Source organism: Citrobacter sp. CK189, assembly GCF_030333505.1.
GTDB classification, from domain to species: Bacteria; Pseudomonadota; Gammaproteobacteria; order Enterobacterales; family Enterobacteriaceae; genus Citrobacter_B; species Citrobacter_B koseri.
Genome location: NZ_JAOWFV010000038.1, coordinates 846,066 through 903,736, shown reverse-complemented (window position 1 = coordinate 903,736; position 57,671 = coordinate 846,066). Strand labels below are relative to the sequence as shown.

The 57,671-nt window shown below is 54.9% G+C and carries 43 protein-coding genes and 1 pseudogene (2 of these 44 cut by a window edge); 26 read left to right on the top strand and 18 right to left on the bottom strand.

Annotation, left to right across the window (positions count from 1 at the left end):
* From irp2 to fyuA, 6 genes are all read left to right on the top strand, one after another.
* Nucleotides 1–1,242 carry the end of a yersiniabactin non-ribosomal peptide synthetase HMWP2 gene (irp2, locus tag OGV83_RS14210; RefSeq protein ID WP_286463846.1) on the top strand. The gene continues 4,866 nt to the left of window position 1, outside the view, so the window shows 1,242 of its 6,108 coding nt (coding positions 4,867–6,108); the start codon falls outside the window, past its left edge; it ends in the stop codon at nt 1,240–1,242.
* A gap of 87 nt (nt 1,243–1,329) precedes the next feature.
* On the top strand, nt 1,330–10,821 hold the full coding sequence (gene irp1 / locus OGV83_RS14205) for a yersiniabactin polyketide synthase HMWP1 (RefSeq protein ID WP_286463844.1): 9,492 nt from the start codon (nt 1,330–1,332) through the stop codon (nt 10,819–10,821).
* On the top strand, nt 10,818–11,918 hold the full coding sequence (gene ybtU / locus OGV83_RS14200) for a yersiniabactin biosynthesis oxidoreductase YbtU (protein ID WP_248622723.1): 1,101 nt from the start codon (nt 10,818–10,820) through the stop codon (nt 11,916–11,918). The genes irp1 and ybtU overlap by 4 nt, the downstream gene beginning before the upstream one ends.
* Nucleotides 11,915–12,718: a yersiniabactin biosynthesis thioesterase YbtT gene (ybtT, locus tag OGV83_RS14195; protein ID WP_064145964.1), complete on the top strand. Its 804-nt coding sequence runs from the start codon at nt 11,915–11,917 to the stop codon at nt 12,716–12,718. The genes ybtU and ybtT overlap by 4 nt, the downstream gene beginning before the upstream one ends.
* Nucleotides 12,719–12,721: 3 nt before the next feature.
* Entirely contained in the window at nt 12,722–14,299 is a 1,578-nt protein-coding gene (ybtE, locus tag OGV83_RS14190; RefSeq protein ID WP_110494172.1) for a yersiniabactin biosynthesis salycil-AMP ligase YbtE, read from the top strand.
* 130 nt (nt 14,300–14,429) lie between these two features.
* Nucleotides 14,430–16,451: a siderophore yersiniabactin receptor FyuA gene (gene fyuA / locus OGV83_RS14185; protein WP_002212885.1), complete on the top strand. Its 2,022-nt coding sequence runs from the start codon at nt 14,430–14,432 to the stop codon at nt 16,449–16,451.
* A 162-nt stretch (nt 16,452–16,613) separates the two neighbouring features.
* On the opposite strand, the gene OGV83_RS14180 is transcribed toward fyuA, so the two are convergent.
* Nucleotides 16,614–17,090 (bottom strand): GNAT family N-acetyltransferase, encoded by a 477-nt coding sequence (locus OGV83_RS14180; RefSeq protein ID WP_024130286.1) that lies wholly within the window; start codon nt 17,088–17,090, stop codon nt 16,614–16,616.
* A 332-nt stretch (nt 17,091–17,422) separates the two neighbouring features.
* Nucleotides 17,423–18,091, bottom strand: a complete 669-nt coding sequence (locus OGV83_RS14175) for an epoxyqueuosine reductase QueH (protein WP_024130285.1) — start codon at nt 18,089–18,091, stop codon at nt 17,423–17,425.
* 365 nt (nt 18,092–18,456) lie between these two features.
* Here OGV83_RS14175 and OGV83_RS14170 point away from each other — a divergent pair, with 365 nt between their 5' ends.
* A complete protein-coding gene (locus OGV83_RS14170) occupies nt 18,457–19,365 on the top strand; it encodes a LysR family transcriptional regulator (RefSeq protein WP_044715031.1) in 909 nt (302 codons plus the stop codon).
* Nucleotides 19,366–19,498: 133 nt separating this feature from the next.
* Entirely contained in the window at nt 19,499–20,005 is a 507-nt protein-coding gene (locus OGV83_RS14165) for an SRPBCC family protein (RefSeq protein WP_043016095.1), read from the top strand.
* A gap of 318 nt (nt 20,006–20,323) precedes the next feature.
* On the opposite strand, the pseudogene OGV83_RS14160 reads toward OGV83_RS14165, so the two are convergent.
* The 3 genes and pseudogenes from OGV83_RS14160 to OGV83_RS14150 all read right to left on the bottom strand — a co-directional run bounded on the left by OGV83_RS14160 (nt 20,324) and on the right by OGV83_RS14150 (nt 22,561).
* Nucleotides 20,324–20,857, bottom strand: a pseudogene (locus tag OGV83_RS14160) (GNAT family N-acetyltransferase).
* 200 nt (nt 20,858–21,057) lie between these two features.
* Nucleotides 21,058–21,537: a GNAT family N-acetyltransferase gene (locus OGV83_RS14155; protein ID WP_024130283.1), complete on the bottom strand. Its 480-nt coding sequence runs from the start codon at nt 21,535–21,537 to the stop codon at nt 21,058–21,060.
* 232 nt (nt 21,538–21,769) lie between these two features.
* Nucleotides 21,770–22,561: a PhzF family phenazine biosynthesis protein gene (locus tag OGV83_RS14150; protein WP_115609245.1), complete on the bottom strand. Its 792-nt coding sequence runs from the start codon at nt 22,559–22,561 to the stop codon at nt 21,770–21,772.
* 249 nt (nt 22,562–22,810) lie between these two features.
* Between OGV83_RS14150 and OGV83_RS14145 the strand changes: the two genes are divergently transcribed.
* Nucleotides 22,811–23,764, top strand: a complete 954-nt coding sequence (locus OGV83_RS14145; protein WP_200090681.1) for an NAD-dependent epimerase/dehydratase family protein — start codon at nt 22,811–22,813, stop codon at nt 23,762–23,764.
* Nucleotides 23,765–23,817: 53 nt separating this feature from the next.
* Entirely contained in the window at nt 23,818–24,795 is a 978-nt protein-coding gene (locus tag OGV83_RS14140) for an NAD(P)H-quinone oxidoreductase (protein ID WP_286450642.1), read from the top strand.
* A 40-nt stretch (nt 24,796–24,835) separates the two neighbouring features.
* Here OGV83_RS14140 and OGV83_RS14135 read toward each other — a convergent pair whose 3' ends face one another.
* Nucleotides 24,836–25,915: a saccharopine dehydrogenase family protein gene (locus OGV83_RS14135; RefSeq protein WP_286450641.1), complete on the bottom strand. Its 1,080-nt coding sequence runs from the start codon at nt 25,913–25,915 to the stop codon at nt 24,836–24,838.
* A 325-nt stretch (nt 25,916–26,240) separates the two neighbouring features.
* Between OGV83_RS14135 and OGV83_RS14130 the strand changes: the two genes are divergently transcribed.
* The gene (locus OGV83_RS14130; RefSeq protein ID WP_286463841.1) at nt 26,241–27,158 is read left to right on the top strand and encodes a bestrophin family protein; all 918 of its coding nucleotides are present in this window, start codon (nt 26,241–26,243) and stop codon (nt 27,156–27,158) included.
* A 12-nt stretch (nt 27,159–27,170) separates the two neighbouring features.
* On the opposite strand, the gene moaA is transcribed toward OGV83_RS14130, so the two are convergent.
* The 4 genes from moaA to OGV83_RS14110 form a co-directional block, all read right to left on the bottom strand.
* A complete protein-coding gene (gene moaA / locus OGV83_RS14125; RefSeq protein WP_012132124.1) occupies nt 27,171–28,157 on the bottom strand; it encodes a GTP 3',8-cyclase MoaA in 987 nt (328 codons plus the stop codon).
* A 76-nt stretch (nt 28,158–28,233) separates the two neighbouring features.
* The gene (locus OGV83_RS14120) at nt 28,234–28,407 is read right to left on the bottom strand and encodes a DUF2474 domain-containing protein (RefSeq protein WP_072271878.1); all 174 of its coding nucleotides are present in this window, start codon (nt 28,405–28,407) and stop codon (nt 28,234–28,236) included.
* Complete coding sequence (cydB, locus tag OGV83_RS14115; protein WP_286451267.1) at nt 28,407–29,417, bottom strand: cytochrome d ubiquinol oxidase subunit II; 1,011 nt, start codon at nt 29,415–29,417, stop codon at nt 28,407–28,409. Before cydB ends, OGV83_RS14120 begins: the two co-directional genes overlap by 1 nt.
* A 1-nt stretch (nt 29,418) precedes the next feature.
* Nucleotides 29,419–30,825 (bottom strand): cytochrome ubiquinol oxidase subunit I, encoded by a 1,407-nt coding sequence (locus tag OGV83_RS14110; protein WP_047463330.1) that lies wholly within the window; start codon nt 30,823–30,825, stop codon nt 29,419–29,421.
* Nucleotides 30,826–31,386: 561 nt separating this feature from the next.
* On the opposite strand from OGV83_RS14110, the gene OGV83_RS14105 reads away from it, so the two are divergent.
* Together OGV83_RS14105 and OGV83_RS14100 are read left to right on the top strand one after the other, a co-directional pair.
* On the top strand, nt 31,387–33,675 hold the full coding sequence (locus OGV83_RS14105) for an FdhF/YdeP family oxidoreductase (RefSeq protein WP_200030104.1): 2,289 nt from the start codon (nt 31,387–31,389) through the stop codon (nt 33,673–33,675).
* A gap of 201 nt (nt 33,676–33,876) precedes the next feature.
* Entirely contained in the window at nt 33,877–34,779 is a 903-nt protein-coding gene (locus OGV83_RS14100; protein WP_058669443.1) for a LysR family transcriptional regulator, read from the top strand.
* Between the two features lie 31 nt (nt 34,780–34,810).
* Here OGV83_RS14100 and OGV83_RS14095 read toward each other — a convergent pair whose 3' ends face one another.
* From OGV83_RS14095 to OGV83_RS14070, 6 genes are read right to left on the bottom strand one after another with little or no spacing between them, the layout of a single operon-like run.
* Nucleotides 34,811–35,464, bottom strand: coding sequence for a helix-turn-helix transcriptional regulator (locus tag OGV83_RS14095; RefSeq protein ID WP_286463838.1), 654 nt, complete (start codon nt 35,462–35,464; stop codon nt 34,811–34,813).
* Between the two features lie 23 nt (nt 35,465–35,487).
* Nucleotides 35,488–36,006, bottom strand: coding sequence for a fimbrial protein (locus OGV83_RS14090; protein ID WP_049008900.1), 519 nt, complete (start codon nt 36,004–36,006; stop codon nt 35,488–35,490).
* 14 nt (nt 36,007–36,020) lie between these two features.
* Nucleotides 36,021–36,953 (bottom strand): fimbrial protein, encoded by a 933-nt coding sequence (locus OGV83_RS14085; RefSeq protein ID WP_104868574.1) that lies wholly within the window; start codon nt 36,951–36,953, stop codon nt 36,021–36,023.
* Nucleotides 36,954–36,982: 29 nt separating this feature from the next.
* On the bottom strand, nt 36,983–39,469 hold the full coding sequence (locus OGV83_RS14080) for a fimbria/pilus outer membrane usher protein (RefSeq protein ID WP_286463836.1): 2,487 nt from the start codon (nt 39,467–39,469) through the stop codon (nt 36,983–36,985).
* A 25-nt stretch (nt 39,470–39,494) separates the two neighbouring features.
* Nucleotides 39,495–40,172, bottom strand: coding sequence for a fimbrial biogenesis chaperone (locus OGV83_RS14075; protein ID WP_058669258.1), 678 nt, complete (start codon nt 40,170–40,172; stop codon nt 39,495–39,497).
* 51 nt (nt 40,173–40,223) lie between these two features.
* Entirely contained in the window at nt 40,224–40,754 is a 531-nt protein-coding gene (locus tag OGV83_RS14070; protein WP_181898493.1) for a fimbrial protein, read from the bottom strand.
* 377 nt (nt 40,755–41,131) lie between these two features.
* Between OGV83_RS14070 and OGV83_RS14065 the strand changes: the two genes are divergently transcribed.
* From OGV83_RS14065 to OGV83_RS14010, 12 genes are all read left to right on the top strand, one after another.
* On the top strand, nt 41,132–41,794 hold the full coding sequence (locus tag OGV83_RS14065; RefSeq protein WP_024130277.1) for a winged helix-turn-helix transcriptional regulator: 663 nt from the start codon (nt 41,132–41,134) through the stop codon (nt 41,792–41,794).
* A 72-nt stretch (nt 41,795–41,866) separates the two neighbouring features.
* Nucleotides 41,867–42,499 (top strand): winged helix-turn-helix transcriptional regulator, encoded by a 633-nt coding sequence (locus OGV83_RS14060; RefSeq protein WP_012132105.1) that lies wholly within the window; start codon nt 41,867–41,869, stop codon nt 42,497–42,499.
* Between the two features lie 242 nt (nt 42,500–42,741).
* Nucleotides 42,742–43,812: a dihydroxyacetone kinase subunit DhaK gene (gene dhaK / locus OGV83_RS14055; protein ID WP_047463312.1), complete on the top strand. Its 1,071-nt coding sequence runs from the start codon at nt 42,742–42,744 to the stop codon at nt 43,810–43,812.
* 11 nt (nt 43,813–43,823) lie between these two features.
* The gene (gene dhaL, locus OGV83_RS14050; RefSeq protein ID WP_012132103.1) at nt 43,824–44,456 is read left to right on the top strand and encodes a dihydroxyacetone kinase subunit DhaL; all 633 of its coding nucleotides are present in this window, start codon (nt 43,824–43,826) and stop codon (nt 44,454–44,456) included.
* Nucleotides 44,457–44,466: 10 nt separating this feature from the next.
* Nucleotides 44,467–45,900 (top strand): dihydroxyacetone kinase phosphoryl donor subunit DhaM, encoded by a 1,434-nt coding sequence (gene dhaM / locus OGV83_RS14045; RefSeq protein ID WP_114847809.1) that lies wholly within the window; start codon nt 44,467–44,469, stop codon nt 45,898–45,900.
* A 199-nt stretch (nt 45,901–46,099) separates the two neighbouring features.
* Complete coding sequence (locus tag OGV83_RS14040) at nt 46,100–47,812, top strand: alpha,alpha-trehalase (RefSeq protein ID WP_110494158.1); 1,713 nt, start codon at nt 46,100–46,102, stop codon at nt 47,810–47,812.
* Nucleotides 47,813–48,015: 203 nt separating this feature from the next.
* Nucleotides 48,016–49,038 carry an ABC transporter substrate-binding protein gene (locus OGV83_RS14035; protein ID WP_200073683.1) on the top strand — a complete coding sequence of 341 codons (1,023 nt, stop codon included), beginning with the start codon at nt 48,016–48,018 and terminating at the stop codon, nt 49,036–49,038.
* A gap of 26 nt (nt 49,039–49,064) precedes the next feature.
* The gene (locus tag OGV83_RS14030) at nt 49,065–50,024 is read left to right on the top strand and encodes a FecCD family ABC transporter permease (protein WP_464225109.1); all 960 of its coding nucleotides are present in this window, start codon (nt 49,065–49,067) and stop codon (nt 50,022–50,024) included.
* Nucleotides 50,021–50,779 carry an ABC transporter ATP-binding protein gene (locus OGV83_RS14025; RefSeq protein WP_012132098.1) on the top strand — a complete coding sequence of 253 codons (759 nt, stop codon included), beginning with the start codon at nt 50,021–50,023 and terminating at the stop codon, nt 50,777–50,779. The genes OGV83_RS14030 and OGV83_RS14025 overlap by 4 nt, the downstream gene beginning before the upstream one ends.
* Nucleotides 50,780–50,788: 9 nt before the next feature.
* Nucleotides 50,789–51,601 (top strand): class I SAM-dependent methyltransferase, encoded by an 813-nt coding sequence (locus OGV83_RS14020; protein WP_012132097.1) that lies wholly within the window; start codon nt 50,789–50,791, stop codon nt 51,599–51,601.
* Nucleotides 51,598–52,455 (top strand): ModD protein, encoded by an 858-nt coding sequence (modD, locus tag OGV83_RS14015; RefSeq protein WP_286463828.1) that lies wholly within the window; start codon nt 51,598–51,600, stop codon nt 52,453–52,455. Before OGV83_RS14020 ends, modD begins: the two co-directional genes overlap by 4 nt.
* 23 nt (nt 52,456–52,478) lie before the next feature.
* A complete protein-coding gene (locus OGV83_RS14010; RefSeq protein ID WP_286463827.1) occupies nt 52,479–54,449 on the top strand; it encodes a TonB-dependent receptor plug domain-containing protein in 1,971 nt (656 codons plus the stop codon).
* 55 nt (nt 54,450–54,504) lie between these two features.
* On the opposite strand, the gene OGV83_RS14005 is transcribed toward OGV83_RS14010, so the two are convergent.
* Both OGV83_RS14005 and OGV83_RS14000 read right to left on the bottom strand, forming a co-directional pair.
* Nucleotides 54,505–56,619 carry a TonB-dependent siderophore receptor gene (locus tag OGV83_RS14005; protein ID WP_230032075.1) on the bottom strand — a complete coding sequence of 705 codons (2,115 nt, stop codon included), beginning with the start codon at nt 56,617–56,619 and terminating at the stop codon, nt 54,505–54,507.
* A gap of 276 nt (nt 56,620–56,895) precedes the next feature.
* A complete protein-coding gene (locus tag OGV83_RS14000; protein ID WP_012132092.1) occupies nt 56,896–57,150 on the bottom strand; it encodes a GlsB/YeaQ/YmgE family stress response membrane protein in 255 nt (84 codons plus the stop codon).
* A gap of 203 nt (nt 57,151–57,353) precedes the next feature.
* On the opposite strand from OGV83_RS14000, the gene ycgR reads away from it, so the two are divergent.
* A protein-coding gene (ycgR, locus tag OGV83_RS13995; protein ID WP_047463290.1) for a flagellar brake protein YcgR crosses the window boundary here: on the top strand, nt 57,354–57,671 show its beginning. Its footprint extends 417 nt past the window's final position; only the first 318 of its 735 coding nucleotides appear in the window; it begins with the start codon at nt 57,354–57,356; its stop codon lies beyond the right edge, outside the window.

The following is a 57,671-nucleotide window of genomic DNA, read 5'->3' as shown; positions in this document are numbered from 1 at the left end:
TTGCTTGACGGTCTGAGCATGCAGATCCTGCTGGCGGAGCTGGAGCACGGCTACCGCTACCCGCAACAGCTGCTTCCGCCGCTGCCCGTCACCTTCAGGGATTATCTGCAACAACCCTCGCTACAGTCGCCCAATCCAGATTCTCTGGCATGGTGGCAGGCGCAGCTTGATGATATTCCTCCGGCGCCAGCGTTGCCGCTGCGCTGCTTGCCTCAGGAGGTTGAAACACCGCGCTTCACCCGCCTGAACGGCGCGCTGGACAGCACGCGCTGGCATCGGCTGAAAAAACGGGCGGCTGACGCCCATCTCACCCCGTCGGCCGTGCTGTTGTCGGTGTGGTCAACGGTTCTCTCTGCATGGAGTGCGCAGCCTGAGTTCACGCTTAACCTTACGCTTTTCGACAGGCGACCGCTGCACCCGCAAATCAACCAGATTCTGGGCGATTTCACCTCGCTGATGCTGCTGAGCTGGCATCCCGGCGAAAGCTGGCTGCACAGCGCGCAGTCACTACAGCAGCGGCTGAGCCAGAACCTCAACCACCGCGATGTGTCGGCCATCCGCGTGATGCGTCAACTGGCGCAACGGCAAAACGTGCCTGCCGTTCCAATGCCCGTCGTCTTTACCAGCGCGCTGTGCTTTGAGCAGGATAACTTCCTCGCCCGGCGTAATCTGCTCAAACCGGTCTGGGGCATCTCCCAGACGCCGCAGGTCTGGCTCGATCACCAGGTTTATGAATCCGAAGGCGAACTGCGCTTTAACTGGGATTTTGTCGCCGCGCTGTTTCCTGCCGGGCAGGTGGAGCGCCAGTTTGAACAGTATTGCGCATTGCTAAACCGAATGGCCGAGGATGAAAGCGGCTGGCAACTGCCGCTCGCCGCGCTGGTGCCTCCCGTTAAACACACAGGGCAATGCGCAGAGCGCTCACCGCGCGTATGCCCTGAGCACTCTCAGCCGCACATTGCGGCGGACGAGAGCACCGTCAGCCTGATTTGCGACGCCTTCCGCGAGGTGGTTGGCGAGTCTGTCACACCCGCAGAAAACTTCTTTGAGGCGGGCGCAACGTCGCTGAATCTGGTGCAACTGCACGTTTTGTTACAACGTCACGAATTTTCCACCCTGACGTTGCTTGACCTCTTCACCCACCCTTCTCCTGCCGCCCTGGCCGATTATCTGGCCGGCGTCGCCACGGTGGAGAGAACAAAACGTCCTCGCCCTGTTCGCCGTCGTCAGCGGCGGATATAGCGCGAAGCAAACTGATTTTCCCCGGAACGCCATCGCGAACGCATGGCGTTCCATTGACTTTGTGAATCTTAGGAAACGGGACCGATTATGGATAACTTGCGCTTCTCTTCTGCGCCGACAGCAGATTCCATTGATGCATCGATCGCTCAACACTACCCGGACTGCGAACCTGTCGCGGTTATCGGCTACGCCTGCCATTTTCCTGAATCGCCGGATGGCGAAACGTTCTGGCAAAATCTGCTGGAAGGTCGTGAATGCAGCCGGCGCTTTACACGCGAAGAGCTTCTGGCCGTCGGTCTGGATGCCGCCATCATTGACGATCCTCATTATGTCAATATCGGTACGGTGTTAGACAACGCCGACTGCTTCGACGCCACCCTGTTTGGCTATTCGCGACAGGAAGCGGAGTCGATGGACCCGCAGCAGCGCCTGTTTTTGCAGGCGGTCTGGCATGCGCTGGAACATGCCGGTTATGCCCCCGGCGCCGTCCCCCATAAGACCGGCGTTTTCGCCTCTTCCCGGATGAGTACCTACCCCGGTCGCGAAGCATTGAACGTGACAGAAGTCGCGCAGGTAAAGGGTCTGCAATCTCTGATGGGCAATGATAAAGACTATATTGCCACCCGCGCCGCGTACAAACTCAACCTGCACGGCCCGGCGTTATCGGTACAGACCGCCTGCTCCAGCTCGCTGGTTGCCGTGCATCTGGCCTGTGAAAGCCTGCGCGCAGGCGAATCCGATATGGCGGTTGCCGGCGGCGTGGCGCTCTCTTTCCCTCAGCAGGCGGGCTACCGCTACCAGCCCGGAATGATTTTCTCTCCTGACGGTCACTGTCGTCCTTTTGACGCCTCGGCTGAGGGCACCTGGGCCGGTAACGGTCTCGGCTGCGTGGTGCTGCGTCGCCTGAGAGACGCGCTGCTGTCAGGCGATCCGATTATCTCGGTGATCCTCTCCAGCGCGGTCAACAACGACGGCAACAGAAAGGTCGGCTATACCGCCCCTTCCGTCGCAGGGCAACAGGCGGTCATCGAAGAGGCGTTAATGCTGGCGGCCATCGACGACAGGCAGGTAGGTTACATTGAAACCCACGGCACCGGCACACCGCTGGGCGACGCGATTGAAATTGAAGCGTTACGCAACGTCTATGCGCCTCGCCCGCAGGATCGGCGCTGTGCGCTCGGCTCCGTGAAAAGTAATATGGGCCATCTGGATACCGCGGCGGGCATTGCCGGACTGCTGAAAACCGTTCTGGCAGTCAGCCGCGGGCAAATTCCACCCTTACTGAATTTTCACACCCCCAACCCGGCGCTGAAGCTTGAAGAGAGTCCCTTTACCATACCGGTGTCGGCGCAGGCGTGGCAGGACGAAATGCGCTATGCGGGCGTCTCCTCCTTTGGTATTGGCGGCACCAACTGCCATATGATCGTCGCCTCGCTGCCCGACGCGCTCAACGCGCGCCTCCCCAATACGGATGGCGGCAGAAAAAGTACCGCGCTGCTGCTCAGCGCCGCCAGCGACAGCGCGTTGCGGCGGCTGGCGACGGATTATGCCGGGGCGCTGAGAGAGAATGCGGATGCCAGCAATCTGGCCTTCACGGCCCTGCACGCGCGCCGTCTCGATCTTCCCTTCCGCCTGGCGGCGCCATTAAACCGTGAAACCGCCGCTGCGCTCAGCGCCTGGGCCGGTGAGAAATCGGGGGCGCTGGTTTACAGCGGCCACGGCGCCAGCGGCAAGCAGGTGTGGCTGTTTACCGGCCAGGGCTCGCACTGGCGCACTATGGGTCAAACGATGTACCAGCACTCAACGGCGTTTGCCGACACGCTGGATCGCTGTTTTTCCGCCTGTAGCGAAATGCTCACGCCGTTACTGCGCGAAGCGATGTTTAACCCCGATTCGGCGCAGCTGGACAATATGGCCTGGGCGCAGCCAGCGATTGTCGCGTTTGAAATCGCGATGGCGGCGCACTGGCGCGCTGAAGGACTGAAGCCAGACTTCGCCATTGGGCATTCCGTCGGTGAATTTGCCGCTGCCGTTGTCTGCGGACACTATACGATTGAACAGGTCATGCCACTGGTTTGTCGGCGCGGCGCGCTAATGCAGCAATGCGCAAGCGGCGCGATGGTGGCGGTATTTGCAGACGAAGACACGCTGATGCCGCTGGCTCGCCAGTTTGAGCTGGATCTCGCCGCCAACAACGGTACGCAACATACGGTATTTTCCGGGCCGGAAGCCCGTCTCGCGGTATTTTGCGCCACGCTCTCGCAGCATGATATTAACTATCGTCGCCTGAGCGTAACCGGCGCGGCGCACTCCGCTTTACTGGAGCCGATACTCGATCGGTTCCAGGACGCCTGCGCGGGGCTGCACGCAGAGCCGGGGCAAATACCGATTATTTCCACGCTCACCGCCGACGTCATTGATGAGTCAACGCTCAACCAGGCGGATTACTGGCGCCGACACATGCGCCAGCCGGTGCGTTTTATCCAGAGTATTCAGGTGGCGCATCAGCTCGGCGCCCGCGTTTTTCTGGAGATGGGGCCCGATGCCCAGTTGGTTGCTTCCGGGCAGCGCGAATACCGCGATAACGCATACTGGATAGCCAGCGCCCGGCGTAACAAAGAGGCGAGCGATGTCCTCAATCAGGCCCTGCTCCAGCTTTACGCTGCCGGCGTCGCCCTACCGTGGGCCGACCTGCTGGCGGGCGATGGACAACGTATCGCTGCGCCATGTTATCCGTTTGATACTGAGCGTTACTGGAAAGAGCGCGTCTCCCCGGCCTGCGAACCTGCCGACGCAGCGCTGTCTGCCGGGCTGGAGGTGGCGCGTCGCGCCGCGACAGCGCTCGATCTCCCCCGTCTGGAAGCGCTTAAACAGTGCGCCACGCGACTGCACGCCATCTACGTCGATCAACTGGTACAACGTTGTACCGGCGATGCCATTGAAAACGGCGTGGACGCCATGACCATCATGCGCCGTGGACGTCTGCTGCCCCGCTACCAGCAGTTACTCCAGCGCCTGCTGAATAACTGCGTGGTCGACGGCGATTACCGCTGCACCGACGGGCGATACGTCCGCGCCCGCCCCATTGAACATCAACAGCGGGAATCACTGCTGACGGAACTTGCCGGTTATTGTGAAGGTTTTCAGGCTATTCCCGACACCATCGCCCGTGCCGGCGATCGGTTATATGAAATGATGAGCGGCGCGGAAGAACCGGTGGCGATTATCTTCCCGCAAAGCGCCTCCGACGGCGTGGAGGTGCTGTATCAGGAATTCAGCTTTGGCCGCTATTTCAACCAAATCGCCGCCGGGGTATTACGCGGCATTGTCCAGACGCGTCAGCCCCGCCAGCCGTTGCGTATTCTTGAAGTTGGCGGCGGAACCGGCGGCACCACCGCGTGGCTGCTGCCGGAACTTAACGGCGTTCCGGCACTGGAGTACCATTTCACCGATATCTCGGCGCTGTTCACCCGCCGCGCCCAGCAGAAATTCGCCGACTATGATTTTGTGAAGTATAGCGAGCTGGATCTCGAAAAAGAGGCGCAGTCTCAGGGCTTCCAGGCACAGTCTTACGATCTTATCGTGGCGGCGAACGTGATTCACGCCACCCGCCATATTGGTCGCACGCTCGATAATCTGCGCCCCCTGCTCAAGTCGGGCGGGCGCCTGCTGATGCGCGAAATCACCCAGCCAATGCGTCTGTTTGACTTCGTTTTCGGCCCGCTGGTTCTTCCGCTACAGGATCTCGACGCCCGCGAAGGTGAGTTATTCCTCACCACCGCTCAGTGGCAGCAACAGTGCCGCCACGCCGGATTCAGCAAAGTGGCATGGCTACCGCAGGATGGCAGCCCGACCGCCGGGATGAGCGAACATATCATTCTCGCCACGCTGCCCGGTCAGGCGGTTAGCGCCGTAACATTCACCGCGCCATCAGAACCCGTGTTGGGACAGGCGCTGACGGATAACGGTGATTATCTCGCCGACTGGTCTGATTGCGCAGGTCAGACTGAACGGTTTAACGCCCGCTGGCAGGAGGCCTGGCGTCTGCTCTCACAGCGTCATGGCGACGCTCTGCCTGTGGAACCGCCCCCCGTCGTCGCCCCGGAGTGGCTGGGGGAGGTTCGCTTAAGCTGGCAAAACGAAGCCTTTTCCCGCGGTCAGATGCACGTTGAAGCCCGTCATCCTGCTGGCGAGTGGCTGCCGCTATCGCCCGCTGCGCCTCTTCCTGCGCCGCAGACGCATTATCAATGGCGCTGGACGCCCCTCAGCATCGCCAGCGTTGACCATCCGCTTACCTTCAGCTTTAGCACCGGTACGCTTGCGCGCAGCGACGAGCTGGCGCAATACGGCATCATTCACGATCCGCACGCCTCTTCGCGACTGATGATTGTTGAGGAGAGCGAGGATACGCTGGCCTTAGCGGAGAAAGTGATAGCAGCGCTCACCGCCAGCGCAGCCGGATTGATTGTGGTTACTCGCCGCGCGTGGCGAGTCGAGGAAAATGAAGCACTCTCTGCGTCCCATCACGCGCTATGGGCCTTGCTTCGCGTCGCGGCCAACGAACAGCCGGAACGGTTGATTGCCGCCATCGATCTCGCCGAAAACACCCCGTGGGAAACGCTGCATCAAGGGTTAAGCGCAGTCTCACAATCACAGCGCTGGCTCGCCGCGCGGGGTGACACCCTCTGGCTCCCTTCACTGGCGCCCAATACGGGATGCGCCGCCGAATTACCGGCAAACGTGTTTACCGGCGATAACCGCTGGCATCTGGTGACCGGAGCGTTTGGCGGATTAGGCCGCCTTGCCGTGAACTGGCTCAGAGAAAAAGGGGCGCGACGCATCGCCCTGCTGGCGCCGCGCGTGGATGAGTCATGGCTACGCGATGTGGAGGGCGGGCAGACGCGCGTCTGCCGTTGTGATGTGGGCGATGCCGGGCAACTGGCCACGGTTCTTGACGATCTGGCGGCCAACGGCGGCATTGCCGGAGCGATTCATGCCGCTGGCGTATTGGCTGACGCGCCCTTGCAGGAGCTTGACGACCACCAGCTGGCCACCGTTTTTGCGGTAAAAGCGCAGGCGGCAAACCAGCTGTTGCAAACCCTGCGCAACCACGACGGACGCTATCTTATTCTCTACTCTTCCGCTGCCGCCACCCTCGGCGCGCCGGGTCAGAGCGCCCATGCGCTGGCCTGCGGCTACCTGGACGGGCTGGCCCAGCAGTTTTCCACCCTTGATGCGCCGAAAACGCTCTCTGTCGCCTGGGGCGCATGGGGAGAAAGCGGTCGGGCGGCCACGCCGGAAATGCTGGCGACGCTCGCCAGCCGTGGTATGGGCGCGTTAAGCGATGCCGAAGGCTGCTGGCACCTGGAACAGGCGGTGATGCGCGGCGCCCCGTGGCGACTGGCGATGCGCGTTTTTACCGACAAAATGCCCCCGTTACAACAGGCTCTGTTTAACATCAGCGCCACAGAAAAAGCCGCAACGCCGGTCATTCCTCCTGCTGATGACAACGCCTTTAACGGCAGCCTGAGCGATGAAACGGCGGTGATGGCATGGCTGAAAAAGCGGATTGCGGTTCAGCTAAGGCTGAGCGATCCAGCGTCGCTGCGCCCAAACCAGGATCTGTTGCAACTCGGCATGGACTCGCTGCTCTTCCTTGAACTCAGTAGCGATATTCAGCACTACCTGGGTGTACGCATCAATGCGGAACGGGCGTGGCAGGATCTGTCTCCTCATGGACTCACGCAGCTTATCTGTTCTAAGCCAGAGACGACGCCTGCCGCTTCGCAGCCGGAAGTGTTGCAGCACGACGCCGACAAGCGTTATGCGCCCTTCCCTTTGACGCCCATTCAGCACGCCTACTGGCTGGGGCGAACCCACCTCATTGGCTATGGCGGCGTCGCCTGTCACGTCCTGTTTGAGTGGGATAAACGCCACGATGAGTTCGATCTCGCCATACTGGAGAAAGCATGGAACCAGCTTATCGCACGCCACGATATGTTGCGCATGGTGGTTGATGCCGACGGGCAGCAGCGAGTCCTGGCGACAACGCCGGAGTATCACATCCAGCGTAACGATCTGCGCGCGCTTTCCCCGGAAGAACAGCGCATCGCGCTGGAAAAACGGCGGCATGAACTGAGCTATCGCGTTTTGCCTGCCGACCAGTGGCCTCTCTTTGAGCTGGTGGTCAGCGAAATCGACGATTGCCATTACCGCCTGCACATGAACCTCGACCTTTTGCAGTTTGATGTGCAGAGTTTTAAAGTCATGATGGACGACCTGGCGCAGGTCTGGCGCGGTGAAACGCTGGCGCCGCTCGCTATTACCTTCCGTGATTATGTGATGGCTGAACAGGCGCGCCGACAGACATCGGCATGGCACGATGCCTGGGATTACTGGCAGGAAAAACTGCCGCAACTGCCCTTAGCGCCAGAGCTGCCGGTGGTTGAGACGCCCCCGGAAACGCCACACTTCACCACCTTCAAATCGACGATCGGCAAGACAGAATGGCAGGCCGTGAAACAGCGCTGGCAGCAGCAAGGCGTCACACCGTCTGCCGCGCTGCTCACGCTGTTTGCCGCCACCCTTGAGCGCTGGAGCCGCACCACGGCATTTACGCTGAACCTGACGTTCTTCAATCGCCAGCCGATCCATCCGCAAATCAACCAGTTGATTGGTGATTTTACCTCCGTCACGCTGGTTGATTTTAACTTCTCAACGCCGGTGACGTTGCAAGAGCAGATGCAACAGACCCAACAGCGCCTCTGGCAAAACATGGCGCACAGTGAAATGAACGGTGTTGAGGTGATCCGCGAACTGGGCCGCCTGCGCGGGTCACAACGTCAACCGCTGATGCCGGTGGTGTTTACCAGTATGCTGGGGATGACGCTGGAAGGCATGACTATCGATCAGGCGATGAGCCATCTGTTCGGCGAACCCTGCTATGTGTTCACGCAAACGCCGCAGGTCTGGCTGGATCATCAGGTCATGGAGAGCGACGGCGAGTTGATGTTTAGCTGGTACTGCATGGACAATGTGCTGGAACCCGGCGCTGCCGAGGCGATGTTTAATGACTACTGCGCCATCCTGCAAGCCGTCATCGCCGCCCCTGAAAGCCTGAAGACTCTCGCCAGCGGCATCGCCGGGCACATTCCCCGCCGACGCTGGCCGCTGAACGCGCAGGCGGACTACGACCTGCGGGATATTGAGCAGGCGACGCTCGAATACCCCGGCATCCGGCAGGCCAGAGCGGAAATGACCGAACAGGGCGCGTTGACGCTGGATATCGTAATGGCCGACGATCCGTCGCCATCAGCGGCGACGCCTGATGAGCACGAACTTACCCAACTGGCGCTGCCGTTGCCTGAGCAGGCGCAGCTTGATGAGCTGGAGGCGACCTGGCGCTGGTTGGAGGCGCGTGCGCTACAGGGGATCGCGGCTACGCTAAATCGTCACGGCCTGTTTACCACGCCGGAGATCGCCCATCGCTTTAGCGCAATAGTACAGGCGCTGTCCGCGCAAGCGTCTCACCAGCGTCTGCTGCGCCAGTGGCTACAGTGTCTGACGGAAAGAGAGTGGTTAATCCGCGAGGGTGAAAGCTGGCGCTGCCGCGTTCCGCTCAGCGAGATTCCTGAGCCTCAGGAAGCGTGCCCGCCAAGCCAATGGAGCCAGGCGCTGGCGCAGTATCTGGAAACCTGCATCGCCCGGCACGACGCCCTCTTCTCCGGGCAGTGTTCTCCGCTGGAATTGCTGTTCAACGAGCAGCATCGCGTGACCGACGCGCTGTATCGCGACAACCCCGCCAGCGCCTGTCTGAATCGCTATACCGCGCAGATTGCCGCCTTGTGCGGCGCAGAACGGATTCTGGAGGTTGGCGCCGGAACCGCAGCCACTACCGCGCCGGTGCTGAAGGCCACGCGGAACACGCGGCAGTCGTACCACTTCACGGACGTCTCCGCGCAGTTCCTCAATGACGCCAGAGCCCGTTTCCATGATGAATCGCGGGTGTCTTATGCCTTGTTCGACATCAACCAGCCGCTGGATTTCACCGCCCACCCGGAAGCGGGTTACGACCTGATCGTTGCCGTCAATGTGCTCCACGACGCCAGCCATGTCGTCCAGACGTTGCGCAGATTAAAACTGTTGCTGAAAGCCGGCGGACGTTTGCTGATCGTTGAAGCGACGGAGCGAAACAGCGTATTCCAGCTGGCGAGCGTGGGCTTTATTGAGGGATTAAGCGGATACCGCGATTTCCGCCGCCGGGATGAGAAACCGATGCTCACCCGCTCCGCATGGCAGGAGGTTCTCGTTCAGGCCGGGTTTGCAAACGAGCTGGCGTGGCCCGCGCAGGAATCGTCGCCGCTGCGTCAGCATCTGCTGCTGGCGCGTTCGCCTGGCGTAAATCGCCCGGATAAAGAAGCCGTGAGCCGCTATTTACAGCAGCGCTTTGGCACCGGTCTGCCCGTTTTACAGATCCGGCAAAGAGAAGCGTTATTTACGCCGCTGCATGCCCCGTCTGATGCGCTGATTGAGCCAGCCAAACCCACGCCAGTTGCCGGGGGGAATCCGGCGCTGGAAAAACAGGTGGCTGAACTCTGGCAATCGCTGCTGTCTCGCCCCGTGGCAAGGCATCACGACTTTTTCGAACTGGGCGGCGACAGCCTGATGGCGACAAGGATGGTCGCGCAGCTAAACCGGAGAGGGATTGCCAGGGCTAACCTTCAGGATCTGTTCAGCCATTCGACGCTGAGCGACTTCTGCGCCCATCTACAGGCGGCTACGTCAGGAGAGGATAACCCGATACCCCTTTGCCAGGGCGACGGCGACGAAACCCTGTTCGTCTTCCACGCTTCGGACGGCGATATCAGCGCCTGGCTGCCGCTCGCCAGCGCGCTGAACAGGCGCGTTTTCGGCCTGCAAGCAAAATCGCCGCAGCGCTTTGCCACGCTTGACCAGATGATCGATGAGTATGTCGGGTGCATCCGTCGCCAGCAGCCTCACGGCCCTTATGTACTGGCGGGTTGGTCGTATGGCGCGTTTCTCGCGGCGGGCGCCGCACAGCGCCTGTACGCCAAAGGCGAGCAGGTTCGGATCGCGTTAATCGATCCCGTGTGCCGACAGGATTTCTGTTGCGAAAACCGGGCGGCCCTGCTGCGCCTGTTAGCCGAAGGACAAACGCCTCTGGCACTGCCCGAACATTTCGACCAGCAGACGCCCGACAGCCAGCTTGCCGACTTTATCAGCCTCGCTAAAACGGCCGGTATGGTGTCGCAAAACCTGACGCTGCAAGCGGCAGAAACGTGGCTCGACAACATCGCGCATCTGCTGCGTTTACTGACTGGGCATACGCCGGGCGAAAGCGTTCCTGTCCCCTGTCTCATGGTGTATGCCGCCGGGAGACCCGCGCGCTGGACGCCAGCAGAAACCGAGTGGCAGGGCTGGATAAACAACGCCGACGACGCTGTGATTGAAGCCAGCCACTGGCAAATCATGATGGAAGCCCCCCACGTTCAGGCTTGTGCGCAACACATTACGCGCTGGCTTTGCGCAACCTCAACGCAACCGGAGAACACGTTATGATGCCGTCCGCCTCCCCAAAACAACGCGTACTGATTGTGGGCGCCAAATTTGGCGAAATGTACCTGAATGCCTTTATGCAGCCCCCGGAGGGGCTGGAACTGGTCGGCCTGCTGGCGCAGGGAAGCGCTCGCTCAAGAGAGCTGGCCCATGCGTTTGGCATTCCGCTGTATACCTCGCCGGAACAGATAACCAGGATGCCGGATATCGCCTGTATTGTCGTGCGTTCGACCGTCGCCGGAGGAACCGGTACGCAGCTTGCCAGACACTTTCTGGCGCGCGGCGTACACGTCATTCAGGAGCATCCCCTCCACCCGGATGACATCAGTTCCTTACAAACGCTGGCGCAGGAACAGGGCTGCCGCTATTGGATAAACACGTTTTATCCGCATACGCGCGCGGGACGCACATGGATTCGCGATGCGCAGCAGCTGCGTCGCTGCCTGGCTAAGACGCCGCCGGTAGTCCACGCCACCACCAGCCGACAGTTGCTCTACTCCACGCTGGATTTGTTGTTGCTGGCTCTGGGCGTTGATGCCGCCGCCGTAGAGTGCGACGTGGTTGGCAGCTTTAGCGATTTTCACTGTCTGAGACTCTTCTGGCCGGAGGGAGAAGCCTGTCTGCTGCTTCAGCGCTATCTCGATCCTGACGATCCAGATATGCATAGCCTTATCATGCACCGCCTGCTGCTGGGCTGGCCGGAAGGTCATCTTTCGCTGGAGGCGAGCTACGGCCCCGTCATCTGGTCATCCAGCCTGTTTGTCGCAGACCATCAGGAGAACGCCCACAGTCTCTACCGCAGACCGGAGATCCTGCGCGATCCGCCGGGTCTGACGCGCAGCGCGGCGCCCCTGAGCTGGCGTGACTGCTGCGAAACCGTCGGGCCGGAGGGCGTCAGCTGGTTGCTACACCAGTTGCGCAGCCATCTGGCGGGCGAACATCCACCAGCGGCCTGCCAAAGCGTACATCAGATCGCGTTATCACGGTTATGGCAGCAGATTTTACGTAAGACCGGCAATGCGGAGATCAGACGCCTGACGCCGCCGCACCACGACCGGTTAGCCGGTTTCTACAACGATGATGATAAGGAGGCGCTGTGACGCAATCTGTAATGTGCATCCCGCTGTGGCCCGCCCGGAACGGCAATACTGCGCATCTGGTCATGTGCCCTTTCGCTGGCGGCAGCAGTAGCGCGTTTCGCCACTGGCAAGCTGAGCAACTGGCTGATTGCGCGCTTTCTCTGGTGATCTGGCCGGGGCGCGATCGCCTTCGCCATCTGGAACCGCTCAGAAGCATTACACAACTGGCGGCACTGCTGGCGAACGAGCTGGAAGCATCCGTATCGCCTGACACGCCGCTTTTACTCGCCGGGCACAGCATGGGGGCGCAGGTGGCGTTTGAAACCTGCCGGCTTCTGGAGCAACGGAGGCATGCGCCGCAAGGACTGATTATTTCCGGGTGCCATGCCCCGCATCTGCATTCTGAACGCCAGCTCAGCCATCGCGATGATGCCGACTTTATCGCTGAACTGATAGACATTGGCGGATGTTCTCCTGAACTGCGGGAAAACCAGGAATTAATGTCGCTGTTTCTTCCTCTTCTGCGCGCTGATTTTTACGCCACCGAGAGCTATCACTACGACTCGCCCGGCGTCTGTCCGCCGCTGCGCACGCCTGCGCTGTTATTGTGCGGCAGCCACGATCGCGAAGCCTCCTGGCAGCAGGTTGATGCCTGGAGCCAGTGGCTGAGCCACGTTACAGGCCCGGTGGTGATTGACGGCGATCATTTCTATCCCATTCAACAAGCCCGGTCCTTTTTTACGCAGATTGTCCGCCATTTTCCCCACGCATTTTCTGCAATGACCGCGTTGCAAAAACAGCCCAGTACTTCAGAAAGGTGACGCATGAACTCTTCCTTTGAATCTCTGATTGAACAGTATCCCTTACCCATTGCCGAACAGTTGCGCCACTGGGCGGCTCGTTATGCCTCGCGAATTGCCGTCGTTGATGCAAAGGGGTCGTTAACCTACAGCGCGCTTGATGCACGGGTTGACGAACTTGCCGCAGGTCTGTCATCACTGGGTTTGCGTTCGGGGGAGCATGTAATTGTGCAGCTTCCCAACGACAACGCGTTTGTTACCCTGCTGTTCGCCTTGTTAAGACTGGGCGTTATCCCCGTGCTGGCGATGCCCTCGCAACGGGCGCTGGATATCGACGCGCTGATTGAGCTGGCGCAACCCGTCGCTTACGTTATTCACGGGGAAAACCACGCAGAGCTGGCCCGACAGATGATGCACAAACATGCCTGCTTGCGTCATATCCTGGTCGCAGGAGAGACCGTGAGCGACGATTTTACGCCGCTCTTCTCCCTTCACGGTGAGCGGCAGGCATGGCCGCAGCCTGATGTTTCCGCCACCGCGTTGTTGTTGCTTTCAGGCGGCACAACCGGCACGCCCAAACTCATCCCGCGCCGACATGCCGACTATAGCTATAACTTCAGCGCTTCTGCTGAACTGTGCGGCATCAGTCAACAGAGCGTATATCTCGCCGTCCTCCCGGTGGCACATAACTTTCCGCTGGCCTGCCCCGGCATTCTGGGAACGCTTGCCTGCGGCGGAAAAGTGGTGCTGACCGACAGCGCCAGCTGTGATGAGGTGATGCCTTTAATCGCGCAGGAAGGCGTGACTCACGTCGCCCTGGTTCCGGCGCTGGCGCAATTATGGGTGCAGGCCAGGGAGTGGGAAGACAGCGACCTTTCGTCGCTGCGCGTCATTCAGGCAGGCGGCGCCCGGCTCGACCCGACGCTTGCTGAGCAGGTTATCGCCACCTTTGACTGTACCCTGCAACAGGTCTTCGGTATGGCGGAAGGCCTGCTCTGTTTTACCCGGCTGGACGATCCGCATACCACCATTCTCCACAGCCAGGGGCGCCCGTTATCCCCTCTGGATGAAATCCGCATCGTTGATCAAGACGAGAACGACGTCGCGCCAGGCGAAACCGGGCAATTGTTAACGCGCGGCCCTTATACCATTTCGGGCTATTACCGCACCCCTGCCCACAACGCGCAGGCCTTTACTGCACAAGGGTTTTACCGCACAGGCGACAATGTCAGGCTGGATGAGGCGGGGAACCTGCACGTTGAGGGGCGCATAAAAGAGCAGATCAACCGCGCCGGAGAAAAAATAGCCGCGGCTGAAGTGGAATCGGCACTGCTGCGTTTAGCGGAAGTGCAAGATTGCGCGGTGGTCGCCGCGCCGGACACGCTGCTTGGCGAGCGGATTTGCGCGTTTATCATCGCGCAGCAGGTGCCAACTGGCTATCAACAGTTGCGTCAACAACTGACCCGTATGGGACTCAGCGCGTGGAAAATTCCTGACCAAATCGAGTTTCTGGACCACTGGCCGCTCACCGCCGTCGGCAAGATAGACAAAAAACGCCTGACGGCTCTCGCCGTCGACCGTTATCGCCATTCAGCCCAATAAGCGCAAACCGACCCGAAACAGGTTGAAATAAAACCGTTTCGGGTAGCACCACTATTAGAAATAGTTATCATTTTCAATTCACCATTGTCGGTATTTTTGGCGTTTCGCCGTCTTACAGGGACTCACAACAATGAAAATGACACGGCTTTATCCTCTGGCCTTGGGGGGATTATTGCTCCCCGCCATTGCTAATGCCCAGACTTCACAGCAAGACGAAAGCACGCTGGTGGTTACCGCCAGTAAACAATCTTCCCGCTCGGCATCAGCCAACAACGTCTCGTCTACTGTTGTCAGCGCGCCGGAATTAAGCGACGCCGGCGTCACCGCCAGCGACAAACTCCCCAGAGTGTTGCCCGGGCTTAATATTGAAAATAGCGGCAACATGCTTTTTTCGACGATCTCGCTACGCGGCGTCTCTTCGGCGCAGGACTTCTATAACCCCGCCGTCACCCTGTATGTCGATGGCGTCCCTCAGCTTTCCACCAACACCATCCAGGCGCTTACCGATGTGCAAAGCGTGGAGTTGCTGCGAGGCCCACAGGGAACGTTATATGGCAAAAGCGCTCAGGGCGGGATCATCAACATCGTCACCCAGCAGCCGGACAGCACGCCGCGCGGCTATATTGAAGGCGGCGTCAGTAGCCGCGACAGTTATCGAAGTAAGTTCAACCTGAGCGGCCCCATTCAGGATGGCCTGCTGTACGGCAGCGTCACCCTGTTACGTCAGGTTGATGACGGCGACATGATTAACCCCGCGACGGGAAGCGATGATTTAGGCGGCACCCGCGCCAGCATAGGGAATGTGAAACTGCGTCTCGCCCCAGACGACCAGCCCTGGGAAATGGGCTTTGCCGCCTCACGCGAATGTACCCGCGCCACCCAGGACGCCTATGTGGGATGGAATGATATTAAGGGCCGTAAGCTGTCGATCAGCGATGGTTCACCAGACCCGTACATGCGGCGCTGCACTGACAGCCAGACCCTGAGTGGGAAATACACCACCGATGACTGGGTTTTCAACCTGATCAGCGCCTGGCAGCAGCAGCATTATTCGCGCACCTTCCCTTCCGGTTCGTTAATCGTCAATATGCCTCAGCGCTGGAATCAGGATGTGCAGGAGCTGCGCGCCGCAACCCTGGGCGATGCGCGTACCGTTGATATGGTGTTTGGGCTGTACCGGCAGAACACCCGCGAGAAGTTAAATTCAGCCTACGACATGCCGACAATGCCTTATTTAAGCAGTACCGGCTATACCACCGCTGAAACGCTGGCCGCATACAGTGACCTGACCTGGCATTTAACCGATCGTTTTGATATCGGCGGCGGCGTGCGCTTCTCGCATGATAAATCCAGTACACAATATCACGGCAGCATGCTCGGCAACCCGTTTGGCGACCAGGGTAAGAGCAATGACGATCAGGTGCTCGGGCAGCTATCCGCAGGCTATATGCTGACCGACGACTGGAGAGTGTATACCCGTGTAGCCCAGGGATATAAACCTTCCGGGTACAACATCGTGCCTACTGCGGGTCTTGATGCTAAACCGTTCGTCGCCGAGAAATCCATCAACTATGAACTTGGCACCCGCTACGAAACCGCTGACGTCACGCTGCAAGCCGCGACGTTTTATACCCACACCAAAGACATGCAGCTTTACTCTGGCCCGGTCAGGATGCAGACATTAAGCAATGCGGGTAAAGCCGACGCCACCGGCGTTGAGCTTGAAGCGAAGTGGCGGTTTGCGCCAGGCTGGTCATGGGATATCAATGGCAACGTGATCCGTTCCGAATTCACCAATGACAGTGAGTTGTATCACGGCAACCGGGTGCCGTTCGTACCACGTTATGGCGCGGGAAGCAGCGTGAACGGCGTGATTGATACGCGCTATGGCGCACTGATGCCCCGACTGGCGGTTAATCTGGTCGGGCCGCATTATTTCGATGGCGACAACCAGTTGCGGCAAGGCACCTATGCCACCCTGGACAGCAGCCTGGGCTGGCAGGCGACTGAACGGATGAACATTTCCGTCTATGTCGATAACCTGTTCGACCGTCGTTACCGTACCTATGGCTACATGAACGGCAGCAGCGCCGTCGCGCAGGTCAATATGGGGCGCACCGTCGGTATCAATACGCGAATTGATTTCTTCTGATCCTTTAAACAAACAGGGATGCCGTGACGGCATCCCTGATGCGCTTATCCCGCCCAGGGCAGCTCAGACTTGAGCTGCCAGTTTCAAATCTGGCTGTTGGCTGTGAGTGAGGAGCAGACATGGTTTTGAAGATGTTACTGGCTTTTATTTAGTGTCAGTGTCTCAGTCCGTAATAGGTTTGCTCATATTGATACCCGTAACCCTGAATCCGCTGGTTTCATAGACATGCCGGGCGCGAGCATTATCACCTGCAACACGCAATCTGATCTCTTTAAAGCCCTTCGCTTGCAGATACTCTTCAAAAGCACGTAGAGATTGTTTGCCAAGCCCCAACCCCTGACTGGAGTTGAAAATATGAAAATCGTAGATAAAAACAGTGTGCTTAGTCGAGTCTGGTTTGTACCAGAGATAACCTACATGGTTGTTAGCCTTGTCCGACTGAGCAACAATACACATTAATACTTGCCCATGAGTATTAACTCCATCGGGAAGCATTTCCGAAATTTCCTGCTTCGCTCTGGCAAGAGAATCACGAAGGGATGCCCCGTAGTTTGATTCGATCTCATATGCATAATCATTAACAAAATATTCGAGATAAGCAGGATACTCATCTTTTGTCATCATTCGGAAAGAAATCACACCTGTCCCCTCACCCTTATCATGCTGAAAATATGAATATATTAATGACGATGCAGTCCTCTATCGTCAATCGTATTCACTTCTAAATACGCGTTCAGGCCAGGTGATTAACATAAAAAGGGTATTAATGTCCGCTCCTGGCACACAGCGGACACGTTAACTGGGCTAAAAGTCCGCTGTGAGCGAATAGCAGCCAATGGTTTCGAAGATGGTGCTGGCTTTTATTTAGTGTCAGTGTCCTTACGTTACAAGAATGAATGCAATATATGGGATAAACGCCGTGGTTGTGCCAATGTTTACAGAAGCCCACATGCGAATGTGGGCTTCTGGTATTACTGTTCTTCACCTTCCTTACCGTAGTAAAGTTTACCGAGTTTGATGAGCGGCCTGCCCTGCGATTTACGGTGCATATTAGTATCACGCAGTGAATAGACGCAGCCACAATACTCCTGCTGGTAAAACTGCTCGCGTTTGCTGATCTCAATCATGCGCGATGACCCGCCCTGCTTACGCCAGTTGTAATCCCAGTATGCCATTCCCGGATAATGCGCAGCAGCGCGTTGTCCGCAGTCGTTAATCTGCTGCATATTCTTCCAGCGGGAAATCCCGAGTGAGCTGCTGATCACGCTGAACCCATGTTCCGCGGCATACAGCGCGGTGCGTTCAAAGCGCATATCAAAGCACATGGTACACCGAACACCGCGCTCAGGCTCCCACTCCATCCCTTTCGCACGCTCGAACCAGTTGTCGGTGTCGTAATCCGCATCAACAAAAGGCACGCCGTGTTTTTCGGCAAAACGGATATTCTCCTCCTTACGGATGAGGTACTCCTTTTGCGGATGAATATTAGGGTTATAAAAGAAAATTGTGTAATCAATGCCCGAGGCCTGAATCGCCTCCATGACTTCCCCCGAACAGGGCGCACAGCACGAGTGCAGCAGTAGCTTGTCTGCGCCGTTCGGCAGCGTCAGTTGCGGGCGTTTAAAATCAGCGTTCTTCATAAATGGATGCTTTGGCAATAGTGAAACTTTCAGGAATTTTAGCATTCACATCGGCGATAACGAAATTAAGAAGTCGCTGTTGTCGTTGAACAAAGGTTTGCTGAGAAGCATCTGAAACGGTCGACAAAATCTGACCGCGATTTGAGAGCTGGTCAGAACAATTAAACTTCCGCTCCTGGCACACAGCGGACAGTACAGTTGTCTGTCAGGTCCGCTTTGAGCGAAGAGCGGACTTATCCGTACAAGGCTTACCATCCAGAAATGGAAGTTCCCCCAAAAGGAAAACACTCGCAAACCTTCTAGACAACCTTTTCCCGAGCATTTAGCCTGAATTAAAATTTTAATATCTGTCAGGCTAGTTCATTATGAAAAATGATATCAGAACCCTCGACCTTAACCTTCTTAAGGCCCTTGATGCATTACTGGATGAGGGAAGCGTGACTCGGGCTGCACAGCGCCTCTCCCTGACGCAGCCTGCCGTCAGTGGTATGCTTATTCGCTTGCGTGATTACTTTGACGATCCACTCTTTGTTCGCACCAGCCACGGTATGGTCCCCACAATGCGGGCCAACGAACTTTCTACGCCGGTAAAACAAATCCTCACCGATATCGCTATCCTGCTGAAACCAAAGAAATTTGATCCCGTGACGGTGGAACTGACTTATACCATCGTCGCAACGGACTATGCACTTAAGGCTGTTGTCGTTCCGTTGATGGCTGAGCTAAAACAACGTGCACCGTATATTAAAATCGCCGTGCGGCCCGTGGACAATGAGCGAATGTATCAGCAGTTGTCTCGGGGTGAAGTTGATCTGGCTTTGATAACACCGCAAACAACCCCCGAAGACCTGCATGGAAGAGCGCTCTATGAAGAAGATTATGTCTGCGTAGCACGACGTCATCATCCTCTGGCAGCGAGTTCAGAAATGACGCTCGAACAATTTTGCAAACAGGAACATATTCTGGTGTCTTCAGAAGGTAACTTCACCGGTGTTACAGATGAAGCACTGGCTAAGCTCAGTCTGACACGACGAGTAGGCATGTCAGTTAATAGTTTTCAGGTGATACCTGATATATTGCGAGTGACTGATATGATTGCAGTTGTACCTCACCGCATGGTCCTGACTAACAACGATCTCATCATTCTCCCTTTGCCCCTGAAAGTACCCGGCTTTACCAAGAGCATGGCCTGGCATGAGCGAACCCATCGTGACCCAAGTCATCAGTGGATTCGTGCTTTATGCGCAGAAGTAAGCCAACATCCCGCGTCCTGATATAATTTATCTTATTAAGAATATAAGTAATGACAATTCGCCTTATAACTCCATTGCACCAATAATCACTGTCATCACGTTACTGCCGTAATGACACACGCAGTGCACTCAACTATAGCAATTGGAGAAATTTATGAACGCGATTAACTGGCCAGAAGGCTTTGTTCCGGGTTTTACCGATAACTTTGTTTCTAATGAAATGATCATCTCAGGTCTGAACGTCAATGATGTCTGGCCGCTCCTGAGTCAGCCATTGCTATGGCCGGAATACTATAAAAATTCCGCCGATGTGCGCTTTTATGACAACAAAGGTCCAGAATTGGAAAATGGGGTTCGCTTCTACTTCAGCACGTTTGGTTTCCCAGTTGAAGCTCAGGTTGTGGAGTTTGTTCCACCTGCTGAAGGTAAACCTGCTCGTCTGGCATGGCACGGATGGGCCGGTGAAAAAGATACCGCTCAACGACTCGATGTCCATCATGCGTGGCTACTGGAGGATCTTTCCGGTCACAGGGTCCGTATCCTAACGCAGGAAACACAGAACGGAGTCCCGGCAAAAGATCTGGCAAATACCCGCCCGAACCCAATGCTTAATGGTCATCAGGAATGGCTTGACGGCCTGATTCGAGCAGCAAAGAAATAATAAACCGCTTTCCACAGTCATATCACTGAGGCTGCACTTCCCCGTAGCCTCAAGAATATTTGCCCGTTTGCTATTGCACTTGATTACAGGTAAATCATGTAACCCCCGCAAGTGACACCGCGCGGCCATATCTGTAATGTCCCCTCCTGGCACACAGCGGACAAGTGCGAAGGTCTACTATGAGCGAGAAGCAGGCATTGACGATGCCCCTGGTACAACATATATGTCGGTTGACTCAGATGCCATTCTGAAATGAATGTATGTGTAGAACCTCGCTGCAACATTTCCAGAATTGGGCATGTTTTGCCGTTTCATTTTTCAGTAACTAAATTCGTCTCTCAACAATCCAAATACCCAATCATCATGCCAGCAACCATGCAGGAAATAGTTTTTTCTTAGAGTTCCCTCCTGCTGAAATCCGACTTTATGCAATATTCTCCGCGATGCATTGTTGCCAGCTGTTACCGTAGCAGTGAGCTTACGATACCCATGCTCATCGAAAGCAAAGCGGGCAATATCTTTTAACGATTCTGTACCAAAACCTTTGCCGTGAAATTCTGATGCCAGGATAAACCCCACTTCCGCTATGCCTTCACCACGATCAATAAAGCCAGTTACACCAATTGGTATATCTGTATCCTTTCGACTCATTATCATACATAACCAGCGTTAACTGCCTTTATGCCAGGGCTGTAGACGGCTTTCAAAAGACTGGGTTCTAATCTCGTCATCAGTACGTGAATCACTAATAAAATGCATCACATGACGATCCTGATTTAATGCCAAAAAAAATGGCCAGTCTGTATGCTGGAGACAGCGATAATTGAGACTGACAGAAGAGATATGATGCATTAGATTTAATCACCTTTTTAGAGAGAGGAGTTAACAACTTTATCATTCACACCTGAATGATCAACTTTGACTGGCGCACGTATAAAGTATACAACTTCCCCTCCTGGCACGCAGCGGCTGGGCTGAGTGGTCGTCACGTCTACAGTGAGCAAGGAGCAGAATTTTTTTGAACTAATATGGCACCATTCTCTCTGCATTAGTCATGACAATTTATCTTTCTCACATAAAACTAATGTCATAAAACGGCTATTTGGATCAGACTGATAATCAGCAAACGGCTCGCAGTTAACGAAACCGTGCTTAATATAAAGTTGATGGCAAGCGGAAAACCCTGGCTGTGTCCCGGTTTCTAAACTTAAACGTCGTAGGCCTTTGATATGCGCAACCTGCAAGATATGCTGTAAAAGCTGATTCGCTACGCCACGACGCAAAAAATTTGGCGCGGTACGCATTGATTTCAGCTCACCATGTTCATCATCCAGTATTTTCAGCGCGCCAATTCCTGCGAGTTGTACCCCTTCCCATGCTGACCAAAATATCACAGCTGGGTCACGCAGTTTTCGAATATCTAAAGCATGGCTGCTTTCTGGTGGGGACTGCTCCAGCATGCCGGAAATATGATAGGCCACTAACGCTTGCACTGCTGGATGGGAGAGATCGTCAGTTTTGATAGTGAACAAGACTTTTCCAAAAAAATTGATTACATATTTGTAACATACAAACAAGCGGCAGTATCTTTGTCTAATATCTATTTCTTATGGCACTGACCTGCACTCCGCTGATTAATACGCCGTTGCGTTAGCAATATCCCCTCCTGGCACAACGCAGTCAGTCTAAAGCGCCGTCAGGTCTGCCATAATCGTACAGCAGACCTTTTACCGGAAGCCCATTCCGAACCGCATTCTGGACGTTCTAGCGCAACAGTACCTTACCCAGCAGATAAGTTGTTGCCTGTCCGCCGATGTGGACTCGATCCCCCACTCGCTGGCAGCGTAAATCCCCGCCACGTTCGGCGCCCTGGTGCGCCAGCATTTGTGTTTTTTTCAGTTTTTCAGCCCAGTACGGAATTAGCATGCTATGTGCTGAACCTGTAACGGGGTCTTCCGCTACGGCTTCTCCCGGGCAAAAGAAACGGCTGACAAAATCGTATTTCTCTTCGCCGGGCGCGGTTATGCAAACCATTTTTCCCAGAGGGAGCATGGCATTAATGTTCGGGCGTAGCGCTTCTACCTGCCGTTGATTATCCAGCACGACCATGTAATCACGCGCCACGCGCACTTCTTTGTATTCTGTGATGCCCAACGTTTCCAGCAATAAGGACGGCGGCATGACAGGCTCGGTTTCCCAGGCAGGAAAATCAAGCGTCAACCACTCGCCGCTGCGTGCTACTGTCAATGGGCCAACAAACCGGGTATCAAAATGGATAGTCGCGCCCGGGTAATCAAGATGTTCAAAGATGACGTGCGCAGCAGCAAGTGTGGCATGCCCACACAGATTTATTTCCCCCTGAGTGGTAAACCAGCGCAACTCGAAGCCGTTTTCATTTGGGACAAAAAAAGCCGTTTCTGACTGGTTATGCTGTTTAGACATTTTCAATAATGTCTCATCAGGCAACCACTCGGTGAGCGGACACACGGCTGCGGCATTGCCGCCAAAAGTAGCCGTGCTAAAGGCATCAACCATGTAAAAATCAATTTGTTGCATAGCGCAAACCTCGAATCATTCTTTGAGCCCCCCCACTCTACCATGCCTCGACAACGCGCAATCTCGTATTTTTCATCGTTTGATGTTCGGCTTCGGCGCCATTCCGTTGCTGGCGCTGTATCCCAATACCAGACGACATTTAAACAACGTCGCAACACCCCATTGACCTTCAAGTGAACTTTAAACTTATACTTTGAAAAAGGCCAATGGGCCGGGACACCCATCTGACATTGTCGAAGAGGAAGTGAGATGCAAACGATTCTGGGGGCAAGCGGACAGATTGCCCGGGAACTTGCTCGCGAGTTAACGCATTCTTACAGTGCTGAACTGAGGCTTGTAAGCCGTAATCCACAGAAGGTAAATGACAGCGATAGCCTTATGCCCGCTGATTTACTGGATGCCCGTCAGACACTGGAAGCGGTTAAAGGAAGCCGCATTGTCTATTTTGCGGCGGGTCTGCCGCCGGATGCCGACCTCTGGGAACAGCAGTTTCCGGTAATGCTGCAAAACGCGCTGAACGCGTGTCGGACAGTGGGGGCAAGTTTTGTTTATTTTGACAATACTTATATGTACCCACAGGACAGCAGATTGCAGACCGAGGAAACGCCGTTCCTGCCGTCAGGGCGCAAAGGGCGGGTTCGGGCCCTGATGGCAAACAAAGTGCTGGAGGAGATGCGCCGGGGCGACATCCCTGTGCTTATCGGGCGCGCGCCCGAGTTTTATGGGCCGGGGAAAACCCAGAGTTTTACCAATGCCTTAATTTTAGACAGGCTTAAAGCAGGGAAAAAACCACGCGTGCCATTACGTGACGACACATTACGTACGCTCATATGGACTCCCGATGCCAGTCGGGCTTTAGCGCGTCTTGGCAACACCCCTGATGCCTTCGGTCAGACGTGGCACCTGCCCTGTTGCGATGAACGGCTCACCTATGCGCAGTTCGTTTCTCTGGCCTGTAACGTATTCGGGAAAGAAACGTCATGGTCTGTCCTGAGCAAATTCGCCTTGTTCGCCGCCGGTATCTTTTCCAAAGGCCCACGGGAACTCCGGGAACTCCTGCCCCGCTATCAACATGATAACCTGTTTGATTCATCAAAATTTAAGCGGCGATTCCCGGACTTTCAGATAACAACGTACCGTCAGGGACTGGAAACCTTTTACCGTGAATGGAAAGCGTCGCTCACCGTAAAGAAAGACCAATAAACAGCCACGCGGGTGGTATCAATCAACCCCTGACATTAAACAGGTAGAATCAGATGAAACTCATTGAGATAACAGAAGCTGGCGGCCCTGAAGTTCTGAAGGTAAGCCAGGGAAAAATGCCGGAATGTGGCGAGAACGATGTCCTGATCTCAGTTAAAGCGGCCGGCGTGAATCGCCCGGATATTATGCAGAGAGAGGGAAAATATCCCATGCCAGAGGGTGTTACGCCGGTTCCCGGGCTGGAAGTCGCGGGTATCGTACACGCAATCGGGAAAAACGTTGCTCACTTTTCAGTTGGCGATCGCGTCTGTGCGCTCACCAATGGCGGGGGATATGCAGAATTTTGCGCCGTTCCGGCAGGTCAGGTATTGCCTGTCCCACAAAATTTAAGTTTTACAGAAGCAGCAGCGCTCCCGGAAACATTCTTTACGGTATGGGCCAATCTTTTTTCGTTGGGAAAAGTGAAAAAAGAGGATGTTGTTTTGATCCACGGTGGCGCAAGCGGCATAGGGACGACCGCGCTGGCGTTGTGTAATGCCATGAATATTAAAGCGTTCAGCACCGTCGGAAGTGACGATAAAATTCCGTTCCTGCAACAATATGGGGAAGTCATTAACTACAAAATCCATGATTTTGAAGAAGAAATCCTCAGCAGAACCGACGGAAAAGGCGTTGATGTTATTCTTGATATTGTCGGCGCCGCTTATTTTAACAAGAACCTTCGCCTTCTTAAAAAGGATGGTCGGCTCGTACTGATTGGATTTATGGGGGGCAGGATGGTTAAGGAATTTGATATCCAGGAACTGATTCTTAAAAGAGCGGTGGTAACCGGTTCAACGATGAGGAGCCGGGACGCTGCTGAAAAGGAAGAAATCGCCCAACAGCTCATACAAAAAGTATGGCCTTTAATCGAAGCCGGAAAGTGTAAACCCGTCATTCACCAGACAGTTAAATTTGAGGATGTCCGTCAGGCACATACGTTACTGGATGCCGGAACTCATATCGGTAAAGTTATCCTTACCCTTGAATAAGCGCAAAGGGCGGGAGCACCCCCTGTCCCGCCCTGAACAATTATACAATCCTCAGCGGGCCAGCCCCTGGTAACTGGGTTATCAGATTTGCGCCCATTAACGTTGCCGGCGTGTAGGCCCCTCCTGCAATCCGGTTCATCATCAGGTGCTCAACCACCGCTAACGCCCCCATAATGGTCAGGGTATAACCATTCGGTGTACGGATACGGGCAGTTTTTTTGTCGCCACGGGCGTTGATGGCCTCTCCCCACACAAAAGAGGGCGTCTGTTCACGTTTCATTTCTCCGGGGCCTTTCACCGTTCGGGATATATAAGCCTTGAGGAGCTTCTGCACCCATGCCAGTCGCAGCAATGGCCTGATGTAGTTTGCTCTCCGGGCCTGGGAAATCATGCGCGTCGAACCCGGCACAAAGACCTGAATGTCTGGAATACCTGTCGTGTAATACGCCGTGGACACGTCCCCCCAGGGGATTGTCATCGCGTCCTTCTCGCCATCGCCGAAGTCAATACGGCGAACTTCATAAGCAAGCGGCACGGTAATGATCTTCCCTCCTCGCCGAATTTTTCCGCCCTGCGCCAGCCCCTCGATCGCCGTTTTCGCCGTACCCGGAGAAAAAACAGAGCGTGAATCGAATCCCAGGTTAAGGCGGATCGCATCCGGCAGGGCCTCCTTCAGGGCGGCCGCCACGCAGTCCGTAGGAATAACGTCAAACCCGACGCCGGGGCACAATACAACACCGGCATCCCGGGCACGGGTATTCAGCAGTTGTGCCGCTTCGAACACGCCTATCTCCCCTGTAATATCAAGATAATGGGTTCGGGTTTGCAGGCAGGCCTCCATCAAAGGCGCCGCAGTAGCGGAGAACGGCCCCGCACAATTTAATACCAGAGCACACCCTTCGAGCTGTCTGAGCAGTTCAGCCGGATTATCAAGGGCGAAGGCGTGAGCCTCAAGCCCGAGATTGCAAGCCAGAGAGTCTATCGTTTCTTGCCTGCGCCCCGCCAGAACTGGCCTGAATCCTCGCCGTACGGCCTCACGGGCAATCATTTCTCCGGTATAACCGTTCGCGCCATAGATCATCCAGCGCGGAAATTCTGGATGGGAATGTTGCTCATTCATTGCATTAACCCCTTTAATAAATAAATTGCCCGGCTTACGTCACAGCATAACCTTAAAGTTAACTTCAAGGTCAATATACCCGTCATACTTCACGTGGCATGTACATTGGTTGCGCCGTAACGGTGACAGTTCAAATCTGAGCCAACAGACATAACGTAATGATTAAATTCACCAGCGAATGATAAAACCAATACCATTACTTTTATTCCGCCTTATTTTTATTCGTCATTGATTGTCAGACGGCAAAATAACGATTAAAATAGTTTCTATCGCATTCACCCTTCGTTGAATCCTTCTCATTACATCTTCAGAGAAATCGTCAGTCATGATTATCAGACCAGAGCAACATTGGTTTTTTCGATTATTTGATTGGCATGGCTCGGTATTGTCAAAAATAACATTTCGGTTATTTTTAAACCTTGTCATGTCAGCTATCGCAATTATCATTTATCAATGGTATGAGCAACTGGGCATCCACTTAACCGTTGCCCCTTTTAGCCTGCTGGGGATCGCAATCGCTATCTTTCTCGGCTTTCGCAACAGCGCCAGCTACAGCCGCTTCGTTGAGGCTCGGGGACTGTGGGGAACCTTACTGATTGCCGAGCGTTCCATCATCCGTCAGTTAAAAAATTTGTTGCCGAATGACGTTGAGCTACATAAAAGAATTTCAGGTTATCTGATTGCCCTTTGCTGGAGCCTGAAACATGAATTACGTAAAACCGACGCCGGATATGATATGTACCGAATTCTGCCCCGGCATATTCTTACCCAGGTCATGTTCAGCCCGATGAAAACCAACCGGATATTATTATTGATCGGCGATGAAATGGCAGCATTGCGTGAACAAGGCAAGCTGAGCGATATTACATTTGGCCTCATCGATAATAAAATAGATGAAATCACCCACGTTATTGGCGGCTGTGAACGAATTGCAAATACCCCGGTGCCGTTTGCTTATACATTAATACTCCAGCGAACCGTTTATCTTTTTTGTACCCTTCTTCCTTTTGCGCTGGTTGGCGACCTGCATTACATGACGCCATTCGTGTCCGTTTTTATTTCCTATACCTTTTTATCCTGGGATTCCCTGGCGGAAGAACTTGAAGATCCCTTTGGCACATCGGCTAACGATTTACCGCTCAACGCGATTTGCAACACCATTGAGCGCAATCTGAAAGAGATGACCGGGCAACAGCCCCTGCCGGAGCCGCATCAGCCCGATCGCTACTTCAATCTGACCTGAGTCCATTGCCCGCTATCCACCAATGTACGACAGGTTTTGCGTAATGCCGGTGTTCCCCTGATGTAAAAAATGCGTCTGTTTTTTATGCGTCAGCGCATCGGCAATACGCATCTTAAGGGCATCCTGCTGCGTATCGTCTTGCAACACGTCTCGTAAATCGACCCCGCCATCACCAAAAAGACATAAATGCAGTTTGCCGATGGAAGAGACGCGCAGCCGGTTGCAACTGGCGCAGAACGTTTTTTCATAGGGCATGATCAGGCCAATTTCGCCAGCAAAGTCCGGGTGGCAAAAGACCTGTGCCGGGCCATCACTGCGCTGGCGAATCTGGCGCACCCAGCCGCGTCGCAGCAGTTCATCACGCAGCACCACGCCCGAAATATGATGGCGTTGAAACAGCTCACTGCCCTCACCCGTTTCCATCAGTTCGATAAAGCGCAACTGAATGCGACGAGGCTTAATCCAGGCCAGAAACGTGTCCAGTTGATGATGATTCACATCGCGCATCAGAACCGTATTCACCTTGACCTTTTCAAAACCGGCGGCAAACGCCGCATCAATACCGTTCATCACTTCCTGAAATTTATCCTGCCCGGTGATGGCATAAAACTGGCGAGCGTCCAGACTGTCCACGCTGACGTTGATGGCGGTTAATCCGGCCTCACGCCAGCGTGCGACGTCACGCGCCAGGCGATAGCCATTGGTCGTTATCGCAATCTGGCGAATCGCCGCATTTTCACGCACCGCCGCGATAATATCGATAAAGTCGCGGCGTAAGGAGGGTTCCCCGCCGGTAAGACGGACTTTTTCCGTACCCAACGCGGAGAACGCGCGGGTGACGCGGCGAACTTCATCCACCGACAAGAATGACTTGTTGCTCACGCCGCCGGGTTTGTACCCGTCCGGCAGACAGTAGGTACAACGAAAATTGCACACATCGGTAACGGACAGACGTAAATAGGTGAATTTACGCTGCCATGAGTCCATAAGCGGTTGCATAGATAACCTCGGGAGACAACGAACAGGCAGGCCACATCACGCTGATGTGGCCTGAGACAGGAAGTAAGACGTGTTGTTAGTGGGTTTTCATCCCCGCCGCCAGCATCAGCAGCTTAAACCCGGATGCGACGACGGCCAGCGCCATAACGCTTGCCGCCCAGATGATGACCATCCAGCCCACCCTTTTCCACCAGGCGCGTGGGGCGGTATCCGCAGGTTTAGCGTGCTCTGTGTCTGATAGTGAAGCCATTAATGATACCCCTCATCAGGATTAATTTTTCCGCGAAAGACGTAGTAACTCCAGCAGGTGTACATCAGAATCACCGGGATAATCAGTAACCCGCCCACCAGCATAAAGCCCTGGCTTTGCGGCGGTGACGCGGCCTGCCAGATAGAGATCGACGGCGGAATGATATTGGGCCAGATGCTGATGCCCAGCCCGCTGAATCCCAGGAAAATCAGTCCAAGGGTCAGCATAAACGGCCCATAGCTCGCTTTGCGGTTATAGGCGGAACGCACAATTCCCCAGCAGCAAACCAGCACTAACAGCGGGACAGGCGTAAACCAGATGATCTCTGGCAGGCTGAACCAGCGTTGAGCAATCGCCGGATGCGTCAACGGCGTCCACAGGCTGATAATGACGATGATCGCCAGCAGCAGCAGCGTCAGGATAATCGCCTTCTCCGACATGCTTCGGTGCAGCGGGCCTTCCGTTTTCATGATAAGCCAGGTGCAGCCCAGTAACGCATAGGCCACCACCAGCCCCACGCCGCAGAACAGCGGGAAAGGCGCCAGCCAGTCCATCGTCGAGCCGCTGAACGCCCGTCCGGTTACCTGCAAGCCGTTAACCAGCGTTCCCACGGCGACGCCCTGGCTGAAGGTTGCCAGCACAGAACCGCCGATAAAGGCTTTATCCCAAAGCGGACGGTGTTCCGGCGTCGCTTTAAAGCGAAATTCAAACGCCACGCCCCGGAAAATCAGCCCCAGCAGCATGGCGGTTAACGGCACGCTGAGCGCATCGACAATCACCGCATAAGCCAACGGAAACGCGCCATATAACGCCGCGCCGCCCAGCACCATCCAGGTTTCATTGCCATCCCAGACGGGAGCCACGGTATTCATCATCATGTCGCGCTCTTTCTCGTTCTTATTGAACGGAAAAAGAATGCCGATCCCCAGATCAAAGCCGTCCATCACGATGTACATCAACGTTGCGAAAACAATGATGACGAACCAGATTATTGACAGGTCGATGCCCATTTTATTCTCCCCTGCGTGTGTTCATGGGTTCGCTCACCGCCGATAACGGACGCGCTGGCGTACCCCCCTGAGCGATATCATGCGCATGCTCGCGCACTGGCCCCTTTTTGATCAGCCGCACCAGGTAGAGGTAGCCTACTCCAAAGACGGACGAATAGACGAGGATGAACGCCAGCAGGCTGACGGACATGTGCATGTCGCCGTGTGCGGAAACAGCATCACGCGTGCGCTGCAAACCGTAGACCACCCACGGCTGGCGGCCAATCTCGGTGGTAAACCAGCCCGCCAGAATAGCGATTAATCCTGATGGCCCCATGCAGAATACGAACCACAGGAAAGGACGACACTGATACAACCGGCCACGCCAGCGCAGCCACGCGCTCGCCACCCCGGTCAGGATCATCAGCATCCCTAGCCCCGCCATTATCCTGAACGACCAGAAAATGATGGTTGAGTTCGGGCGATCCTCTTTCGGGAACGACTTCAGCGCGGGCACTTGTTTGTCGAGGCTGTGCGTCAGAATCAGGCTTCCCAGATAAGGGATTTCAAGGCTGTACTTCGTTTTTTCCGCATCCATATCCGGTACGCCAAACAGAACCAACGGCGTGGCTTCGCCTGGCGGGTTTTCCCAGTGCCCTTCAATCGCCGCAATTTTCGCCGGCTGATGTTCCAGCGTATTGAGACCGTGCGCATCGCCAATCACCGCCTGAACCGGTGCGACAAACAGCGCCATCCACAACGCCATCGAAAACATCTTTCTGATCGCGGGCGTGTCGTTTCCTTTCAGCAAATGCCAGGCTGCCGACGCGCCGACGAAGAAAGCGCTCGCCAGAAACGCCGCCGTGGACATATGCAATAAACGGTACGGGAACGACGGGTTAAAGACGATGGCCATCCAGTCCACCGGCACGACAACGCCGTTCTCAATCGCGTAACCCTGCGGCGTTTGCATCCAGCTATTGGAAGAGAGGATCCAGAACGTTGAAAACAAGGTTCCCAGCGCAACCATACAGGTCGCGAAGAAATGCAGCCCCGGCCCGACGCGCTTCCAGCCGAACAGCATCACGCCCAGAAAGCCCGCCTCAAGGAAGAATGCCGTCAGAACTTCATACGTCAGCAACGGACCGGTGATACTTCCGGCAAATTGTGAAAAGCCGCTCCAGTTAGTCCCGAACTGGTAAGCCATGACCAGGCCTGAGACCACCCCCATCCCAAAATTGACGGCAAAGATCTTTGACCAAAAATGATAAAGGTCGCGATACGTTTCATTTTTGGTTTTGAGCCATAGCCCTTCAAGGACGGCGAGAAAACTTGCCAGGCCAATTGTTATTGCGGGAAAAAGAATGTGAAAAGATACGGTAAAGGCAAATTGTATCCTCGCAAGGTGAAAAGCATCTATTCCAAACATAATTCCCCCCACGGAGTCGACATTGACTGATTTATTTTGTACAACGCTTTCATTTCCAGCCTTTTTCTTTGATTAATAGCGATTTTCTGAATATTTCAGAGCAGGTGAATCTAATAATTTTCGGCGTGTTTAATTAGTCTCAAACAATTATTCAAAAAGTTCAAATAGGTTAAATTTAATAAGTGATAGATAACATTTATTATGATAATGATAAAATCCTGTTATAATTTCTTTAAATCGACAGCGCAGACGCCGCATAATCCGGGCAAACCCCGCGAATTAACTGGGTTCCACCATCTGTTATATAAAGTTTTATATAACGAATAATAAAAGATGTTGCTGTTATCTCCCGGATAGAGACAACTGTTTGTATTTATTAACCATCACCATTACCCATTTTTTAAATAAGGTTAATGGCTTTTCAAATGGATATTTGTCCGGCTGGCTTTTATTTATATAACGCGCAGCCGCTAAACGTAATTGTTAAATACACTGGAATAACCCTACCTGTTATGTAGCTATTTCAGGATGCCAATGTGACCAGAATAGTCAGGAGTTCATATGAATAAGAAAAGACGTTCAGTTCCCGGAGTCAGACACTATGACGGTCCTGCTGGCGGCTGGGGCGCGTTAAAAGCAACGGCCATTGCCGTTCGTACACAAATGGACGCGCTTGAAGCACCCGTTACCCTGTTACGCACAAATCAGCCAGACGGCTTTGACTGCCCAGGATGCGCATGGCCGGATAAAGAACATAAATCAACGTTTCAGTTTTGCGAAAACGGTGCGAAGGCCGTCACGTGGGAAGCGACAAGCAAGCGCGTCACACCGGCGTTTCTGGCCAAAAATACCGTCAGCGCGCTGCTGAAGAAAACAGATTTCGAACTTGAAGGGTATGGTCGCCTGACTCATCCGCTGGCCTATCACAAAGAAAGCGACACATTTCGCCCTGTCGAATGGGAACAGGCCTTTGCCCGCATCGGCGAAGTGCTTCGCGGTCTCTCCCCTGAACAGGTGGAATTTTACACGTCCGGTCGCGCCTCCAACGAAGCGGCATATCTGTTCCAGCTTTTTGCGCGCGAATACGGCAGCAACAATTTTCCCGACTGTTCCAATATGTGCCACGAAGCCACCAGCGTAGGCCTGCCGCGCTCAATTGGCATCGGTAAAGGAACCGTATCGCTGGATGATTTTGAAAAGACGGAACTGGTGATCGCTATCGGCCATAACCCAGGGACAAACCATCCCCGTATGATGGGGACGCTGCACGAGCTTGCGCGCCGCGACGTGCCGATTATCGTCTTTAACCCGCTGCGAGAAAGAGCGCTGGAACGCTTTGCCGACCCGCAGAGCATCATCGAAATGGCGACCTACAGCTCAACCGACATCGCCTCAACCTATTTCCAGGTCAGGGCTGGCGGTGATGCCGCCGCGCTGAAAGGCATTGCCAAACATGTGTTGCAGCTGGAAGCCGAGCGTGGCGATGTTCTGGATCGCGAGTTTATCGCCGCCCATACGCTGGGCTTTGACGATTTTGCCGCAGATATTGCCGCAACCTCCTGGGAATCCATTGAGCGCGAATCAGGTTTAAACCGTGAGCAACTGGAAAAAGTCGCGGAAGCCTACGCCAGGTCCAACGCCACCATCATCACCTACGGCATGGGCATTACCCAGCATAACAAAGGGACGGCGAACGTGCGTCTGATTGCCGACCTGCTGTTAATGCGCGGCAATATTGGCAAACCCGGCGCAGGTATTTGCCCGCTTCGCGGCCACTCCAACGTTCAGGGGAACCGCACCGTCGGCATTACCGAGAAACCGGCGCCAGAATTCCTCGAACGGTTGAGCGACGTTTTCGGGTTTGTTCCCCCGTCGAAACACGGACACGACGCCGTACAGGCGACGCAGGCCATGATCGACGGGCGCGCCAGGGCGCTGATCTGCCTGGGCGGTAACTTTGCCGTGGCAATGCCCGATCACGAACAGGGGTTCCCGGCTATGAACGGGCTGGACTTGAGCGTCCACATCGGCACCAAACTGAACCGAACGCATCTGCTGGTCGGGAAAGAGACGTTCATCTTCCCCTGCCTCGGACGCACCGAACTGGATATTCAGCGCACCGGCAGACAATCCATCACGGTAGAAGATTCTATGTCGATGGTGCATGCCTCCTCCGGCAAACTGAAACCGGCGTCGCCGTTATTGCGTTCGGAACCAGCCATTATTGCCGGAATGGCGAAAGCCACGCTGACAAACAGCAAAATCGGCTGGATGGAGCTGGTTGCTGATTACGATCTCATCCGCGAACTGATTGAACAAACCATTCCCGGTTTCGACAATTACAACGATCGTATCCGGGTGCCTGGCGGTTTCCGTATGCCGCTGCCGCCGACCGAACGCGTCTGGCCGACATCGACGGGCAAAGCCATGTTCTCCGTATTCCACGGCGTTAACGAGAACGTGACCGGCGAAGGTGAAAATACGCTGCGTCTGATTACCCTGCGAAGTCACGATCAGTACAACACCACCATTTACGCGATGGACGATCGTTATCGCGGCGTATTTGGCCGTCGTGACATTATCTTTATGAACGAAGGCGATATGGAGCAGTTAGGGCTTGAACATGGCGATCGCGTCGATATCCGAACGGCCCTGCCTGACAGCGATCTCTGCCTGGAAGATATCACCGTCGTGGCCTACAGCATTGCGGCAGGTTCTGTCGGCGCCTATTATCCCGAGGCCAATGTTCTGGTTCCGCTCAATTATATTGATAAAGAGAGCGGTACGCCTTCTTATAAATCCGTACCGGTAAATATCACCTTGCGTTCAAAAGAAATTCGCGCGCTGTAAAATTCGCCCCTTATTCATGGCGTTCTGCTGAATAAGGGGATTTATTTTTCAGCCACTGACGCGCAGAAACGGTATTGCCACGCCGCAATTCGGTTACAAAATTTATACATTTATGCAATAATGTGAACCCATGTCGTAGCGCAAACGGCTGCCGGAGCCTCTTCTTTGCCCCCAACAGACCGTCTGCCGAAGAGATGAATGATGGACATAAAACAACTCAAATATTTAATCGCGCTGGATCAGACCCGTCACTTTGGTAAGGCCGCATCGCAGTGTAATATCACGCAACCCACCCTCTCCATGCGCATTCGCAATCTGGAGGAGGAGCTTGGTCTGGTGCTTATCGTTCGCGGGCAACGCTTTGAAGGCTTTACCCCGGAAGGCGAACGTATTCTGGCATGGGCAAAATCCCTGCTGGCCGCGCACGATGGCTTACAGGCCGAGGCCGCGCTCTGCAAAGGACAGGTTGTCGGCGTGCTCCGTCTGGGTATGGTGCCGCTCGCCAGCGTCGATCCTATGCTGTTTATTCGCGAATTAACCCCCAAATACCCGGAACTGCAATTTAGTCTCTATTCCATGACCTCGGAGCAAATTGCCGAAGGCGTAAACAGCAACCAGCTGGAGCTGGGAATATGTTATCTGAATAACATTGATGTCAGTCCGTTTGATGTTATCCCGTTAGCGAAAACCCGGATGGGTCTGCTGCACGACACGCGCCATTTTGAAATAGAAAATGAGAGCCTCTCCTGGAACGATCTCATTAATTTCCCGCTGGGTTTTCTGACCAAAGGTATGCATTACAGAGAGCACATGGATATGAGTTTTAAATCAGCCGGAATCTCGCCTAAGCATATTTTCGAAAGCGATTCGACATTCCAGATTATTCAGGCCGTACAGCGCGGCATATGTTGCGCCATTATGCCGCTCAATAATGGGCTGGAGAATTTAAACAGTAATTTCCATATTACGCCGGTCGTCAATTCCAACATTGAAGCCCCTGTCGGCCTGATCATGCGTAAGCAAGCGCCGGTTTCCTCGCTCGCGCTGCGCTGCTTTACGGACGCGCGCGACATCTACGCCGCCCACAACCCACAGCATTCGTAATACCCGCAATCCGCGCCTTTGCGTGGATTGCTTACACAAGCCATCCATCGTCATCATTGCAGGATTCGCACATGCCGTTTCTGTGCCGGTTTTTTTCCTTTACGGCATTTAAAAACAGTAATAATTCACGATCGGTTCTTAAGCGGAATTTCGTCATTAACGCGTTTCGATGCGCCAGCACCGTTTTCTGACCGATCGCCATTTTGTAGGCAATCTGCTTTGACGTCATCCCCGCATAAAGAAAGGCAGCGAGCTGGTTTTGTTGCCCGGTAAACGTCTTATGCGGGCAATGCCCGCAGTGGTGTACGGCATGGGGCGTTTTTGCTTGCTGTAAAGAAAACCAATGCTGCTTAATCACTTTACTGATCTTACTGACGTTCGCATTGAGCGGAATAAACACGATGTTTTCTATACAGGAGGGAATTTCTCCTCGCGCGGGAATATGTTTTTTATCCACCAGGCCAATCATCAGGCGTGGCGCACGAAATCGCATTTCAGCATGACAAATATACTGTTCACCGGGGTGCAGCATCAGAATTAAGATATCGGCACAGGCGGCGTTTGCGTAGTCATAGTCGTTAAAGGTGAGCGTGGTCCGATTCAGGTTCGGTGGAAATATTTCGCACAATAACGCGCGCAATCCGTATTGATAAAAACGATCCTGACATCTGATGACAATATTCATGTATACGCGGCTCCGGGTAATAATTACTGATAGCTCAATGAAACCGTCACAACCGAATCAATGGTTCCCGGTGAGACCTGCCCTTGTTCACTGTAGAGCCGGGCGCGTAAATTCCAGGTGTAACGCTGTGCGACAATTTCACTGGTCAGAACCTGACCGTCGCCCAGCGGTCGACCGTCCGCCGCCTGCAACTGTATCGCGACAGGGGTAGCGGTACCCAGATTGCGATACATATCATCGCGATGCATGTCATCAGCGTTGCCGTTAAACTGAATCATCACGCCGGTTGTGCCTTCCGGGCAATGTTCAATGCTGAAATCAAAACTGACCCACGGCGTCGTTGACCCTGCGGTATACATTGATGAAGCCGTTACCGGACTCCCCGCCGTTAAATCAACGGTTTTAGTAATGCTGTCGCTGCTCACCTGACACGGCGCGGCTTTCACATTCCCTTTGATGTTTAATGCGATCGGATCGCCCTGACCCCATACCTGACCAGTAAGCAGCATCAGGGCCAGCAGCCAGCGTTTTCTTCCAGGCATACTTTTTCCTTGGGTTATTGGTAGGTAATATTCAACGTGGCGGTGGCATTCGCGCTGCCCGGCTTCACCTGGCTTTTCGTCTGGTAATAACGCGCCACCAGCGGAAATGTCTCCTGCCCGCCTGCGGATTTTTTCAATACGATGCGGTTATTCAGTTGCAGCGGCACATCGTTATAAACTATCTGGACTCCCACGCCGCCTGCCGTTTCGGGGCTACCCTGCCCGGTCAGCGCCAGAACGCTGGCGTCAGCCGGCGCGTCAGGGTTTTGCGTTCCCGCCAGTTCAACATTGATATTCGCCCCCGGATCGCAGTTCAGCCCCAGATTTTGCGTATCGCTGTGCGACAGCACGGCTCCGGGCTGGCCGGTGAACTCGGCGGCATTAATATCACCGAGCTGAAAATTAAGAATCTGGCTGGAAAACGAACATGCGAGCGCCGTCACCTGGGTATCGGCGCCCATTGAAATCTGCATAAAAGAATGATCCGGCGTACCAAACCATCCCTGTGCAACCACTCCCGGCGTCAAATATCCCGATTGGATCGTTGCTGTTTTAATCAGCATCACGTCATAGTTACCGAGGTTATAGATATAGCTGGCGCCATTTGACGGCAGCACAAAATCCCCTGCGGGAATGGATAGCCTGATTCCCACCCCCTTCAGATTGGTGTTGTAAACATGATTTATCGGCGAAGGCGTCGCTGACAGGTAATTGATCGCATAAGCACCGTTGCAATAGACGGCACCGCCAGGCGCCGTGACCAACAATTTGGCATACCCGGAGACCCTGGCGCGGGCGATTTCTGCCCCTACCGGCGCATCTCGCTGCACGACAATATTCCCCATTGAGACGGTATTAAATAATGTCGTATTCACGGTACAGTCATCGGCAACGCTGAGCCCTGAAAAAAGCATCAGTAAACTGAATAAGAGATAAGTTCGTTTCATTGTCAGATTCTCACGCGAGGTCAGCCCACTTAGCGGCAAAGAGAGCCGGTCACGCTAACGCCGCTGTAGTTCTCGGCTGCGGTTAATGAATAATTTGCCGTGCAGCGCTGCTCGCCGTCACGTCCCCAGACCACATTCAGCGTCCCTTCCGGCGGCATGCCGCTTAAATAGACCTGCCCCTCGTCACCGACAATAAATTGTTGTTCTTGCGCGCCTTTTAACGTCACCATCGCCCCAAATGGCACCGTCGAACCGTGGGGCCTGGTCAACGTCAACAGCACGCGCAGCCCAACATTAGCGACATAGTCCGCCCTCACGACCGCGCCACGGGTTGGCACAACGGTTTTGTTGGTGAGCGCCAGTTCAACATCGTCCGCAACGGATGCCGTATCCAGGCCGATATCATTTTTGCGATACGGTGAAACATTGGCGGAAACGGTGTAGCCACGAAAATCAGTTCGTACGCCGCTCTGGTTTTTAATCCCGACCCCCGATGCGCCAGGCGCGCCAATCAGCACGTTGGTTTCCCCCAAAGGCTGAGAGAACGTTACGCCATCGGCATATGCCAGCACGCCCCCCGCGAGAGCGTAATTCACGCGCTGCGAGTGGCGATCGTAACGATACCCCCCGCTAACATCGGCGTAAGTACCCTTATAATCCGCGCTCAGACTACCGGTATATCCCACGTCATCCGTGCCGTAACCTTGCTGAATATTCCAGTTCAGCGCGTTTCCAGCCAGCGCCGTTCCACTCAGCCCTGTGCTATGAGTCGCGCCCTTCCCGCTGCTGGCATTCATGCCATAACTGGCCCAGGTATTGCTCATAAAGCGATCCAGCGGAATGCTGATATTCAGCGCCAGCTGTTGGTCTTTATCATAACGATCGCCGCTGCCGTTTTTACTCAGCGTCCAGGCGACGCTATAGCTCACGCCGTTCCAGGCATTGTGATACCCCACGCTCCACGACTGCATCGGTTTTCCGGTATGCCAGTAGTCTTCCTGTACCGCGCTTAACGCCAACGATCCGCCGCCTGCGCCCAGGGACTGGTTGACGTTGGCTTCCATACGGTTACGTCGTTTCGTTATCTGCCCGGAACTACCGCCATACGTATCGAAAGTGTCCTGCATACCGTAGTAACCGCGCGTTGAATATCGGTAACCCGCAATCGAAAAGTTTGTTCCTGTCGCGACGCTATTTTTGCTATAGCGCACACGCCAGGATTGCCCCTGAGTCGTGCTGCCATCAGCGGGTTGCGCCCATGACTGGATTACGTCGGCAGAAAGCGCGCCAATCGTTCCCAGATTTTTACCGACGCCGGACGCTATCGCCCGATAGTTACGGGAAGTCTGGACGCCGCCATAAAGCGTGAAACCGCCCGGCAAACCATAAATCGCGGTTCCCTGGCCGAAATCGGTTTGTTCCACACGACTGTCGCTGGAGCGATAGCGCCCGCCGGTTAACGCATATTTGAACCGGCCTTCACGCTGTAACACCGGTAATGATGCGAACGGGACGGTGAAGTGCTGCTCACTGCCATCCGCCTCTTTAACCGTGACCTCCAGATCGCCGGCGCCTCCCGTGGGGAACATGTCGGTAATGTCAAACGCGCCAGGGGCCACGTAACTTTGGTAGATTTGGTAGCCATTTTGCCGGATGACGATCTGCGCATTGGTGCGGGCAATACCGCGCACCACGGGCGCATACCCCTTCAGCGAATCGGGCAGCATGTCGTCATCTGACGCAAGCTGGCCGCCACGAAACGGTATACTGTCAAAAACATCCGCAGGAGAGGCGCTGTCTCCCAGCACCAGTTGCGCTTTCAGCGGGACGATATTGCGCTGGACATAGGTATAAATCGAATCCCAGTCCTCATCGCCCTGGCCGCCGCGCCGCCAGGTGGTGTAATTGCGCAAACGCCACGGGCCGATATTTATTCCGGGGCGCAAATTAGCGTACTGACTATTACTGTTATCACCGCTCAGACTGTAGTTAAGCATCGCGGCGGTAATGCCCTCATCCCAGAGTTCCGGCGCGACATCCCCCCGCGCCCTGGCAGATAACGCCGCCTGCGGAATACTTAACAACAGCTTTTGCGTCGAAAACTGGAACTCACTTGAAGCCTGTGGAATAGCGGACAAATCGGCGCAATCCCCTTTGCCCTGCACACCCGGATACTGCGCGATGTTAACGCCATAGCGTTGCAACATTTCCCCCGACAGGCAGGGCTCAAGCGCATCCTCACCAGAAGGCGTTGGTGTTTTATTGAATGCGATATCCTGCGTGTCCAGAAACTGCCCGTTGAGGATAATATCGACATGGTAAGTGCCCTGTGCCTGCCCCCCCATTTCAAAACCAGAAAGATCGATATTCTCGCTACCGGATGATATATGCTCCAGTAGCGCCGGATTAAAGTAATCCCGACCCAGAACCTCATTCAGCACGCTGAATATTCCCAGGGAGATAAACAATACAAGCCTGGCCGGATACGGATTAATTATATATTTGGCTATCATCATTAACGTAATTCCGACCCGTCGCTACTTAAACAGAACCGCTGTACTCCTCGCTGATTCCACCGTAATCATTAATAATCCTGAATTTCACGCTTCCGCCATTTCCGCCCGAAGGCAGTGCAAAACGGGCGGTACTCCCCGGCGCCACAAACGTTACATTGTCAACTTTCTTACCGGATACGGTAATTTCATTGAAATTAACGTAATAAGGCGTGGGGTTATTTACCTGAATAAACGCCCCGCTCCGGCTCCAGCTTAACTTTCCGAGCTGCGCTTCAGGCGTTGACTTGCTCAGCAACGCAGGCCGATAAATCAGTTTTATTCGTGTTTTAACCGCAATCTGTAACGTATTATCTTTACGTTGGGCCGACGGTATCGATTTAATATTCAGCCAAAACAGGGACTCTTTATCCTCAGGCAGATTTCCTGCCCGAATAATACGCATTACGTTTTGCTGCCCGTTATCAAGCCGGTAAAGCGGCGGTGTAATAATAAAAGGAGCTTTGCCCTTACCGTCATTTTGCGTTTCGATCCACGACTGAATTAAATACGGAATATTATCGGGATTACTGACGCTTAATGACGCTTCTTTTTTACCGCCATCGTAAATAACCCGTGTTCCGCCAATGGAAACGCCAGCATTCACACTGGAAACGCCGGTAACAAACAGCGCCAACGCGGTGGCGCAAACACGTAATACTCTCATGGAAAACCTCTGAGAGGGCCGGTTATCGGCCCCCCAAACAACATATGCTCGTCAGTTATAGTTAACGGTGAAGTTCGCTACGGCGTTCACGACGCCCGGCACAACAGGCACGCTGGTAGCGACATAGGCGGCGTAGAAATCCAGTTGGTTGTCAACCATATCTAACAGTGAATAGGAATAGCCATTGATCTGATTAAGGCCTAAAGGCGCTCTGTCTGCCGTCATCAGTCGAATGGCCACCCCGCTTGCCGAACCGGGATCGGCGGACAGCGCTAACAGATCGGTATTACCCGAATGATTAACGCCATCAAATTTCACCCGCGCGGACGTGACGGAAGAGGGGCAGTTAATCAGACGCAAGGTAAATTTGGTCGTTGACGCTTCATCCCCTGCGTTGGTAAACGCTGTCTTATAGACACTACCCATATCAACGGTCATCGTATTATTGGCGCCAATATCTACGGTACAGGCGGTATCAAGAACCTGACCCACAAATTTGACCGTGCCGTCATACGCTATCGCATTTGATATTGACAAAATGGCCGCAGCGGAAAGCGCCATTGCTATCATATTTTTTTTCATCATCGCTATCCTTAACACCTGTTTATTTATCGCGTTACGACATAATGTCCATACATTTTCTGCTCTGGAAATGGGCTGCCGGGAAACGCTTATTTTGGGCTATCATCGTAAAGACAAGGAGATAAATAACATGCGATTTCCCCTTCATCATTCCGGGCCGCATCACGTCAGCGGTTTGAATCCTGAATCAAGGCGCGATGTCAATTAAGTTCTCCTTAATTTAAATTTTCATATAAATGCACATATTTGCTCAAGTGATTTTTTGGTGTAATTTTACACCTTGTTCTGGATTCACTTATTTTTAGTCTGTCACCATAATTATTAGCTCAAGCAAGACGTTACGCTATTACAGAGACTATTATATGGGAGGACAGATCATGCCTGAAACCAAAATAGCTATTGAATCAAGTATGTATAAGGCTCTGCCTCTGAAGCCAATTGAACATGTAGAAAAACTGATTGCGCACCTGAAGCCACACGCAAACACACGAGAAACAAAATGCAGACAAATTATTAACAACGAAAATAATAGACCACATCAATGTTATTTATTGCTGAAGGGAACCATCGGGGTTTTCAGAGCACGGGACGGCTTCATGCTTAACTCAGAAGTCGCCCCCTTTATTTTTGGCCTAAGCAATCAACTGGTTGATGCTGAATATTTGCTGATGCGCAGTGAGGAGTGCTCTGAGATCGCCTTTATTCCGCTGGAGAAAGTTAACGACGTTATAGCAAATGAGAATCTTTGGGAAAGCCTGGCGAAGGTGCTTATCTACACCGCCGGTCGGGTGTACGACCACTGTACGCGCATTTCAGCGCCGACATCCTATGATATTATTCGCGCTCAGTTGTATGAATTAATGCGTGAGTCTAATGAATTCAGACAAAATATAACTGCCGCAAATTATATTCAGTCAAGAACATTTCTGTCGCGCAGCAGCGTGATGAAGATACTGGCCGATTTAAAAAAAGGCGGCTACATCGTGACCGATCGCGGTGTTCTGAAGCAAATTCAGCAGAATATTCCCCTGAAATACTAGCTATGTTCAACACGCATTAACGCAGAGCCACTAAAATAGAATGACAACGACAGTGACCGGATAACACCTACCATGCCCCTGGATTCTTCCTTTAATCAACTGAAGCAGCCTTCGCCCTACGCAATTGCGCTGCTCAACGCACTCACGTCAGAACAGGATTTCAAACGGTATCCTCGCGGAAGTCGCTTTGTCTTCGTCCAGGGGGGCGAGCACCAGTGCCTGTTTTTCCGCACGGGCGTCGTAAGCATTGAGAACATCGAAAATAGTCTGTTGCTGGGGATAGCTTCTGCCCCAGTCTCCCTAGGGTTCACCAGCGCCCTGTCGGATAAACTGCTGATTCGCGCGCTCGAAGAGTGCGAAGCGGCGACAATTCCCCTGGATGATGTGATGGAAACCATTGAGCGCAAGCACCTGTGGGAGATCATGGCAAAGCATATGATCATCGTCACCAATAAATTGTTTATCCAGAATGAAATGGCAACAGCGCCGACCGCTTACGATCTGCTGTGCTACCAGTTGCAGGCGCTAAGCCAGGAGCCGGAAAGCATCCGCTCTCAGATGGCGGCTTACCAGTATATTCTTGAACGTACCCGCCTTTCGCGCAGCAGCGTGATGAAGATGCTGTCAGCGCTGAAAAAAGGCGGCTATATCGAACTGGAACAGGGCAAATTAATCGCAATTAATCACCTCCCTTCTCGTTTCTAACCCCCCGTTTTTTACGCTTAAAGCGGCGGCCTTCGTTGGTCGGGATCGCAATTCTGACGATTACCTCGCTTTTACGTTCCATAATGAAACATGATTAAGCATAAATGTTCCGTTGATGAAACATGTTATGGCCGAATTTTCTTTTCCGCTCACTGTTGCACAATAAGGTTATCGGCAGTGAGTGGTAGCCGTGTCATGGTACACAACCGATACCCCTACAGCAGAAGATGCGGAGCAAAATAATGAAAAAGCTGATTAACCGTGTAGAAGAGGTACTGAACGAACAACTCGCTGGTCTGGCAAAAGCGTACCCGACGCTGACGCTGCATCAGGACCCGGTCTACGTTACCCGGTCAGATGCGCCAGTGGCAGGAAAAGTGGCGCTGCTTTCCGGCGGCGGCAGCGGGCATGAACCCATGCACTGCGGCTATATTGGGCCAGGCATGCTCTCCGGCGCCTGCCCGGGCGAAATATTTACCTCACCGACGCCAGACAAAATGTTTGAGTGCGCCATGCACATTGACGGCGGCGAAGGCGTCTTACTGATCATTAAAAATTACACCGGCGACATCCTGAATTTTGAAACCGCCACGGAGCTGCTGCACGACAGCGGCGTAAAAGTCACCACCGTCGTGGTGGATGATGATGTGGCGGTCAAAGACAGCCTTTATACCGCCGGTCGTCGCGGCGTCGCCAATACGGTATTAATTGAAAAACTGGTGGGCGCGGCCGCAGAACGCGGTGACACGCTGGAAGCCTGCGCGGAGCTTGGCCGTAAGCTGAATAATCAGGGGCATTCAATCGGCATCGCGCTCAATGCCTGTACCGTGCCTGCGGCGGGCAAACCGTCCTTCACATTGCAGGATAACGAAATGGAGTTTGGCGTGGGAATTCACGGCGAACCCGGCATTGACCGTCGCCCCTTCTCTTCTCTCGATCAAACTGTCGATGAAATGTTTGACACGCTACTGGAAAACGGCGCATACAGCCGCACGCTGCGTCACTGGGATCATCATCAGGGAAGCTGGCAGGAAGATAAGCAGAGCAAACAGCCGTTGCAGCGTGGCGATCGCGTCATTGCGCTGGTCAACAATCTCGGCGCCACGCCGCTGTCTGAACTGTTCGGCGTCTATAACCGGCTTGAAAGCCGCTGTCAGGAAACCGGCATTACCATTGAACGCAACCTGATCGGCTCTTACTGCACCTCTCTGGATATGACCGGCTTTTCCATCACCCTGTTAAAAGTGGATGATGAAACGCTCGCGCTCTGGGATGCGCCGGTTCACACGCCTGCGCTCAACTGGGGCAAATAAGGAGATTATGTATGTCACTCAACAGAACACACATTGTTAACTGGCTCTATCGCTGCGGTGAGATTTTCACCAAAGAGAGTGATTATCTGACGGGTCTGGACAGAGAGATTGGCGACGCCGACCACGGGCTGAATATGCATCGCGGCTTCAGTAAAGTCGTCGAAAAATTACCCGCGATTGCGGATAAAGACATCGGCTTCATCCTGAAGAACACAGGGATGGTGCTGCTCTCCAGCGTCGGCGGCGCCAGTGGCCCGCTGTTCGGCACGTTCTTCATTCGCGCCGCCCAGGTGACACAGGCGCACCAGAGCCTGACGCTCGACGAGCTGTACCAGATGATGCGGGAAGGCGCAGAAGGCGTGACCAGCCGAGGTAAAGCAGAGCCTGGCGATAAAACCATGTGTGACGTCTGGGGGCCGGTTGTGGAGTCGCTGCGCCAGTCATGCGAACAGCACTTGTCGGTACAGGCGGCGCTGGATGCCGCCAGCGCCCAGGCCGAAGCGGCGGCGCAGAGCACCATCACCATGCAGGCCCGCAAAGGGCGCGCCAGCTATCTTGGCGAGCGCAGCATCGGCCATCAGGACCCGGGCGCAACCTCCGTGATGTTCATGATGCAAATGCTGGCGGCAGCGGCAAAAGAGTAAGGATAACGCGATGGTAAACCTGGTCATTGTTTCGCACAGCGCCCTGTTGGGTGAAGGCGTCGGGCAGTTAGCCCGGCAGATGTTAATCGGCGATGGTTGTAAACTCGCGATTGCAGCCGGTATCGACGACCCACAAAATCCGATTGGCACCGATCCGCTCAAGGTGATGGAAGCCATCGAATCCGTGGCTGATGCGGACCATATCCTGGTCATGATGGATATGGGCAGCGCATTATTGAGCGCCGAAACCGCCCTGGATTTGCTCGACCCGGCGATTGCGGCGAAAGTCCGCTTATGCGCGGCGCCGCTGGTAGAAGGCACGCTGGCGGCGACGGTCAGCGCGGCAATGGGCGCCGGTATTGATAAAGTCATCAATGACGCCATGAGCGCGCTGGATGCCAAGCGTGAACAACTGGGTTTACCGTCACCCGCGCAAGCCGGGGGCGTCGCCACAAAACCAGCATTTCAGGATAACGACGCCCACTCCATTTCTGTTGTGGTGAAAAATCCAAACGGGCTGCATGTTCGTCCGGCATCGCGGCTGGTCTCCACGTTGTCGGGGTTTCGGGCCGACATGCTGCTGGAGAAAAATGGCAAATGCGTGACGCCGGACAGCCTGAATCAGATAGCGTTATTACAGGTGCGCTGCAACGATACTCTGCGCCTGATCGCCAAAGGAGAACAGGCCGACGAGGCGCTGGCGGCGTTCAAACAGCTGGCGGCGGAAAACTTTGGCGAGTCCGTGGAGGAGACGCCTGCCAGCAGCACGGCGCGTCAGCTCCCCGCGCAGGTCTCCGGCGTGGTGTTCTGCTATTCCCCCGCTGCACCGGACGTCGCAAATCCGACGACCGTCAATTTGCCGGAAGAGCAGCAGCGCCTGCAAACGGCGATTCGTCAGACGCTGGACGATCTCAACGCGCTGACCACGCTGGCGGAAGAGAAATACTCCGCCGACCTGGCGGCGATTTTTTCCGGGCATCACACGCTGCTGGATGACCCCGAGCTGTACGAGATGGCATGTGAAGTGATGCGTGATAAACCGTGTCGGGCGGAAACGGCGTGGCGCAGCGTGCTGGACGATCTCCGCGATCAGTACCGACAGCTCGACGACGCCTATTTGCAGGCCCGCTATATCGATATCGACGATATTCTCCATCGGACGCTGAGGCACCTGAGCGGAATAAACGCGCGCTTGCCGGTATTCACGCGCCCGACTATCGTGGCGGCGGAAAATATCTTCCCGTCCACCGTGTTGCAGTTCGACCCACAGACGGTTAAAGGGATCTGCCTGAGCGCAGGCAGCAATGAATCACATTCGGCAATCATCGCCCGTGAAATGGGGATCGGCTGGCTTTGTCAGCAAGGGGAAGCGGTATATGCCCTGAGCACCGGCGAGTCGATTACGCTGGATCTCGCGGCACAGCGCATTCTCTTTTCTGACTGACCGCTCTCCCATCGCGCGTCCTCTTCTGAGGGCGCGCTGTCGCATCACCGCGCTCATCCCCACGCTTCAACCGGCGATAACGGGAAATGTTTACCAGTTCCCAAAATAGCGGTTCGATCACGCGCACATGACAATCCTGGACTAAGGTTTTGTCATGGTTCATGCCGCTGACTGCGGCACGCCGTTAAGGAGAATATTGATGATAACACCTGCGCTTCGCCATTCCGGCACGCTCTCTTTCGCCATAAAACTGACCGTTGCAGGCACCCTGCTGACATTCGCGTCGCTCTCGGCGCACGCTGAGGAACAGCCAGTCAGTCCCCCGCAGCCCCCGGATATTCTGCTGGGGCCGCTGTTTAATGACGTGCAGAGCGCCAAACTGTTCCCCGATCAGAAAACGTTCGCCGATGCCGTGCCTAACAGCGATCCGCTGATGATCCTCGCGGATTACCGGATGCAACGAAACCAGTCAGGCTTCGATTTGCGTCACTTTGTTGATGTGAACTTTACGCTGCCCAAAGAAGGGGAAAAATACGTTCCGCCGGAAGGACAGTCGCTGCGTGAACATATTGACGGCCTGTGGCCCGTGTTGACCCGCACAACGGAGAGCGCCGGAAAATGGGATTCGTTATTGCCGCTGCCGGAACCGTATGTGGTGCCTGGCGGACGTTTCCGGGAAGTCTATTATTGGGATAGCTATTTTACCATGCTGGGACTTGCCGAAAGCGATCACTGGGATAAGGTCGCCGATATGGTGGCGAATTTCGGCTATGAACTGGACTCCTGGGGGCATATCCCCAACGGCAACCGTACCTACTATCTGAGCCGCTCGCAGCCGCCTTTCTTCGCATTTATGGTGGAATTGCTGGCGCAGCATGAGGGTGACGACGCCCTGAAAAAATACCTGCCGCAGTTGCAAAAAGAGTATGCCTACTGGATGGAGGGCGTGGAGAATCTCCAGCCCGGCGAGCAGAATAAGCGCGTGGTGAAACTGGATGACGGCACCGTCCTGAACCGCTACTGGGATGACCGGGACACGCCGCGACCGGAGTCGTGGATGGAAGATATCACCACCGCGAAGAGCAACCCGAACCGCCCGGCAACCGAGATTTATCGCGACCTGCGATCTGCCGCCGCATCGGGCTGGGATTTCAGCTCGCGCTGGATGGACGATCCGAATCAGCTGAGCACCATTCGCACCACCAGCATCGTCCCTGTCGATCTCAACGCCCTGCTGTATAAACTGGAGAAAATGCTGGCGCGCGCCAGCAAAGCGGCAGGCGATGACGCCAACGCGAACCAGTATGAAGCGCTCGCCAGCGCCCGTCAGAAAGGCATTGAAACGCACCTGTGGAACAATCAGGAAGGCTGGTATGCCGACTACGATCTGAAGAGCAAAAAGGTGCGTAACCAACTGACGGCGGCCACGCTGTTCCCGCTGTATGTCAACGCGGCGGCGAAAGATCGCGCCAGCAAAGTGGCTGCCGCGACCCAGGCGCACCTGTTGCAGCCTGGCGGACTGTCCACCACCTCGGTGAAAAGCGGGCAGCAATGGGACGCCCCCAATGGCTGGGCGCCGTTACAGTGGGTGGCGACCGAAGGGTTGCAGAATTACGGGCAGGACAACATCGCGATGGATGTCACCTGGCGCTTCCTCACTAACGTTCAGCATACCTACGACCGCGAACAAAAGCTGGTTGAGAAATATGACGTCAGCAGTACGGGAACCGGCGGCGGCGGTGGAGAATATCCTCTTCAGGATGGTTTCGGCTGGACCAACGGCGTGACGTTAAAAATGCTCGACCTGATCTGTCCAAAAGAGAAACCGTGCGACAGCGTACCGGCCACTCGCCCCGCAGCGCCAGGCGCTTCCCAGCCTGCGCCGCAAAAACAGGTTGAAACCACGCCGTAATGTGACCCGACCATCATGCTGACAAAAATCCGCGCGCCGTCGCGGATTTTTCTTCCTGGCAATGCCGCGCGTTCATCTCTGCCCCTCATAGCTCTTAAGGGTTAGACCCCCTTTTCATCGGTGAGAATTTGATACTGAACAAGTTTTTTAACGTTATATATGTAAACATATAGCGATTTTTTAACCATTTCAGGATGAAAACAATGCCGCTCACAAGACGGAGATTCGCTCAGGCAATGGCCTCTGCGCTACTGTTTCGCCACCTCCCTGGCATTGCGCAGACACCGCTGACGTTTGCTATTGGCCGCCCGCCGGAAGGCAATATTATTCGCCGCGTGGTGAGCGCCGGTGCGCCCGCCGATGTGTTACTGCTGGCCGTCGCGCCGGAAAAGCTGGTGGGTTTCTCCTCTTTTGATTTCTCGCGCCAGGCGGCGATTCCCTTCCCCGAGTCCATTCGGGCGTTGCCCAAACTGGGCAGGCTGGCGGGGCGCGCCAGCACGTTGTCTCTGGAAGGGCTGCTGGCCCTGCATCCCGATCTGGTAGTGGATTGCGGCAACGCCGATGAAACCTGGCTTTCGCAGGCGCGCCAGGTCAGCGCTCAGACCCGGATTCCGTGGCTGCTGATTAACGGTGAACTGCGGCAAACGCCGGAACAACTGCAAGCCGCAGGACAAGCGCTGGGAATGGAGGCGCGTACTGCCGCTCAGGCGGCGCTGGCTCAGCGCTTCATTGCGCAAGCGCTCGCGTTTTCCCGCACGCCTGCTGCCGGTATTCGTTTTTATGCGGCGCGAGGCGCCCGAGGTCTGGAGACGGGATTACAGGGATCGCTGCATACAGAAGCGGCAGAGTTGCTGGGATTACACAACGTAGCGCGAATCCCCGGACGAAGCGGACTGGCCCAGGTCTCTATGGAAAACTTACTCACCTGGCAGCCCGACATCATTCTGGTACAGGATGCCGCCACGGCGCACTACCTGCGTCACGACCCCGTCTGGCAAGGCGTTAAGGCGGTTGCGGACAAGCGCATTCTTTTCCTGAGCGGCCTGCCGTTTGGCTGGCTGGATGCGCCGCCGGGCATTAACCGTTTACTCGGGCTGCGCCGGTTGCATGCCTGGCTGGACCCGAACGTTAATCAACATTTTAAAGACGATATGGTGCGTTATGCGCGCCTGTTCTGGCATACGTCGCTGACTGACGAACAGTATCAACAGTGGGCGATCATCTGATGAGAACGACCACCCTTTCTGTCCTGATGCTGGGGATTGCCCTTCTCTGTATTGCCTTTGCCACTGTATCGGGCGCTTATCACCTCGATGCCCGGCAGGTGCTGGCGATGATCTTCAGCCATGACACGGTGCCGACACAGGATCAAATCGTGTTCTGGCAGATCCGCCTCCCCCGCATTCTCGCCGCGCTGCTGCTGGGCGCTGCGCTGGCGGGCGCGGGCACGACGTATCAGGGGATGTTTCGCAATCCGCTGGTCTCCCCGGATATTCTCGGCGTTGCCGCCGGAGCGGGTTTAGGCGCATGTACGGCGATTTTGCAGGGCCTGCCGATTTTGTTTATCCAGCTCTACGCGTTCGGCGGCGGTCTGCTGGTGGTTGCTGGCGTCTGGCTGATTACCCGTCGGGTGACACGTCACGACCCCGTATTAACCCTTGTGCTGGTAGGTATCGCGCTCGGCACGCTGTGCGGCGCGGGAATTTCCCTGATAAAAACGCTGGCCGATCCCTATACCCAGTTGCCTTCCATCACCTTCTGGTTACTCGGCGGACTCTCTACCATCACGCTGCATGATCTTTGTTTCTCGGCGCCGCTGATTCTGTTCGGCGCCATCCCTTTGCTGCTACTGCGCTGGCGTATGAATTTACTGACGCTTTCAGATGATGAAGCCCGTTCCCTGGGCATCAACGTTACCCGCCTTCGGCTCGCGCTGATTGTCTGCGCGACGCTCATCACCGCCAGCACGGTGGCGATTGCCGGGATTATCGGCTGGATAGGCTTAGTCGTGCCGCATATCGGCAGGTTGCTCACCGGCAATAACCACCAGCAGTTGCTTCCTGTCTCAATGGGCGCCGGCGCCATTTTACTGCTGCTGACCGACACACTCGCGCGCGCAATCAGCAGTACGGAGATTCCACTGGGTATCCTCACCGCATTTATCGGCGCCCCTTTCTTTTTGCTGCTTCTGCTGCGCGGAGGACGCCAATGACACGACTGACGGTTCACCACGCCAACCTGGGATACGCCCGACGCCCGGTTTTGCGCGACGTCTCTTTTACCGTACCGGCGGGAGAAATTTGCTGTTTACTCGGCGCAAACGGCAGCGGCAAGACCACGCTGATGCGCACCATTCTTGGCGTTCTCCCCTTGATCAGCGGCGACATCCTGCTTGATGGCGTGGCGGTGCAGCGTTTTTCAGACCGGGAGCGCGCCAGCGCCATTGCCTGGGTGCCACAGGCGCACGACGGCGCGTTCGCCTTCACCGCTCTGGATATGGTGATGATGGGGCTGACGCCGAAAATGGCGGCATTCGCCGTTCCCGGCGCCAGGGAGCGAGAGATTGCCCACCAGCAGCTCGCCGCGCTTGAAATCGTCCATCTGGCGCACCGACGCTGGAACACCCTGAGCGGCGGAGAGCGTCAACTGGTGCTGATCGCCCGCGCTCTGGCGCAACGCCCTCGCCTGCTACTGCTGGATGAACCCGCCTCCAGCCTCGACTTTGGTCACCAGATCCGCCTGCTCGACACGCTGGTGACACTGAAAAAAACGGGGATGGCGCTACTGATGTCAACCCATCATCCGCTCCATGCCAGGGCGATAGCCGACAGCGTCGTACGCGTGGAGTCCGACGGCCAGGTATCGCAAGGCGCGCCAGAGCGCCAGCTCGCTGCCGACAATCTGGCCGCGCTTTATCGGGTCTCGCCCACACAAATCCACCGCCATCTTTTTGGCGATCAGCAATAAGGGACAGCCATGCTCATTGATGACATTGATTTTGCAGACCTCTACCGCCAGCAGCTGTTGCAGGCGAAACGAACGGAAAAAACGCCCGACCATTGGGATAAACGGGCAGAGAAAATGGCAGAAAACTGCGCGTCGCCGACGGACACCTACCTGCAACAGCTGATGGAGAAAATGGATTTGCAGGGCGTGAACTCGCTGTTTGATATGGGCTGCGGCCCTGGCACCGTCTCGCTGGCGTTAGCGGGCAAAATACCGCATATCTGCGGCGTGGATTACAGCCCCGGAATGCTGCGCGTTGCCGCCCGTCGTGCGACAGAGCAACGGGCAACCCATGTTCACTGGGTGCAACGCGCCTGGGAAGAGGACTGGAGCGATCTTCCGCGCTGCGATATCGCCGTGGCCTCCCGCTCAACGCTCGTTGCGGATATGCGCCAGGCGATGACAAAACTCAACAACCAGGCGCGGCTGCGCGTCTATACCACGCACCTGGTCAGTTCCTCTTTTGTTTCCCCCACTATCCAGCGCGCGTTGGGTCGCGAGGTTATCGAGCTGCCTAACTATATTTATGCCCTCAATGTCCTGTACCAGATGGGGATCTGCGCCCATGTCGATTTTATCCGTGGACAGAACTGCCAGCAGGACAACAGCACCTGGGAACGCTTTGCTGAAAACGTTCGCTGGAGCATGGGCGACATCAGCGATGAAGAGCGTGAGCGTCTGTACCGCTGGTATCAACAGCAGGATGCCAGCGCCCTTGCCCCGGCCAGCCGGGACTGGGCGCTGATCTGGTGGGACAGCATTCCACAAAAGGCGCTGAAATGATCTACTTCTCACACGCACAAACAGACGCATTGCTGCTGGAGGATATTCAGGGAGGCGACCTGACCACGCGCGCTCTGGGCATCGGCAATCTGCCAGGCCGCATGACCTTCCGCCATCGCCAGGGCGGCTGCGTGAGCGGCATTGCCGTAGCCAGACAAATGTTGCAGTCGCTGGGGCTGACCGTCCTGGAGCAGATGAACGACGGTGAGCGCGCCGCAGCCGGTCAACGATTGATCAGCGTCAGCGGGAATGCGGCGGCGCTGCACCAGGGCTGGAAGGCCGTACAAAACGTACTGGAGTGGAGCTGTGGCGTTTCACACTATCTCGACAGCATGCTTCACATCCTGCATAGCCGTTACCCCGAAGGGCAAATAGCCTGCACGCGTAAAGCCATTCCCGGCACCCGGCTGTTAGCCGCACAGGCGGTGCTCGCCGCAGGCGGAATCATTCACCGCGCCGGGTGCGCGGAAACCGTGCTGCTGTTTGCAAATCACCGCCGCTTTCTCGCCCCCGGTAACGACTGGGCCGGGGCCATTTCGCAGTTGCGCCGTCATGCCCCGGAAAAAAAGATCGTCGTCGAAGCAGACACCCCAGAGGAAGCCCTTGAAGCGCTCCGCGCAGGCCCCGACGTTTTGCAACTCGACAAATTTACCCCACATCAGGCGGCGGAGGTGGCCCGGGCGGCGCCTTCACTGGCCCCCCATTGCACGCTGGCGCTGACTGGCGGCATCAACCTCGCCACTCTGGCGAGTTATCTCGACTGTGGTATCAGGCTCTTTATTACATCCGCACCGTACTACGCACCACCGATGGATATCAACGTCATCCTGAACCCGGACGAAAGTGACATATAACATTGATAAATGGAATAAAAACAATGAAATTCACTCAGAGTTGTCTTTACACGGCATTATCGGTAGCTTTTGCGCATAATGCGTTTGCTGGGCAAGAAAGCGATACCATGACCGTCTGGTCGAGCCCCGCCTCTGCGGCGACCACCACGGTGCTTGGTCAACAAACCATGCAGGATCTGGATAAGCAGAATGTGGCGCAGGCATTAAGCGTCATCCCCGGCGTGGCGTTGCAAAAATCAGGCAACCGCAACGAACAGCAGGTCAAAGTTCGCGGTTTTGACAGCCGCCAGGTTCCGATCTTTTTCGACGGCGTGCCGGTTTACATCCCTTACGACGGCAACCTCGACTTAGGGCGCTTCCTCACCTCGGACATTGCCTCCGTTGAGGTGTCCAAAGGCTACTCATCGCTGTTGCAAGGCCCTAACCAGATGGGCGGCGCAATCAACATCACCACCAAAAAACCGACAAAACCTCTCGAAGGGAGCATCGGTTATCGCCAGGGATGGAGCCGGAGCAAAGATAACGCCCACGATATGCACGCCTCGTTTGGCGCCAGTAATGAGCTGGGTTATCTGCAAGTCAGCGGTAGCCAGTTGAAGCAGGATTTCCTGGGTCTGCCGCACGGGGTGGACAACGCCATTGCAGGCAGCAACGGGAAAATGATCAACTCGTCGGCAGATGATAAACGGGGCATTGTTAAGCTGGGCTTCACGCCGCGCGAAAATGACGAGTACACCCTGACCTATATCAACCAGGACGGTGAAAAGGACAACCCGCCATACGCAGGCACCAGCAGCCAGAAGTCGCGCTACTGGCAGTGGCCGCAATACGATAAAGAGAGTTATTACTATCAGGGCACCACGCATCTGGGCGATCGCTTCACGCTGAAAAGCCGGATTTATCGCGACACCTTTGAAAACACGCTGATGATGTACAACTCCCTTGCCGACCTGAAAAACAAGAAAGGCAGCTACAGCCACTATTCCGATTACAGCGATGGCGCAGGGTTACAACTCGCCGCCGAAATGCATGAAAACGATCTGCTCTCGTTCGCCGTTAACTGGAAAGATGACGTCCACCGTGAAAAAGGCGCGCCGCATGCGGCATACGATCGCTATGAAGATCGCACCTGGTCGTTAGCCAGCGAATACCAGTGGGCCGCCGCCGATAATGTGGATGTCGTGGCCGGTATTAGCTATGACTGGCGTGACAGTCTGGAAGGGATGAAGCACGAAAAAGACGGCAGCGTAACCCACTACGACGACAACAACCAGTCGGCGTTTAACTGGCAGATCATGACCAAATACCACTTCGCAAACGAGGACACGCTGGCGCTCTCTTACTCTGACCGGACGCGCTTCCCGACGCTCAAAGAGCGGTATACCACGTCGAAACCGGCGTATAACCAGGTGGCTATCGTCAACCCGCAGTTAAAACCCGAACGCGCCCGCAGCGTGGATCTGACCTGGAACGGTTCGCTGACCCGCGACTGGGGATTCGAGGTCAGCGTGTACTATAACCGCGTGACCGACGCAATCCTGTCGCACAATATTGATGCCGATACGATCCAGAACCGCAATAGCGGCCGGGTGGATTACACCGGTCTGGATGCCGGAATCAAAGGCAATGTGTCTGAAATGCTGGATGTCGGGCTGAGCTATGGGCTGATCCACGCGGACGTCAAGCGTGATGAAATCGGTGAAATCACCGATTTGCCAACGCAGACGCTCACCGCATGGATGACGCTCAAGCCGTGGGAACCGCTGAGTATTACGCTGTCAGAAGAGGCGCGTTCCTCCAGCTACAGCAATTCAGACGGTTCACAGAAAGCGGGCGGATTTGCCATTACCCATATCCGCGCGGATTATGCGGTGGGCTACGGTTTTAGCGTCAACGCGTCCGTGAACAACCTGTTCGATACGAAGTATGCCTACAGCGAAGGGTTTATCGAGGAAGGCCGTAATTTCTGGGCCGGGGTGGAATATAAGTTCTGATTGTTCCGCCGAATGAAAACGAACCCGGCCTGCGCAATTGCAGGCCGGGTTGCTATCAGAAGCTGTAGCTGGCGCCAACCTGAACGGTGCGGTCGCGACCAATCCAGCAGTTGTTGTCGTCGTAACAGCTAAACGTCTCTTTGTTGGTAATATTCTGCGCGCTGGCCTTCAGCGTCACCCCGCTCAACGATGGGATCGCCTCTCCCAGACGGTAAGAGACGGCCATATCATACTGCGTCGTGCCGCCGAGTTTGCCTTTGTCGTTAGCTGGCGAGATCTCCATCGGCCCGGTATAACGGACGCCCGCGCCAACGTTCAGCCCGCGCAGCGGCGTATTATCAAAGGTGTAATCGCCCCACAGGTTAAACGCGTTTTCCGGCACCTGGGTCGGACGTTTACCTTCATACGTTTCATCTTCCGTGTTGATCGCATGGGTATAGGCATAGTTGGCGATCAGCGTGACGTTATCCGCCGGACGGCTGACAATCGACAGCTCGGCCCCTTTTGACTCAATCTCGCCGGTCTGACGGTAATCCCAGGTCGGTGTGGCGGAAAGCACATTTTTCTGACGGATATTAAACACCGATGCGGTAAAGGTGGTCGCGTATTCCGCCAGCAGGTATTTCACCCCGCCCTCAACCTGCTTGCTGGTGGTCGGCTTCACCTCTTTCGAGGTCAGAGTCCCTTGCGGCGAGATCGGCTTAAAGCCTTCGGAATAGCTGATAAATGGAGAGATCCCATTTTCAAACGCATATAACGCACCGAAACGTTTGGTGACGCGATCCTGTGAAATCCAGGTTTTATCGCCGTTTTGCAGATAGTCGGTCGTGGCGGAACGATAGTCATCGTAACGCACGCTCGCCAGCAGGTTCAGGCCGCCAAACGCAATCTGATCCTGAAGATAATAACCATTCTGCTGATAAGAGAGACGGTTATTCTGCGCAGTACTCAGCCCTAAATCGTCGGTATGAATCTGACGATAGTTCGGGTGGCGCATGTCGATCCCCGGCGTGCTGCTGGCATAGCGGTAGAAGTAATGGCTGTCGAGCTTCTGGTAATCGAAGCCTGCCAGCAGATGGTGCTGCCAGTCGCCTGACACTACCGTTTTCGTAACCTGGTTGTCGATGTTAAAACTTTTCAGGTCTTCATCGGTCGTGTAGGCAAACCGGTTCAACTCCCAGACCGGATTCCCCGTATTTCCGGTGGAGTAGACGCTGCGCTGGTGGGTATCCACATCAAAGTAGCGCGCTTTCTGATTGAAGCCCCAGCCGCTGTCAAACTGGTGTTCAAAGCTGTAACCCAGCATCCATTGACGCTGCTTAAAGCCGCTCCACTCATCTCCGGCAAAATCACGACGCCCCGCATACTCTGAACGCAGATAAGAAATGGGCAGCGGGTTGGAAGGCGACAGCGACGGTGTATTCTGCGCCAGCGCATCAATTGTCAGACGCGTTTTGTTGTCCGGTTGCCAGGTAACGGACGGGGCAACCAGATAGTTTTCATAGCGGGAGGTATGCGGTTGATCATCCCCTTCCGTCGCTTTGCCGAGTAAACGGTAGTTCCAGTCGCTGTCGCTGATTTGCCCGGTTGAATCCAGATAACCCTCTTTCAGATTACGGGTGCCGGTGTTGAAGCCCACTTCCGTTTTCTGTTCCGCCTGCGGTTTTTTACTCTGGATGTTTACCAGTCCACCCGGCGATCCATTGCCGTACAGCACCGAGGCCGGGCCTTTCAGAATATCCACGCTTTCAATCAGCAGCGGATCAATACGCGCTTTGGTATTCCCGGTCACGTTGTACGGCAGTTGCAGGCCGTTGTAATACTCCTGATCCACCGTAAAACCGCGAATCTTATATTCGCTCATATAGGAGGTATTACCGCGAACTTCCGTTGACACGCCCGGCGCGTAGCGCAGAATTTCATTCACCGAGTTGGCGTGGCGTTGCTCAATCTCCTGCCTGTCGATGGTGTTGATCACCTGCGGCGTTTTGCTTTCCGGCACGGGGGATTTGGTGGCGCTGTTGGTCCAGGCCGGAAGAAGGCTCTCCTGCCCGGCGGCGGTGACCACAATGGTCGACTCTTTTGCCTCTTCAGCATAAGACGGGACAGTCAGGGCTAAGGTGATACATCCAGAGAGCGCGCGTAATGTGAAACGATGAGTTGTTTTCATGAGCAAATTATTATATGTGAAATGGAATGACAATTATTCTCATTTTTATTCACAAATCAAGCCAGCTTTCGCCGTTAATCCGGCCAGGCGTTGCTCAGGAATACAGATTGTTCTGACGTCTGTTGAATTCCCGTAAACGTGCCGGGAAGACGCCTCCCCTGACACGTTCACGACTGATAATGCGCCAGAGCGATAATGGGCATCAAGTGAACGGAAAACACGCCTGGGTAGCATGTCGCCGATTTACGCACTCATCCCCACATCCGCTCTGTTCATTTAATTGCGCCGCAGAAGGCGAAAAACGCCGAGCACAACAATCGCCCCGACGACGGCCACCAGGAAACTGTGAAGATTGAACCCACTGATGCTGCCGCCGATACCAAACATGGTTGCCAGCCAGCCGCCGACAACCGCACCAACGATACCGAGAATACAGGTCAGTATAAAACCACCGCCATCGCGACCCGGCATAATCAGCTTAGCGATAACACCTGCAATCAGACCAAAAATAATCCAGGCAATAATTCCCATATTCAGGCCCTCTTTCCAGTGAAAGCATGCGCAAGACGTTCTTGCGCCAGTCCCTTAAGTATAGGCAAATCAACCGGTCGTGCTTTTCATCCTGCAACGTTATGCGCTGGCGTTGATAAAAATTTCACCCATTTGTCTTAAGTTCCGTCATGCCATGCCGATAACCAAACGATAATCTGTCAGGCATCCAGGAGTCATTACGCGTGAGTCACTACAGTGAGCAGTTCCTGAAGCAAAACCCGTTGGCGGTATTAGGCGTACTCAAAGATTTAAACAAGAGCCAGGTGCCGCTACGCATCTCCTGGGCCGGGGGGCAGTTCATCAGTAAGATTCTGGACGTTAACGCGGAAAAACTGGTGATGGATTTCGGCAGCCAGGACTATGAAAACATCGCCGTTCAGCGCGCCAGACAGATAACCATTACCGCAGAAACGCAGGGCGCGAAAGTGGAGTTCACGCTGGATCAGCTCACCCGCGGCGAATACCAGCAGCTTCCGGCATTTATTACCGCGCTGCCGCCC

Bases quoted from the DNA above. Each gene is read 5' to 3' on its own strand.
- irp1 (WP_286463844.1), top strand. From the start codon at position 1,330: ATGGATAACTTGCGCTTCTCTTCTGCGCCGACAGCAGATTCCATTGAT.
- ybtU (WP_248622723.1), top strand. From the start codon at position 10,818: ATGATGCCGTCCGCCTCCCCAAAACAACGCGTACTGATTGTGGGCGCC.
- ybtE (WP_110494172.1), top strand. From the start codon at position 12,722: ATGAACTCTTCCTTTGAATCTCTGATTGAACAGTATCCCTTACCCATT.
- fyuA (WP_002212885.1), top strand. From the start codon at position 14,430: ATGAAAATGACACGGCTTTATCCTCTGGCCTTGGGGGGATTATTGCTC.
- OGV83_RS14175 (WP_024130285.1), bottom strand. From the start codon at position 18,091: ATGAAGAACGCTGATTTTAAACGCCCGCAACTGACGCTGCCGAACGGC.
- OGV83_RS14170 (WP_044715031.1), top strand. From the start codon at position 18,457: ATGAAAAATGATATCAGAACCCTCGACCTTAACCTTCTTAAGGCCCTT.
- OGV83_RS14165 (WP_043016095.1), top strand. From the start codon at position 19,499: ATGAACGCGATTAACTGGCCAGAAGGCTTTGTTCCGGGTTTTACCGAT.
- OGV83_RS14150 (WP_115609245.1), bottom strand. From the start codon at position 22,561: ATGCAACAAATTGATTTTTACATGGTTGATGCCTTTAGCACGGCTACT.
- OGV83_RS14145 (WP_200090681.1), top strand. From the start codon at position 22,811: ATGCAAACGATTCTGGGGGCAAGCGGACAGATTGCCCGGGAACTTGCT.
- OGV83_RS14140 (WP_286450642.1), top strand. From the start codon at position 23,818: ATGAAACTCATTGAGATAACAGAAGCTGGCGGCCCTGAAGTTCTGAAG.
- OGV83_RS14135 (WP_286450641.1), bottom strand. From the start codon at position 25,915: ATGAATGAGCAACATTCCCATCCAGAATTTCCGCGCTGGATGATCTAT.
- OGV83_RS14130 (WP_286463841.1), top strand. From the start codon at position 26,241: ATGATTATCAGACCAGAGCAACATTGGTTTTTTCGATTATTTGATTGG.
- moaA (WP_012132124.1), bottom strand. From the start codon at position 28,157: ATGCAACCGCTTATGGACTCATGGCAGCGTAAATTCACCTATTTACGT.
- OGV83_RS14120 (WP_072271878.1), bottom strand. From the start codon at position 28,407: ATGGCTTCACTATCAGACACAGAGCACGCTAAACCTGCGGATACCGCC.
- cydB (WP_286451267.1), bottom strand. From the start codon at position 29,417: ATGGGCATCGACCTGTCAATAATCTGGTTCGTCATCATTGTTTTCGCA.
- OGV83_RS14110 (WP_047463330.1), bottom strand. From the start codon at position 30,825: ATGTTTGGAATAGATGCTTTTCACCTTGCGAGGATACAATTTGCCTTT.
- OGV83_RS14105 (WP_200030104.1), top strand. From the start codon at position 31,387: ATGAATAAGAAAAGACGTTCAGTTCCCGGAGTCAGACACTATGACGGT.
- OGV83_RS14100 (WP_058669443.1), top strand. From the start codon at position 33,877: ATGGACATAAAACAACTCAAATATTTAATCGCGCTGGATCAGACCCGT.
- OGV83_RS14095 (WP_286463838.1), bottom strand. From the start codon at position 35,464: ATGAATATTGTCATCAGATGTCAGGATCGTTTTTATCAATACGGATTG.
- OGV83_RS14090 (WP_049008900.1), bottom strand. From the start codon at position 36,006: ATGCCTGGAAGAAAACGCTGGCTGCTGGCCCTGATGCTGCTTACTGGT.
- OGV83_RS14085 (WP_104868574.1), bottom strand. From the start codon at position 36,953: ATGAAACGAACTTATCTCTTATTCAGTTTACTGATGCTTTTTTCAGGG.
- OGV83_RS14080 (WP_286463836.1), bottom strand. From the start codon at position 39,469: ATGATGATAGCCAAATATATAATTAATCCGTATCCGGCCAGGCTTGTA.
- OGV83_RS14075 (WP_058669258.1), bottom strand. From the start codon at position 40,172: ATGAGAGTATTACGTGTTTGCGCCACCGCGTTGGCGCTGTTTGTTACC.
- OGV83_RS14070 (WP_181898493.1), bottom strand. From the start codon at position 40,754: ATGAAAAAAAATATGATAGCAATGGCGCTTTCCGCTGCGGCCATTTTG.
- OGV83_RS14065 (WP_024130277.1), top strand. From the start codon at position 41,132: ATGCCTGAAACCAAAATAGCTATTGAATCAAGTATGTATAAGGCTCTG.
- OGV83_RS14060 (WP_012132105.1), top strand. From the start codon at position 41,867: ATGCCCCTGGATTCTTCCTTTAATCAACTGAAGCAGCCTTCGCCCTAC.
- dhaK (WP_047463312.1), top strand. From the start codon at position 42,742: ATGAAAAAGCTGATTAACCGTGTAGAAGAGGTACTGAACGAACAACTC.
- dhaL (WP_012132103.1), top strand. From the start codon at position 43,824: ATGTCACTCAACAGAACACACATTGTTAACTGGCTCTATCGCTGCGGT.
- dhaM (WP_114847809.1), top strand. From the start codon at position 44,467: ATGGTAAACCTGGTCATTGTTTCGCACAGCGCCCTGTTGGGTGAAGGC.
- OGV83_RS14040 (WP_110494158.1), top strand. From the start codon at position 46,100: ATGATAACACCTGCGCTTCGCCATTCCGGCACGCTCTCTTTCGCCATA.
- OGV83_RS14035 (WP_200073683.1), top strand. From the start codon at position 48,016: ATGCCGCTCACAAGACGGAGATTCGCTCAGGCAATGGCCTCTGCGCTA.
- OGV83_RS14030 (WP_464225109.1), top strand. From the start codon at position 49,065: ATGCTGGGGATTGCCCTTCTCTGTATTGCCTTTGCCACTGTATCGGGC.
- OGV83_RS14025 (WP_012132098.1), top strand. From the start codon at position 50,021: ATGACACGACTGACGGTTCACCACGCCAACCTGGGATACGCCCGACGC.
- OGV83_RS14020 (WP_012132097.1), top strand. From the start codon at position 50,789: ATGCTCATTGATGACATTGATTTTGCAGACCTCTACCGCCAGCAGCTG.
- modD (WP_286463828.1), top strand. From the start codon at position 51,598: ATGATCTACTTCTCACACGCACAAACAGACGCATTGCTGCTGGAGGAT.
- OGV83_RS14010 (WP_286463827.1), top strand. From the start codon at position 52,479: ATGAAATTCACTCAGAGTTGTCTTTACACGGCATTATCGGTAGCTTTT.
- OGV83_RS14005 (WP_230032075.1), bottom strand. From the start codon at position 56,619: ATGAAAACAACTCATCGTTTCACATTACGCGCGCTCTCTGGATGTATC.
- OGV83_RS14000 (WP_012132092.1), bottom strand. From the start codon at position 57,150: ATGGGAATTATTGCCTGGATTATTTTTGGTCTGATTGCAGGTGTTATC.